Genomic DNA, 53,177 nt, shown 5'->3' with positions numbered 1-53,177 from the left:
ATCTGATCTGCAGAATAATCTTGCAAAGATATTATCTCCATGCTGAACCCGGTGCTTGTTCTCAAGCACCCTAAAACATGATTAGCTCGACAAATCATAATTGTTTCAATTCGAGAATCTTATCTAAATATTCCGATTTTCGGGATAATTTGAATCAATTTTTCCAATTTTATGGGAGAAATATGGCCTACTGATCGCTGTCAATATTTAATATAGATATCTTGACTTTCATAAATAAATCTGTCCCCTTTGCCTTAGTCTGTACATGAGATAAATCAAACAACGCCAGTCCCCAAGTTGCTTTTTACCAAAACTCCAATAAGTCAGCCTAACCTCAATTTTACACAGGAATAAACTGTTACCTGAGTTTATGGTAGATCTATTGAATTGCTCAGGTGTCGCTGTTGATATTCTTGCATATCGCGTAATAGTTTGCCCCGATCCTCCCAGGCTTCCGTTGGCAGGCCGGCGTAAAGGGATGAAAGAAAAATCTCAATGGATCTACTGCTTTTTTTTAGCCTCCTTATGATGGTCAGTGCATCAGTTATTTTATTTTCACCTGCTTCGCGTAATGTTAGTAACTTAGACGCTAGAGAAGAAGGATCGTTGTCTGGCCAACCTGTCTGGGCAAGTTTGACCAAGATTGCAGCTGCCTTGATCCTGTTTGCTTCAAAAGAACAATGGGAAAAAACCAAGTCGGGATGACGAGGTCTATAGCCGGAAAGACAAAAATTAGCGAGGAGCGGCAATAGGTCTATATGGTTAGGATGTTGGACCACAAGGGATTCCAGCTCCGACACTGTTTCCATAGAGTTTTCAAGATAGAATTTTTTGCCACCAAGTTCAGTGAGAATTTCAATAGCCTCATGTCTATTCCAGAAGTCAGGAGGAAAAGCCTTAAAAAGGTGAATAGATAGCCTCTTGTCTTTGATGTCCTCCGACAAGCACTTGAGGTCGGCTATTACGTCCTCGCTGATTTTAATATCGATATCACCAGCAATGCCTATGAGAAAAAAAATGCTGTGCGCAAGAGTCGATCTGGCTTTACCAATTGGGAGCGATTTCCATTGAATATGTAAGCCGTTTATATCATCTGCTATTTTTGGATCGTGAGTGGAGGACATACCATAATGTTCAAACGGAAAACCGATTTCTCCAACACGCAAGTCAAAAGGAAGATCGTTTTGAGGTATGTATGCCAGATCTGAAGAAGTCAGTCCCTTTGTCCTCCACCGCTCCTCTGCTTGTGACCAAACATCGCCATCCCCCAGCTCACCATTACGTGCAGCATTTGCGAAATGGTCAAATGCTCCAGCACTCCATGCAGCAGTTACGCAAGTCCCAAGAGGCCAAGCTAAGTGTCCAGAAATTTGACATATACTTTCTGTTTTTTCTTTATTCAACGCCAGCTTAGATAATAAATGAGACAATAACTCTTTAGACTGGTTGTCTTTAAAAATTTCTGCTTCTCGCAACCATTCCCAACTCCAGTGTGCATTTGGAATCCTACTGTTTACCAGTGAGTACTCAGATCTTATGTTATCTATAACGCTTATCCGGAAAGAATTACTCACCCCATCAACTTTGGCCTCAATTCTCTCATCGAATCTATCATGGTCAGCAAATATAAATAAACGATCAAGGTCGGTGGGTATCTTGTGCAGTAACTGTTTTTCCAATTCAGAAAACCTTTGCTTAAAAACCATACCGGCTGGGAGACTAAAAATAATTCCCTGCCAATGTGATGACAACCAATCGCTCACCTCTACACCACTGGCCGCCTTAATAATCGCTATAGCCTCCTTTGCTTTCTGCGGCCAATATCGCTCAGCCAGTGTCTTTGCCCAAACGATATCTTGGGCAATCATTTGCAGCAATAGTTGCCAAGCGCCCATACAATATTTCGACTGACTTTTGGAGATCAACCGTTCAATATCCTTCTGGAACATTTCTTCGTGTTCAGATCGATATTGCCTCGCCAATCTCAACAGGGCCTGGCAAGGCGGTAGTTCGAGCAAGCGAAATGCGAGGCGTAGATAGAGTTTTATCTGGGCTGGTTGGTTTGCCACTGCACCGTCTTCAAGGATATCCAGGGCAAGATGAGACCCAGCCAGGGTGGCTTTTTCCAATTCTCCACCTCCGAGTACGCTATCACCTTCATTGAGTTCACAGCAAAGTGCATGGAGGCTGTCACGCATGTGCTGTTTGTCGTGAAAACATCGCCCAGCAGCGAACATGAACACATTACGCCAGTGGGCAGCATGGGCGATAGCTCTCAAGCGCTTACGTACCAACTCATCGCTGCCATTCATCAACCACTGGGCAGCCATGAATTCTTGTAGCGAGCGGATTTCGAAACCTATTGCATCTTCACGCGGAGCAACCAGAAAAACCAAACGCTCCAAGGCCGCATCGATTATTTCATCTCTCAAACAATCTAGTCTTTCTCCAGTGTGTCCCTCCTCAGCAAGCCGTTGCTCGACTAGTTCGCCGAACTGACTCCTTGTCAACAGAGCATCGGTGCCACCACTGTATTCTGAGTTCTTTTGCAAACACAGGCCAACTTTCTGGTGAATGGCATCTATGTCCGCCTGATAAGTATTCAGTAGTTTGGCGGCAGGAATTTCACGTTCCTTTTCGCGTCGATTAATAACCTGATAATACTCGTTAAACAGGCGCCATCGCTCTTTGGGTGGCTCGCCAAGAGTTTCTACCAACAAGGTCATGATCGTAACCTGGAGCGGACTGCACATCAGTCGGGCGGTTGCATCTTCATCACTTGCCCGTCTGAGTCGTTCCAGTAAACGATGTGTCTTTTCTTGATCCTCTCCCCACCGCTGATCAATAAGTCGCTCAGCATAGTGCAGAGCGCGTGGAATATTTAGAGATACAAGTTTGCGATGGTAATAGTAACGAGGAGAAAAATCGTCGTTATAACCTTGAGGACGACTGGTTGTGATCAATAACAAATCCGCATTGCACTGTTGGGCATCTACCAAAAAATCCTGTATAGCTTCAAGAACCTGAGAACGATTAGAGGATGCAGGCACTTCGTCCAGGCCATCTAGGGCCAATAACAAGGGGTAGGTAGCCAGCCAATCGCGCAAGTCGTCCGAATTTAGATCACGTTCGCTACGTTGTCGGACCCGCTGCAATAGATAATCAAATAGAGATGCCGCCTCATTGCTTGCCAATGCGGCAGCAAAACGATTCAGTTCCACTCGTATAGGGAATCGAGCCAAGCGTGGAATTGCTAGTGATTCAAGTTCGCATTGATATTGTATAAGTTCGCACGTGTCATGAGCATCTCGAAGCAGGATGTTAGGCTTATCTTCTGCCAACAGGGCAACCCGATGCATCTGGCAGAAGAATTGGGTCAAGGTGCTCTTGCCCTGGCCTGGACCACCGATATAGACAACTCGGCCTGGGCTGGGATTCATCGCTAAATGTTCCCTTGTTGCCGCTAACACAGGATTGGACTTTGGATCGAGACGCTGCGCCGAAAGGGAGAGAAGTTCGCTGATTGCGCCAGATTCTTTGTCAACAAAGGGCTCAAACAGGAACTTTTCCTCTATCGCCGACAGTGTTGGGGCAAGATCGTGATTCTGTTCTTCGACAGGCAAGTCGACAAAAACACGCGCAAGAGGAATGCGATCCTGTACGTTATGGCCAGCCTGACCCAAGTTGACGTACTGCTCGGAAAGTAGCTCCTTTTGCACAAAGTTGAGCATCACTTGGCGGAAATCTGGTCGCTTCGGGTTGATTTGTTCCATCACTGCAGCCAACACGTCTCCAGGTGTAATCCAGGCGGTATAAGCTTCGCGCACCGATTTTTGGGTGTCAAGCAGTGTACAAATTTGATCATAATCCCAGAAACGAAAATCTTTCAGACCAAGTCGGGCCTTATAGCTTTCAATCAAGGCAGTAGCTTTATCCTTGCTTCCTGTTTTAGCTACAGGCGTCAGTACTACATTTGTCGCGAACAAGTAGTACTCAGGTTTTCGTAGTTTGCGTTTGGCATCTGTGAATTTTTCCAGGTCTTTCTTCAATTCGGCCAGAGCCCAATCGCAATCTTTTCTTGTATCCAGAGGACGCTGACGAAACTTTGCTTGCACCACACCGTAACCGTTCCAAGGGGCAGTAACGGTTGGAAATGGGATGCGTCCATCAAACGTCGCCTCGCGTCCTCCATCTGGCCCATCTCCAAAGACAACGATGCCGGGTCCTATCACTGAAATTGCCAAGGCTTGTACAAGCTGTTCGAAGGATCGGGTAGAGAGTCTAGAAAAGTCGTAGTCCATATTTTCTGGCCTTATTGGTTTTGATGGTATCAAACCAAATCAATAATTGTGCCTGCAAATGTGAATGGGTGTTTGGATATGTTTTTGTATCGGGTGTCGCCGACTACAAACAACAATAACCAAGTCTTGTTTTGGCTCTTTTGGGGTGGGTGAAAGGTCAAGATATTTCCAATATATCTGAACCATTGCCTTCCACCAATTACAAAATATGACTCAGGAAGTAGATGACGTGGCTGTGATAATAGTAATGTAGTATCACCACTGCGTGGTAGTAATATCCTGTGCGATTACTTATGGTTATAGTGTTACCACCTACTATTTGTTATTACAATTGGTTATTCAAACTAGTTTCACGATTTTGCCTGTCAGACAAGATTACAATCTGGGGGCTCAACCTATCAGATCAAGTCTCGATTTAATCACCCGAACCACGTTTCAAAGCCTCTATTTGTGTGTCTTCCTTTTTCTGCTCCAGGCTGCTTGATCAGTCGGCCAGAGTAGCTTTTCTACCTGCAGTTAAATCTACATCTGTCATCCTCCCATTTTTTCTCTTTCAAAACAGTTTTCAACATAATTTGAAGCATATATTACTGTGATAGAACGTGCTTATTAATTGTTTAAAATCAATAGATTGTGACATCCTAACCTGCAGTGTGCGGGTTGGGAGGTTATAAAAAAAGGAGGTACAAAATGGAAATAACTCTGAGCTCAGAAAAAATTACAGAATTAGCCAGAACCATGATCAGTGTTCAGCTGTCACTCGTTCCAGCATTAAAGGATGGGATAAATACCTATACTGAAAGTAGTTATGCGACTTTAAAATCAGTAATGGAGGTGTGTCGGACGGCACTGCTTTCCCATGGTATATGGATGACTCAGTATCCGGTATCAGTTGAGGCTGGTCATTTGGGATTAGTCACGAAGATAGTGCATGCAGAATCAGGCCAATGGCAGTCATCGTTGATAGAGATGCCTTTACCTAAAAATGATCCTCAGGGATACGGATCTGCCATCACCTATGCAAGACGCTATGGTCTATCAGCATTGATAGGTATTACCACCGAGGACGATGACGCTGAATCCGCAATGCCAAAAGGACAAACAAAAGAACAAGGTTTGCCTCCTTCTGGTGAACAGTCGGAAAAGATGGTGCAGGGTAAAAACCAACAGGAGGCAGACAACATAATTAAAACACAACAGTTACCTCGTTTAGATGGTGTCAAATACAGAACCCAGAAAGATCAAAATGGGAAAGAGCGTGTTGTTGCCATGGGTAAGACTCATGCGAAAAAAGAGTTTCTGAAAACCTTTGGATTCAAATGGGATAATAAGGACAAGGTCTGGTGGAGGTATGCTAATGCAGCTTAAAACAAAACAACAGGGGTTACTCGAATTTCTGACGGTTGGAATGTTAGCCCATGGCAGGCAGGATACCCTTGATCAGTTGGGTGATCGCAGTCAGTACATAGGAATGTCTGATATTGGTAAAGCTTTGGAATGTCTTCGTTCGGCGGTTGCTGATAAATCAGGCATCATTGAAAATATTCAACCTCAGGCCATCTCTGGTCTGAGTCATGAAAAAATCAAACAGGTTTTGATAAAGCAGATCACACTGCAGCGGGGACACTGGCAGGAGTATGGTATTCAAAAAGCCATTACCTCTACTCGTGCCCATTGTATCCCTCAACTGGAGATCAGTATGGACTACCGGGGCGTTCCTCTTAAAGCTCATCTGGATTTTACCATCGTACGGGATCGTCCACATCCTGCCGTGCGGATTCTGGAACTGAAAAGCAATGAGCATATACCAGATAACCTCTATGCGTCGTATGAGGCTCAAATATATGGACAAACTGGTTTGCTCCATCATTGCTGGAATCGCCCGTGTTTTAGTGTGCCTCCCACAGGTCATTTTGAAGGCATTGTCAATGCGACATTTCCTGAGGTTGCTCAATCTATGTTTGATATTCAACTGCCGGACAATCCAGAAGAGGCTGACATCCAAGCATGGGTGCTGTCTATCTCCATGTCAGATATCAAGCCCTTTGGCCCCTATACACATGATCCATCAATGCTGCAGACCTGTTTTGATAAAGCCGAACAACTGTGGAATGAAAAGACAAAACTCTTATCGGGAGCGATATCGTTAAACGACATCGACCATTGTTTCGGATTTCATCCCTTGTGTGATTTCTGCAGTGTCAATGCCGGTTGCCCGAAGTTTCAAAGTCAGTTTCTGGCAATTGATCCAGACTGCGATGCCGCGCTCAAAGAACTTGCCGATTTAAAGAGCCAAGAATCGACTATCCAAAAGAAGAAAAAGGAGCTCGAACAGCGAGTCAAAAACACCTATCGTGCTATCCAAGGTGATAATACCGGGTGGCTGAACACTTCAGGGTATCGATTTAAGGTTGCAACAATGCCCGGTAGAAAAAGTTTTGACAGGGATGTGCTGCATGAAAAGCTCACCGAGCATATCTGTGATGAGATATCGGTGGATGATGTCTTGGGTGGATGTCAGAAAACAAGTCAACCCTATGAGCGATTGTATGTCAGCCAGGTCAATAGGTAATAACCTGGCGTAGCATAAATATTTATAAATACCAATAGAAAGGCCCAGTCTCCCGTTCAAGGAGACTGGGCCTTTTTTGTTTTAATCTTAAGGAGAAATGCCATGTCAAAAACGATCAGTGAACTTGAAAAGCTACTGCCAAAAGATCTGGATGCCGGACTTGTCTTCAGCGGTTCTGCTTCTGGAAAGAAAATCAAAGGGTATCCCACCCCAAACTCTTTTACACCTGAACTGGACCCAGAGTACCTTTTTCATGAATCGAGTCGGGACGTGATTGTCTGGTTCATGAACAGCTCAGAACCTTTCTATCTGTTTGGCCCTACAGGAAGTGGCAAGAGCAGTTTAATAAAACAACTTGCGGCCAAGCTCAATTATCCAGTGTTTTCCATAACAGGTCATAGCCGATTGGAATTTCCCGATATGGTGGGTCATCTAACCGTGGAAAAAGGAAACATGGCCTTCCAGTACGGACCGCTTGCACTGGCGATGAAATATGGCGGATTGCTGCTTTTGGATGAGATTGATTTACTCGATCCATCAACGGCAGCTGGGTTAAACAATATCCTGGATGGTGGTCCTTTGTGCATATCAGAAAACGAAGGAGAGATTATAAATCCTCATCCGTTGTTCAGGTTCGCCGCTACGGCCAACACGAATGGTGGGTCTGATGAAACAGGTTTATACCATGGAACTCTCCGGCAAAACCTGGCCTTCATGGACCGGTTTTGGCTCTGTGAAATTGATTATCCAACACCAGAATCTGAAGAGAAACTCCTGTCGATCAAGGCTGGGCATCTCCCTGCGGATTTAAGGAAGAAGATGATCGAATTCGCCGGTGAGGTCAGACGCTTTTTTATGGGAGAGTCCAAAGTGGATTTTAATCAAGCCATTGAAGTGACTTTTTCTACTCGTACACTGATTCGATGGGCGGACCTGGTCGTGAGATTCCAACCATTGGCAAACCAAGGTATCCAACCTGTTACCTATGCCCTTGATCGAGCTCTTGGCTATCGGGCGACCAAAGTCACCAGATCGTTTTTACATGAACTTGCGCAGCGAATATTCCCTGTAGAAAACATCTAAAAATGACAAATAGATGAGGAAGCCTAGTACCCATAAGGTCGTCCTTATCCCATAAAATTGAAAGGATAAAACATGCATACAACAACGGACATTACCGTACTCAAAAACCTCATGGTCATAAACCTGGATGTAAACATCTGGTCCGCACGTAAAAAATTGTCACCGGCTGACTTTGGTGGAGTAAACCTGCCCCCGGAAGAGCTGACGTCCCTTGGCAGCAAGAAAATATGCAACCCTGAAGACCTTCGTATCTTCAGCACCTTGAAATCCCGAGCGGTAACTATGCTGGATCATGTCGGCGTAAGGTTCCTGAGCGGATGGGGGATTCCGCAGAGTATGGCCAATCAGGTGGTGAAGGACCTGCAGGTTATTCATGACGAGTTTATGGCTGCAAAAGATACATTCCTGAGCAGCTATGACCAGAGTGTTCTTGATTGGGTAAATCAGCATATGGAATGGAAGGAAATTATCGAAAATTCTGTGGTGAGCGCAGATTATGTGAGCAGTCGTTTGGGTTTTAGATGGCAGCTTTTCCAGCTTGCTCCACCCCAAGAGAAGTTTATCCATGACGGCCTGAAAGATGAAGTCGCAAAACTGGGCTCCACGCTTTACGGAGAGATAGCAAGAACGGCTGAAGACACCTGGAAGAAATGCTATTCAGGAAAGGATCAAGTGTCACAGAAAGCCCTATCCCCGTTACGTTCGATCTATGAAAAATTAAGTGGGTTGAGTTTTGTTGAACCCTGTGCTGCACCTATCTCCAACCTATTGAAAATCGCTTTTGATCAGATTCCGTCTAAAGGATTTATCAAAGGTGCTGACCTGTTAATGATTCAAGGCGTACTGGCTCTCCTGCGTGATCCAGTCTCTCTGATTGAGCATGGAAAAAGCATCATCAAAGGCAGAACACCCGAGAGTGTTTTGCAGCTTCTTGTTCAACCAGATGATACGCAGTGTACTCCTACACCAAAGGTCATAGGCCAATCAGAAACAATTCCTGATAACTATTTTAACCAACCGTCCATCGATAGCTTAGGACTCTGGTGAGGACAACCATTATGACAACCAATATGAACAATAATCGAATAATGCAGTCGTTGCCTTTGGTAGCGGCTGTGCTTGGCAACAAATATGGGGTCCAGGTAACCATAGGTGGATCCAGGGCATTTACAGACGGCAGTACCATCAACTTGCCAAGTTTGCCACTTGACTGTGATGAAACCCTCGTCGGTCTTGCCAGGGGCTACATAGATCATGAATCCGCCCATATAAGAGAGACGAATTTTGTCTCACTGAAAAATGCCCAACTCACCCCTCTGGAAATGCATATTTGGAACTGTATTGAGGATTGGCGGGTAGAAAACAAACTTGCCGGAATATTTCCTGGGTGTCGCGGCAATTTCACCTGGTTGATCCGGCATTTCTTTAGCCCTGAAACCGAGGATCGGGGAGTACCATCGGCAAATCTCATCCCTGAATGGATTTTGCTCACAGTGAGGTCTTGGGATGTGCGTGAAGTAGCTGCGTCTCGTGATAGCATTGGGGCTGTCCTTAAAAAGCGGTATTCGGGGCTGTGTGAGAGGTTATATCCGGTATTGAATGAGGTTCGGACGCAATGCCTTACGACCGATGACAGCATTACTTATGCCAAGAAGATTGTATCCCTTTTGCAAAGTACATCGAAGGAGGGCCGAAATTCTCAACTTCCGAAACAAGAGGGTGGAACAGTAAAGGGAGATGGGAAAGGGGAGGGTGCTATACCTACGCATCCTGAAAGAGACAACGATACTCAAGAGGAGCTGGAGAAACTGTTAAGTGCCGGTGAGCATGATCTGCCAAAAGCGATGGGGGATACCCTTTCTGAACGTTTAGCGCAGTCGTTTGCTAACAGCAAGGGGGCTGTTTCCGAGCTACAAATTGCAACTGTTGGTCATAAGGTCTTCAGACCATTTCCTTTAGAGGAACAAAAGGAAATCAACCGAGCAGAATCGGCTCTTAAGACCAGGTTGCAGAGTACCCTGCAGGCGTCACAGTTGAAGCAGGGGAGGGTTGGCAGAAGAGGACACATACAGGCGAACCGTTTATCCAGAGTTATGACTGGTAATCCCAAGTTGTTCATTCGCCATGAAGAAAAGAAAGCTGTGAATACTGCGATCCACATTCTGATGGATTGTTCCGGTTCCATGCGAAAGCGAATGGAGCTGACCTCTGCATCCTGTTTCGCCCTGGCCAAAGCACTTGGTTCCATTCAAGGCATCAATGTTGGCGTAACGGCATTCCCAGCCAACACCCAAGGGGCAAGCAGTAACCTTGCAGGTGTTTGTCCAGTTGTTGCGCATGGAGATCCCGTTCATCCAGAGTTTTATACCAAAGCATCAGGAGGCACCCCGATGGGCGAGGCGATCTGGTGGGTGTTGCAGAAAATGGTGTTACTTAAAGAAGCCCGGAAAATCGTCCTGGTCCTCACAGACGGTTTTCCGGACTGTAAATCAAATGTGACCGCATCTGTTAAAGCTGGTCAGTCATTAGGAATTGAGTTTTACGGGGTTGGGATTGACTTCAATAGTATTACCACCCTTTTCCCTGGTCACAGTTGTTCGGTTAGAGAGCTTTCAGATCTGGCACCTGCCATGTTTACCTTGATGAAGAATGCACTGATACAGAGCAAAAATTAGGAGAAAGAAATGTTTACAGACAAAACACCATTATGTCCAAAATGTAACGTAATTAATCATGTTGTGTTGATAAATACCACCCAGAAAGTAGGAACGGTAGTTGGCGGCGTTGCTGGCGCGGCATCCGGTTTTGTAGGTGCAGAATCCTTCGCTGTTACCGGTGCGGTTCTAGGATCCTTTGTACCGGTAGTAGGCACGGGACTTGGTGCTATTACAGGAGGTCTTGCGGGAGCTATAGCCGGGTTCTTTGCTGGTGCCACAATCGGAAATAGAGTGGGGCAGCATATTGATACTGAGGTGATTGGAAGGTACCGCTGTAATAAATGTGGTGCTGAGTTTGAGGTTTGATCACTTATCATGCAAAAGCATGAATGTTTTTGGACAGTATTTATTCCTCTTATTGTTTGATTTTGATGACAGTAAATTTTAAAGTATTTCACATCAGTATATGGGTAGGTTTTTTATACGAGATGCAACTATCTGTGCAGTATCAACATGAAGGGTATATTTTGGTGTATATTCCAGTTGTCAAACTGGTTTTATATTTATTATATATAAATATATTGGGATATTGTATTTGCAGTTTGGCTCCGACCTCCGCACCAATGCCAAGAAGCTGTAATTCCTAGATATGATGGGGATTACAGCTTTGTTGTTTGTGGCCACCTTGATATAGACTGTCTTGGTCAATATCACCTCTTTTTCATACATTTCCTCTACAGTACATCTTCAGTAGGGGAGTGTGAAATGCCTAAAATTACGTCAAAGACAGTAAAAACTGCTCAACCTTCATCTTCAGCGTACTTCATTAGAGATAGTGACCTGAAAGGGTTTGCTCTAAGAGTATTTCCTTCAGGAACCTAAAGTACATTGCAGAGGTTTGGCATAACGGGAAATCTCAAAGGAAAACTCTTGGCTGTCATCCGGTGCTGACAACCCAGGATGCAAGAAAACTTGCCGTATCGTTTATCGAGATCTTCCGCCATATCGTCGAGTACGACCGTTACAAGGCCGACTGCGATTTCAATGGAAATTAGGAAATTAGGGACACTCCTTATATTTTCTATACTTTCAAAAATGCCTGAAAGAGAACTCCCCCACGAGCAAAAAATGATGCTTAGGAAAATAATTTCAGGCGGTCAGACCGGCGCCGAACTTGCTAGGCTGGTTGCGATACCCAAAGGTCGGCGGAACCGCGGTGGGGGCGTAGACGGAAAAGTACAACCTGCAGAAAATGGACAAAGGCGACTGCATTATTGACCATCATCTATCTCTATCTGAGAAAAAGGGCTGCAATAAAAGCTCAGTAACATAAATTTTGCACAATAACGGTTGACATGTTATTGTGCAAGAAACCTGTTATTGACAAGGGGGCAGCTTATGCAAGATCTTCCACAAAGGTTTGAAAAATACCTCGCTGAAAACCTCGGGATCGCACCTCGACTCAAACCGTGGGACGAGGAAACCGGTCTGCCATATTTTTTCCGTGATCTCTATAAGCTTTATGAGTGTGAGCTACTGTCACAGCCCTGGCTGGTGATGGCTGTCCGGGATGAAGAAGGAACGACGCCGGCAACCATCCGCAAACACATCAGCCAGTTGCAAAAAAGATGGCAGCATGAGGTCCTCTATCTGTCTCCTGCAATCTCCACCTATAACCGAAAGCGGCTCATCGAGCAGAAGATTGCTTTTGTTGTTCCTGGGAACCAGATGTATTTGCCAAGCCTTGGCATAGACCTGCGGGAATATATTCGGAATCTGCGAACCACCTCCAAGAAAAAGAAATTCAGCCCTTCAACCCAGGTTGTGTTGCTTGCCATGCTTTATGATTGGCCAGGAGATGGAGTAACGCCATCCCTGCTTGCAGAAAGGCTCGGCTACACCTCGATGACCATGACCAGGGCCTTTGACGAAATTGAAACGGCCGGTCTGGCGATTGTGAGTATGGAATGGCGCGAGAGAGTTCTGCGCTTTGAGGAAGACAAGAAAAGCGTATGGGAAAAGTCTCTTAAACAGTTGCGGTCACCGGTCAGCAAACGCTTCAAGGTCGAAGGGATAGAAAGTGTTGATTCGTTTTTCCTTGCCGGTGAATCAGCTCTGGCACGATTTAGTATGTTGGCTGAACCAACTAACCCTGTTGTAGCTGTAAGTAGCGAACGATGGAAAGCAATGCTTCTCGCCGGCGCTGTTACTGTTCTGCCGAATTTCGAACTGGAAGTCACGGAAATCGAAGTCTGGAAGTATCCTCCGGAATTGTTTGCACGCAATGGAAAAGTGGATCCTCTTTCCCTTTATCTGAGCCTTGCCGACACCAAAGACGAGCGTATTGAAATAGCGATCGACGCGCTTATGGAGGAATTTCCATGGTAAGGGGACTTGACAAGTTTAAGGACTATTTCCGGGGCTACGAAAACAATTATGTACTGATTGGCGGTACAGCCAGCACTCTGGCGATGGAACAGGCCGGATTGCAGTTCAGAGCGACGGTCGATCTTGATATAGGGCTCTGCGTCGAGGCTCTTAATGCTGATTTTGTCAGAAGGTTCTGGGAGTTTGTCCGGGCAGGCAATTATCAGAACAGGCAGAAAAGCACTGGAGAGCGACAATTCTATCGATTTTACAGGCCGGAGGATCAATCTTTTCCGGAAATGCTGGAACTTTTTTCCAGAGTGCCCGATGCAATGGCCTTCGAAGGAGAAGGGCATCTCACACCCATACCCATGAATGAAGAGGTATCAAGCCTCTCCGCTATATTACTCGATGATTCGTATTATGCATTCCTCCATGCTGGCAAGAAAGATCTCGATGGTTTGTCAGTGCTTAACCCCGAGTACATCATCCCCTTGAAAGCGCGGGCCTGGTTGGATCTTGCTGCAAGAAGAGCAGAAGGCGAACAGATTGATTCAAGGCACATAAAAAAACATAAATTGGATGTGTTCAGGCTTTATCAGGTGATTCCGGCGGATACCAGAATGGAATTATCAGGTGCAGTTGGTACCGATATGACAACCTTTCTTACTGAAATGGAATCAGAAACGGTCGATTTGAGGCAGTTGGGCTATCGGAGAGGTACTTTGCCGGAAGTACTGGGAGATTTGAGGAACATCTATGGATTGGCAGGTTGAGGTATAAAGACGGCACATTTGTCTGCTTGCTGTCCGTGAAACGGCTGGTGTTAGCCCCCGGGCCAATTGCGTAAGGCATTTCTGTCAGCAAGTTGGCTTTAATAAATTAGATGATCCCGATCTTCTTTTCTTATTAATACAGCTGCATAGTGGAAGAAGCTGGAAATTAGATGCTAGATCTGATCTGTAACCCAGCGTCATACAGGTTATCTGGCTTGAACTAATTGATATTTTAAGGTAAATTGCTTATTATGATCATTTCTGATGTAGGTTTGTTTTGGGGGTATTCTTTGGGGTATGTTGCATAATGTTCGAAGCATATGTTTTGTAAAATAAGCTGGTTATCACATCAGTTTGGTTAAGACCTTCGCACCAATGCCAAGAAGCTGTAACTCACAAGATGTGATGGGTTTACAGCTTTGTTGTTGCTGCTGTTTTACATTTGTTTCCGACCCCCATGCTGTATATTGCCTAAATTCCCGGACTATTGTATCGAGGCAGGTGGCTTGACGCCCAGTTTGGTATAGAGGTCTGCCGGCCGTTTCGTCGTATCGCCAACGTGCAGCAGTTGAGCTGGCACTGCAAAGATTCAATAAGGTCGAACTCGTCCAAAATATCCTGCATTAATCAATGATGGCCCAGAACCGGGATAACATAGAGCAGGATGGCAAAAAAATGCAGACTCGTTCCGGCCAGGACAAAGAGGTGCCAGATCGCATGATTAAAGGGAATGGATTTCTTGATATAAAGGGGTACACCGATGGTGTAGCACAGCCCGCCAGCCAGAAGCAGTATTAAGCCGCCAGGTGCAACAGCTCCTAGCATAGGCTTGATCGCCACCACCATCACCCATCCCATGGAAATATAGAGAGCGATGACAAGGTGCCGCAACCGTGGGGACAGAAAAATTTCAAGGACAATCCCGATAATAGCAAGGCCCCAGATAGTACCGAAGAGTGACCAACCCCATGGACCGCGGAGGTTTACCAGGGTGAACGGAGTATACGTTCCGGCAATTAACAGAAAAATGGCACAATGATCAAGAGTGCGCAGAAGCGGCCTGGCGCTGTGCCATTGGATACTGTGATAGAGGGTTGAAGCCGTATACAGCAGGATCATTGTGCCGCCGAAAATTGAACAGGCAACGATATGCCAAGCGTCGCCATAAAGACTGGCAAAGGCAGTCAGCACACCCAAGCCGGCAATAGCAAAGAGAAGCCCGATGCCGTGGGTGATGCTATTAGCAATTTCTTCGTATAGCGAGTAGCGCAAATTGACGGACTCGATTTGCTTCATCGGTGCACCTGGCCTTTGGGAATAATGAAATAGTTGAAAACTCATAAAATTGCCGCACCACTAAAACAACTCCTGTACTATAAGTCTTTTTCAACGTGAGACATGAAATTTATTGTCGACGGTCTGTTAAATAGAACCTTAGCTTTTCGTATAATCTCCCGTGCTATGTTGACTCGGGACAAGAACCATTTTTCTGTCATGGGCAGAATCACTTCGGGGACCTGCCTCGGTCATTCGTCAGCTACCGCTGCTGCCGGGAGATATGGCCCGGCGACCGAAGGGTATTCCCAATTTTTTCATTCTCTTGCGCAGGGTTGAGGGCTGGATGTTCAGCAGGCGTGCGGCGCCATTCCCACCTTCAACGCGTCCGTGGCACAGGGCCAGGACCCGGCTGATATGCCGGCTCATCACGGTGTCCAGTTCGAGAGGTTCAAAGAGCGTTTTCTCGTCATGACTCGGCCTGATGGCAACAGTCGTTTGCAGTTTGGCATCAAGGTCATTGAAGGAAAGCAGGGAGCCTTTTTTGACAATTAACTCTCGTTCTACGGCATTCTCCAGTTCCCGTACATTGCCGGGCCAGTTGTACTGCATGAGACGTTCCAGGGCACCAGGGGCCAGGACGGGAATCTTTACGGTCTTCATCTCCCGGCATTTTTTCTGAATAAAATGCTGCACAAGAACAGGGATATCCTCCGGCCGCAGACGCAACGGTGGAATAGTTACAGGGAAGACCCGCAGACGGAAGTAGATATCCTCCCTGAATCGGCCTTCAGCCAGCATCAGATCCAGGTTGCGATGCGTGGCGGCAATCACCCGGATATCAACCTGTATGGTCTCGGTGCCGCCGACCCTCTCGATCTCTTTTTCCTGCAGGACGCGGAGCAGGCGGACCTGGGCTTCCAGGGGAAGTTCGCCGATCTCATCCAGAAAGATTGTGCCGCCGTCCGCACGTTCAAACCGCCCCCGCTTTTGCAGAAGAGCGCCGGTAAACGCCCCCTTCTCATGGCCGAACAGCTCGCTATCCATCAAGGTTGACGGGATGGCGCCGCAATTGACCCTGATAAACGGACCATTGGAGCGAAGCGACAGATTGTGAATGGCATTGGCAATCACCTCCTTGCCGACGCCGGTTTCACCCATCAACAGCACCGGACTCTTCAGCGGTGCGACCTGACGGACCATTTCCATGACCCTTTTCAAGCCGAAATCGGCACCGATAACCTCGCTGCCCGACAGGGTGCGCAGCTCATCCTGGAGGTAGCGATTGTCATCGGCGAGGGTGTCGCGCAGGGTCTGCAGTTCGCGGTAGCGCAGACTGTTGGTCAGCGCTATGGCAAAGGGCTTGTTGAGGAGGGAGAGGAGGCGGACATGGTGGCGGTTGAACGTGATGTCCGGTTCACTGAACATTGAAAGCGTGCCGACGAATTTTCCTTCCAGGGCGAGGTCCAGCAGTAATCCCGGCAGATCCTCAATGCCCAATTGACGGACAACCGGGCCTGCCACCGCGTCGTCCCCCGAACGTTCCATCAGCTTTGCCCGGTCGGAACGCTGCTCTTCGACCTGGCGTCGTCCCCGGGCGGAAAGCGGGGTGCGCAGGGACATGGCCCGGGCGCTGTCGACGGTTGCTACGGCGATGGTCTCGACGATGCCGAGTTCGCGGTCGTAGACATGGAAAGCCATGTTCGTGGCAGGCAGGTAGCGGGAGAGGTATTGCATGCAGTGCTGCATGGCGCTTTCAATTTCCAGGCTGCCGCAGATTCGTAAGGTAGCTTCGCGGAAGAATGTGCTCTCGTCAATCGTCATTGTTGGCCTCCCTGTTTGACTGGAACATATTCCAGAATAGCCAGTTTCTGGAATATGTTCCAGTCAAAACTGCGCCATAGTGCAGGTGATATGGGGTCAATCAAGTAACATGTTGAAACTATACAATATTATATTTGAGCATGGTTTTTGCTGTAGGTAGAGGACCAATTTTGGCAAATGCATTCAGATGCACAGACAAAGGAGTCCTCTATGCGAGATGTAGTAATAGTAAGCGCCTGCCGAACGGCAATCGGCGCCTTTGGCGGAACCCTGAAAAGCATGAATGGCCCGCAGCTGGCGGCAATAACCATGAAGGAAGCGGTCAAACGGGCGGGCATCGATCCGGCAATTATCGATGACGTACGCTACGGTTGCTGCATGGAACATCACGACAACCTCAATATAGCGCGAGTGGCTTCTTTGATGGCCGGGATTCCCGACACGGTGCCCGCCGTCACCATCAACCGGGTCTGCATATCGGGTATGGAGGCCGTCATCTCCGGGATGGCCATGATCCAGGCGGAAATGGCGGATGTCATCCTCGCCGGCGGTGTGGAACACATGTCCGGTGTTCCGTATGCCGTGCCCAGCGCCCGCTGGGGGGCCAGACTCCAGGACCAGGGTTTTATCGATGCGATGATGCATGCCCTGCACTGCGGGTCACATCTGATGCCTCTGGCTGCAGACGCTCCTCTAGACACAACTAAGGCTCCAGCCAGTCTGATGGTCGGAAAACCCTATATCATGGGACATACCGCTGAGTTTGTCGCCCAGAAGCTTGACATCGGCCGTGCAGAGATGGACGAAGTTGCCTTGCGCAGTCAGAACAATGCCGAACGGGCAACCAATGACGGTTCCTTTGCGGCGGAGATTGTGTCGGTACCGGTGCCGCGCCGAAACAAAGAGCCGCTCCTCTTTGACAAGGATGAACATTTCCGTCCAGGATTGACCATAGAACAGCTGCGCAAGCTGCCGCCGGCCTTCGTCCCCGAAACCGGCAAGGTTACGGCAGGCAATGCCAGCGGCCTCAATGACGGTTCCGCGGGCATGATTATCATGGCAGCAGATAAGGCCCGAGAGCTCGGCATCAAACCGCTGGCCAGGATTCGGGCCATCGGCCGGGGGGCTTGTCATCCGGCGGTGATGGGACTGTCACCGGTGCCTGCCGTCAACGATCTCCTGCAACGCAGTGGTTTGACCATAAGCGATTTTGAGCTGGTGGAGGTCAATGAGGCTTTTGCCGCCCAGTATATCGCCTGTGAGCGTGAACTGGGATTGAAGAGAGAGATCACCAATATAAACGGTTCTGGAATAGGTCTTGGCCACCCCATCGGCGCCACCGGTTGCCGGATCATGGTTACCCTCCTCCATGCTCTGAAAAAACAGGGCAAAAGTCTCGGCCTTGCTACCCTGTGCGGCGGCGGCGGCGTGTCCATGGCGTGCGCGGTGGAGATGGTCTGAGTCGCCGGAGTGCGCGGGCGATCTTATCGCTGCGGAGCGAAAATTTCACTCTAACGTTGCAGTAAAAACAAGGAAATACTCTGTAAGGTACTAACTATTCCCTATAAGGAGATCGTCTATGGACTTTCCATCTGTCAATTATGAGATGTTGACGCCGGTGAACTTTATCAAGCGAAGTGTCGAAGTTTATCCCGACAAGCTTGCGGTAGTCAATGGCGACAAACGTTATACGTACCGGGAGCATTACGCCCGTATCAACCGTCTTGCCAGCGCCCTGAAAAAACAAGGCATTGGCCGCGGAGACAAGGTTGCCTTTATTTCTCCTAACACGGCCCCCATGCTGGAGGCTCATTTTGCCGTGCCGATGCTCGGAGCCGTCCTGGTGACAATCAATATCCGCCTCTCCGCCCCTGAGGTCTCCTATATCCTTAATCATTCGGATACCAAGATCTGCTTTGTCGATAACGAGTTTGCCGGTACGGTCGTGGCGAATCTTGGGGAATTGCCGAAGGTGCGTGCCTTTGTCAACATCTGCGATGCCAGCAATGACTGTCCTTTGAACGGGACCGACTATGAATCACTGCTCATGACCGGCAGTCCCGAGGCGCTTGACATTGATGTCGATGATGAACGTTCGGTCTGCTCCCTCAACTATACCAGTGGCACTACCGGCAAGCCCAAGGGGGTCATGTATCATCACCGCGGCGCCTATCTCAACAGCCTCGGCGACTGCCTGGAAACCGGTCTGACCAGCGAATCCGTTTATCTCTGGACCCTGCCCATGTTCCATTGCAACGGCTGGTGCTTTCCCTGGGCGGTAACCGCAGCCGGTGCTACCCATGTCTGTCTCCGCAAGGTTGTTCCTGATGAAATATTTAAGCAGATAATGACCGAAAAGGTGACGCACATGTGCGCAGCACCCATCGTCCTGATCGGCATGGCCAATGCTCCGGCCTTTAAAAATCTCAACCCGGAAAAACCATTGAAGATTGCCGTGGGAGGCGCGCCGCCGTCGCCCACCATCATTCGACAGATGGAATCCATAGGTGCCCAGGTCAATCACGTCTATGGTCTTACTGAGGTCTATGGACCTTACACGATTTGTGCCTGGCATGACGAATGGAATAGTTTGCCTGCCGACGAGCAGAGTTCCATCCGGTCACGTCAGGGGGTGGCCTACACGGTATGCCAGTTCCTGGATGTGGTGGACGCGCAGACCATGGAACCGGTGCCACGCGACGGCAAGACCATCGGCGAGGTGGTCATGCGAGGGAACGTGGTGATGCTTGGCTATTACAAGGATCCGGAAGGCACCGAAAAGGCCTTCAAGGGTGGCTGGTTTCACTCCGGGGATCTTGCGGTGATGCATCCGAACAACTACATCCAGATCCTTGACCGGCAGAAGGACATTATCATCTCCGGCGGTGAGAACATCTCCACGGTGGAGGTGGAAAACGTTCTTTACCGTCATCCCGATGTATTGGAGGTGGCCGTAGTGGCGGTTCCGGACAGTAAATGGGGGGAAGTACCAAAGGCTTTTGTCACGCCAAAACCCGGATCAAACCCGACGGCCGAGGACCTTATCGCCTTCTGCAAGGAGAATCTTGCCCGGTTCAAGGCGCCGAAGACAGTGGAATTCATCGAGTTGCCGAAAACCTCGACGGGTAAGGTTCAAAAATTCGTTCTTCGCAAGAAGGAATGGGCGGGACTGGATAAGAAGGTCAACTGATTTCAAAGGAAAATACCGCAGAAATTGAAGCAACATCACAGGTGCGTTTTCACCTTGCAAATGATCTGAAAAACTCTCACAGGAGCAACCACGATGAATTTTGAACTGACCGAAGAGCAAAGCCTGATCCGGGATATGGTGCGTGAATTTGCCGAGAAAGAAGTCGCGCCGTCGGCAGCCGCTCGTGACGAGGAGGAGCGTTTCGACCGGCCTTTGATGTTTGGCCGGCTGGCGGAATTGGGACTGACCGGGATTGTCTTCCCCGAACAGTACGGGGGAGCCGGGGCTGATTATCTGAGCTATGCGATCGCGGTCGAGGAACTGTCGCGGGTTTGTGCATCGACAGGTGTAACCCTGTCGGCGCACCTGTCGCTTGGCTCCAACCCCATCTACCTTTTTGGCACCGAGGAACAGAAAATGAAATTCCTCGTACCCATGGCCCAGGGGGAAAAGATGGGAGCTTTTGGCCTGACTGAGCCGTCCGCCGGGTCGGATGCGGGCGGGACCAAAACCACCGCCGTTCGTGACGGCAATGACTGGATTTTGAACGGTACCAAGATCTTTATAACCAACGCCGGGGAGGCCGAAACCTATGTGGTCTTCGCCCGGACCGATAAACAGGCCGAGAAACACCACGGCATCAGCGCCTTCATTGTTGAAAAAGGAACTCCGGGATTCTCCTTTGGCAAGAAGGAAAAGAAGATGGGCATCAGGTCCTCGCCAACCATGGAGCTGGTCTACGAGGGTTGCCGCATCCCGAAGGAAAATCTTCTTGGCGAAGAGGGCAAAGGTTTCAAGGTGGCGATGAAGACACTCGATGGCGGCCGGATCGGCATCGCTTCGCAGGCTCTCGGTATTGCCCAGGGGGCACTCGATACATCGGTTGCCTATGCCAAAGAGCGCAAACAGTTCGATGCCAGTATCGCCACCTTCCAGGGAATTCAATTCCAGTTGGCCGATATGGCAACCCAGGTGGAAGCCGCGCGCCTCCTGGTTTATAAGGCGGCCTTCAGGGCCAGTGCAGGACTGTCATATTCACAGGAGTCGGCGATGGCTAAACTGCTGGCCAGCGAGACCGCTATGCGTGTCACCACCCAGGCCGTGCAGATTCACGGCGGCTATGGCTATAGCCGTGAATTCCCCTTGGAAAGGATGATGCGGGATGCGAAGATTACCGAAATCTACGAAGGCACCAGCGAGGTTCAGCGGATCGTCATCGGTTCGGCATTGACCCGATGATTTTAACCGCACATCAAAACTGCATTGCCCATGCCTTTCACCGGGCCTTTGACGCTCGTGTGGTGCGCAATGAAGGCAAGTCTGCCGAACATATGGAAATCACCCGTCGCTTCAGCGAGGGATATCACCGGATCGAACAGCGCACCTACGGCAAGTACCTGGGAGAGGATGAAGCGGCAACGCTTGCCAATCTGCAGGCCGAGGTGGAGGCGCTGAAGGAACGGGAAAAGGCGGTGCAGGCGTTGTGGAAGAGTCTGGCCGCCGGGGTGCAGAGTGCTTTCAAAGAATTGAAGCGGGATCTGGCTACCCTTAATTCGAACATCGATAAAATGAATCTGGGCTTCGTGGCTGTTCTCGCCAGTCCCGAGACGATGGAAGCTGCCGATATCTAAACTAATATCTTGGTTAATTTTAGTTTTGCCGTAAAATCTAAAATTTGGACTGTGTTTATTTTACTTTGGTTCTTAACGGAAAAAATGGCTGAGCTGAAGAACGTCGAGGGGATCTTTCGACTGTATCGGTTAAAACCGTCATTTACCCTGGCCGTCTCCTTCGGGGGACGGCATTTTTTATTCTCATCTTACAGAGGCATAGAACAAGTAATACTGAGAATTTTTGTGAAAAAATATGACATAACCCATATTATAAATATGGGTTATGTGAATAAATTTCATTATAACCCAATTTGGAATTGACAATGTTGCTAGTAAAACATAGGATAATTGTGTGTTATCCAGGGCTAAATCAATTGAGTGCATATGAAACACGAAATGTTTTTCCGCAAACATCCGGTGTTCACAGGCGAAGAGTTCAACGATCATCTCGCAAGTCTTGGGAAAGCAGGCCCCAGGACCAGAGAATCCTTGCTGAATTATCATAGGAATACCGGGCATGTCATTCTCATTCGAAGAGGATTATATGCGGTTATCCCAATAGGAGCCGATCCAGATTCATATCCGGTTGATCCTTTTCTTGTTGCTGCCAAACTCACAGCAGATGCTGTACTGTCATACCACACGGCTTTAGAAGTACACGGTTACGCCTACTCCACACGTGAGCATCTCACTTATTCAGCAGCCCGCCCAGTTTCCCCTGTTACGTTTCGATCCCATGTTTTTCGAGGTGTCAGGTTTTCCCAAGCACTTTGCCGTGCAGAAAAGGTAGATTTCGGTGTTACCACTGTTGACCGCGCCGGTTTGGAAGTCAGGGTCACTTCCCTTGAGCGGACTTTGGTGGATGTCTTGGATCGGCCTGCTCTTTCAGGAAGCTGGGAAGAAATTTGGCGTTCCCTTGAAGCGATCGAATTCTTCGATCTCGAAAAAGTGGTCGAATATGCCCTTCTACTCGGTAATGCGACAACGATTGCCAAGGTTGGTTTTTATCTGGAACAGCATCGCGAATCGTTGATGGTCGAAGAGAATCATATGGCACCTCTTCGTAATCATCGACCCAGGCAACCACATTATCTGGACAGTTCCAACAGAAAATCAGGGAAGGTTGTCGCAGATTGGAACCTGGTGGTCCCTGTTGATTTGTTCGAGCGGACTTGGGGAGAAGTTCTATGAAAATATCTCATGAGAAACTTATAGCTCAAGCGGAAGCAACAGGATTCAGACCGGATGTGCTTGAAAAGGTTGCCCACCTACTGGGGTTGCTCGAAGCTCTTGGCAGCCATCCTTTTTTAAAAGGCAAGCTGGCTCTCAAGGGTGGAACAGCTCTCAACCTTTTTATATTCAATGTTCCCCGGCTTTCCGTTGATATCGATCTCACCCCGATAAACGGGATAAGTCACTTAACAAAAAATCTTAGCAAGAAACGTGAAAATATTTTTTGTAAGTGACTAAACTATGTGGGGGCGGAAGATCGTGAAGCCATGCTTGCCGAACGACCCAGGATCGAGCAGGCTGTTCAGGCAGTATTTGCAAGGGAAGGATTCACTGTCAGGCGCATGCCGGAAGAACACGCCGGCGGAAAATGGTCCCTGCGTTACCAGAGTGCTGCAGGACTTGGCGGCAATCTCGAAGTGGACCTCAACTTCATGTATCGGGTCCCTTTGTGGCCTGTTTCGTTATCCGATTCGTATCCTGTCGGTACCTGGCAGGCCACACAAATACCTGTAATTGATATCCATGAATTGGCGGCGGGAAAACTGGCGGCGTTGCTTGCACGCAGACAGGCGAGGGATTTGTTTGACAGCCATATTCTTTTGCATATGGAAAATCTCGATCTTGACCGACTGCGTACAGCCTTTGTCGTTTACGGTGCCATGAACCGTAAAGACTGGCGAACGGTTTCCACCGAGGATGTGAATTTGGACAGCTCTGAACTTGCCCGGCAGTTGATCCCGACCCTACGTTTTAATACAGCTAAAGAACAAGAATCTATAGACCAGTATGGTACACGCCTCGTGGAAGAATGCCGACAGGCCCTGACTGTTGTAATTCCCTTCTCGGAAAACGAGAAAGCGTTTCTTGACCTGCTGCTTGACTACGGAGAGATTGACTCGACTATCCTGACTGCTGACAAAAGTTTGCAACAACGCATTCAAAGGCAGCCTCTTTTGGAGTGGAAGGCTGTTAATGTTAAAAAATATAAAGGTCTATAACGACGGCATAAAATGCCTTAGCAGTATATCCACAGGATAGAGAAATTCCACTGCATATTGCTGGAGTAGTACAATAAGCGCAACAGATTGAAGTTTGAAAAAACAGGTAATCGTAACAATAGGTAACAATCCAATATAAATAACAAAATATGATTTCTTGAGTATATTTCAATCAATTATTAGTCAAATGTCTAGTAAATTTACATCTGGGGTATCCAGAACACCCAAGAAATTGTTCTCCACAATTTTTACCTCTTTTTGCCGTTCTTTTCACCAACTTTGCACCACATTTAGGACAGTTTGTGACTGAATTATGGCGCTGTTTAAGAGAATAAATATGGTTAGATCTGTCATCGTAACTACTTCTTTCTTTATACTGTTTTAATTTTCGAAAACATTGCTCTACTTGTTCAGTATGTAATAGAAAAGACCTTTTTGATATTATGTGGGCAGTATATCCTCTGTCTAAGACGTTCGCAGGCATAGGTGTCTTAAATTTTGATTCACCTATGAACATAATGACACTATGAAATTTGTCGGTATCTAAGTTTAAAAAATCCGATAATATTTTGATATGACGATAGTTTTGCTTTAGAGGATTTTGGAAGGAATATTTTTTTCCATAAATAACTTGTGTCCAGTTTGCTTGATCCTGATGACCGTAGATCCATCCAGAATAATTTTTTGTTTCAACGACAAAAATTCCATACATTGAAACTAGAATATGATCAACTTGTGTAGAAGAACCGTTCTCCCAGACGGTTATGTTGTTAATTTTTTTATAGATATCTTTGTCAAGAAATAACCATCCAAAAAAAGATACGATAAGTTCTCCGAAAAATCCTTTCATTGATCGAGTAATTGGGTGAAGTTTATCTGAAAAATTCTATATCTTCAAAATATTCTCTTTTGCATTAAATATTATATAGGGCTAATATTCTGTAATCAAATGGTTTTTATTAACACTACAGAGTCGTACGGAGAAAAATTATGGGCATGGCTGATTCTACCAAGAAAATTTCAACTACGGCTCTTGCAAAGCTATATAAAATCACAGCAAGAGAAATGTTTGTACAACTCGTCAATTTAGGTCTAATTGAGAAAAAAGGAGAGGTCTGGTCCCTCACCAACGAAGGGGTTAGCAAGGGTGGTAAATTCATTGATAGTAAGCAGTATGGGAAATACATTACTTGGCCAGATGACATAAAAATCAACGTCACACTTAATGAAAAATTAATCACTTCAACCATTATTGGAAAACAATATGGCCTTTCAGCGAATAAGATAAATTTCCTCCTCTCTGAGATTGGTTGGGTTTACAAAGGATTGAAAGGTTGGCTAACCACCCCCCAGGGAGTTCGCCAAGGTGCAATACAGGATGAAGATAAAAAATCTGGTATTCCCTATGTCAGGTGGCCGGAATTAATCCTTGAAAATAAAATACTTCAAAACTCGGTAGAACAAATCAGAGGTACTAAAAATTCAGAAGAACCAAAACCCGAAGAAACAACTTTAGAAGAAAAAGGTTTTAGAGAAAAATTTGAGGCTAAACATAGAGCCACGGATGGTCACTTTGTCCGATCAAAAGCGGAGATGCTTATTGATAATTGGCTTTACATGGCTGAAATCGTACACGCCTATGAACGAAAGCTGCCTATAGAAGAAGATGCTTATTGTGATTTTTATATTCCTACAGGGAAGGTTTACATTGAATATTGGGGGTTTGAAAATGAGCAAAAGTACCTGAAGAGAAAAGAGATAAAGCGAAAAATATACGAAAAGTACGATTTTAACCTAATTGAATTGAAAGATGAACATGTACAGAATCTTGATGATATCTTGCCAAGGCTTCTGTTGAAATATGGAATTCAGGCATACTGAGACTGCCTTTTATTGCAGTTGAACCTGAACATCTATATAGGCTACAGGGTAGTAGGATGGCGATAATACGCTGCTGGTTTATCCTTTGGGGACAGCTGTTTGGTTGTTGCACTATTGAGTCGATAATACATATCGAGGTGCGACAGGTGCAGCACAGGGTTCTTGCCAATGCCACCCGTTGCTATTATTAGCCGAGTTGAAGCCTCACGCCAATAGCCAGTTAGACGTCCATAGAGAAAAGAATGAGTATAAATCGAGCTTATTATTCCGCAACCATCAATGACTTCCTGAAGAGTGACACAGATACACTCTTGGGTCGAATATCGCGGGGTAGTGATGATTCCTCTATCCTGCAAACACAGCGAAATGCATGGGTTCGGCAAATAGAGGTGCTTCGGACGGCTCTTCTCTCGCACAGTGGTTCGATTTATTTCGAATATTCTATTCCGCGGATGGGCACACGTATCGATGTCGTGTTGCTTGTCGGTCCAGCAATATTTGTCATCGAATTTAAAGTCGGAGAAAAGATTTTCTCGGCGCATGGACTAGATCAGGTGTGCGACTATGCATTGGATCTGAAAAATTTTCATGATGAGAGTCACCAACAATTTATTGCACCAATCTTGGTCGCAACTCATGCAAAGGCGCCGGATATCTTTGTAAGTGTTACACCTCAGAATGATAAATTGTTGTTCCCCATAAAAAGCAATACAGCAATGTTGCCGAAGGCTATTGATGCGGTGTTATCGTTTGTTGATGGAGGAGCCATTAATGTTGCAAATTGGGAGCAGGGCCGCTATTGCCCAACTCCTACAATCATTGAAGCCGCAATGGCTTTATACAAAGGGCACTCTGTCGCTGATATTTCTCGGAGCGATGCAGGAGCAATAAATTTGCATCAGACAACGGAGGCAATTTCTCAGGTCATTCACCAAGCAAAAGATAATTCTTGTAAAGCAATTTGCTTTGTAACGGGAGTTCCCGGAGCTGGAAAAACCCTCGTTGGATTGAACATTGCCACGAAGCATCTTAAGGCAGATGGGGATACGTATAGTGTTTTCCTGTCAGGAAACGGGCCACTGGTACAAATACTTCAAGAGGCATTGGCTCGTGACAAAATTGCCCGCGAAAAGAAAAAAGGGAATAAATTAAATAAAAAGCAGGCGTTGAGCGAGGTGAAGGCATTTGTGCAAAATGTCCATCACTACAGAGATGACTGTCTTATTGATGATTCTCCACCTACAGACCACGTTGCCTTATTCGATGAAGCGCAGCGGGCTTGGAATATTGAGCAGACATCTAGTTTTATGAGGCGCAAAAAAAATCGGCCAGATTTTAATCAATCTGAACCCGAGTTTCTGATTTCTTGCATCAATCGTCATCCAGATTGGGGTGTAATAGTTTGTCTCATTGGTGGTGGGCAGGAAATTAACACCGGCGAGGCCGGTATTGGCGAATGGATTGATGCGCTTCACCGGTCGTTCCCAGATTGGCAAATACATATTTCTGATCGGCTAACCGATAATGAATACGGTGCAGGTGTTGTATTAGAAAACATCGCTTGCCGTCCAAATGTTCATTACAACGCAGATCTCCATTTGGCAGTGTCTATGCGTTCGTTTCGGGCCGAACATGTTTCGCTACTGGTAAAACAATTACTCGATTTAGAAGTGGAAGGAGCTCGATCGACCCTTGCTGAAATTAGATCAAAATATTCAGTGGTCATTACTCGCGATTTTGCGAAGGCAAAGCAATGGATGAAAATGCAGGCCCGGGGAACAGAACGTTATGGTATTGTTGTTTCATCGCAAGCTGAGCGACTGAAGCCTCATGCGATCGATGTGAAATCACCAATGAACCCTATACATTGGTTTTTAGCTGGCAAGGACGATGTGCGCTCATCCTACTATCTAGAGGAAGTGGCCACTGAGTTTCATATCCAAGGCCTGGAGCTTGACTGGGTTTGTGTGACGTGGGATGCCGATTTCAGGTACTCAAAGAATGGATGGGAGCATCGTTCTTTTAGAGGCAACAAGTGGCAAAAAATTCTTAAGCCTGAGAGACAGGTATATTTGAAAAACGCATATCGGGTTCTCCTGACTAGAGCGCGACAGGGAATGGTAATAGTTATTCCAGAGGGAGATGCGGAAGATCCAACCCGAGACTCCAGATATTATGACCCAACGTTTGAATACCTTGAAAAAATTGGCTTTAGTGTTATTTAGGGCCTTGGACTGTCGGCCGAACAGAAAATTTTTCCCATTCCTCCAGAAAAACAGGTCTGCCAATGTGTGGAACACTTGACCAGTATTTGTCGTCATTTGCCAGGATCAGGGTTGATAGAAGCAGGGGTTCATGGACAGCTCTTACCAACCGCGCATCGCCATACAAGCCATTTCTTCTGCTGTCTATACTTGATCACATTGCCTCGGGGCAGATAACGAAAAATTTCATTGAGCCATCGTTTGAACTGACTGAAACCTTTCAAGAGTATATCGCTCTGCTCCCCCATAATGATCGAAAAGCCAGCATGTCCTATCCTTTTTATCATCTTGAAAGCTCAGATTTTTGGGAGATGATACCGCGGTTTGGCGAGGAGCATCGAAAAGGGCGTTCAATCAGTTCCATGAAGCGGCTGCGGGAGCTGTATCTTGGCGCGCGCTTCAATAAAGATCTGTTCATGCTGCTGCAGATGGAACATGCACGGGAGAAACTTCGCGCCGTCCTTGTTCAAACCTACTTTTCGCCTGCGATTCAGCCGACAATATGGCAACAATCGATGATCAATTGTGGCTCCACAAAGTATGCCTTTGGTCTTTTAGGCACTTCCGAAGTGGATGCAGGCTATTTACTGCGGGCGAATGCGGCAGAGTGTGCGGCAAAAGTGCGAGACCAGGGATTTAGAAAGGCAATCGTCAGGCTCTACGCCCACCGCTGCGCCTTATGTGGGATTAAGATGCTCACCTCGGAAGGGCGCACAGTGGTAGATGCAGCTCATATCATACCTTTCAGTGAGAACAGAAACGATCACCCCACAAACGGTATGGCACTCTGTAAACTCTGCCATTGGTCGTTTGATGAAGGGCTGATGTCGGTTGATACGCATTATGATGTGATGGTTTCCCCGGCGGTGAAAAAAGACCCGAATCTTCCCGGTCATATACTGACACTTTCGGACAGGCCAATTTTCAGGCCGACTGAAAGCCGGTTCTGGCCGGCCCAGGAAAGCTTTGCCTGGCACCGAAAACAAAGATTTAGAAAAAGAGATTAAAAAAAGAGGCAAGCTCAGCACCTCAACTGCCAGTTTTGCCCGTTGTAAACGAGACAGCCGCTCAGATAGAAGTTGCTGCCTGGGAAATATTGGGTGTCATAATGTTATTACGACTTCATACCCTTCAAATTTTCTGATGTTGATTACCTTTGTCGCATCGAACATGAGGTACTGCCCTTTAATGCCGGTCAGGACACCTTCAATGTATGGTGATTTCTCAGGGTTAAAGGATACTATTTTGGCAGGATATTGCAGCACAGGGTATCGACCGGTAAAAATGGTGTCATTCAGGCGCAGATGTTTACGGAGTTCGCCGGTAAGCGACGTTTGTGCAAGGTTGAAGGCTTCTTGAAAACCATCGGCGTCCAAAACTTCATTCCGTAACATTTTCTGCCAATGGGTTTTGTCGGTGAAATTGTTTTTCAATTCTACTTCAATTGCTCCTGCCAGATATCTGTTGGGGGTGTGGGCAATAGTAACAGCGTATGAAGCCCCTTGGTCGATCCAGCGTGTTGGGATATTGTTATCTTTTGTCACGCCAACTTTCACAGCGCTGCTTATTGCCAGATAAACAACATGCGGCTGGTTGTGATGATGTTGTTCCCATTCGATGTCTCTTCCTTCGCCAAGGTGCGCCCGGCAAAGTTCTGGGCGGATAATGCAGGGTGCTGCCTCCGGAGCATCTCTAAAACAAGGGAAGCAAAACCCCTGAGCAAAACTTTTCTTCGTTAGTCTGCCGCAGCTTTTACAATAAATTTTTCCGGTAAATTCAATTTTGAGGTTTTTGCCAATGCAATCATTAAGAAGCACCTGTCCATCATCGGTATCTAATTGATACTGAATTGGGTCCCCGTTTGAGGCTTTTAATTTCTTTAGAATTGTTTTGATTACCATCAGATTTTTCAAAGGGTATTTTTAAAATAGGCAGTCGGTTATATCAACCCGTTGAGGCTGAAAAAATTGCGGAATTCAGGGCTAAAGTAAACGTCTCTGCCGTTCATTTTTTCATGAACTCGACAACAGTAAAAGCAGAAAAAAGCCAGTCTCCATCCTTTTTTTCCACAGCAATATTAATTTCATAGGCATCAGTGAACTTTTCGTCAATTGTTTCTCCGTCGAGACGAAGGGTGGTGGTGACTGCAGCCTTCGTCTCATCTGCGATATCGATCCGCGAATCATGAAAGCTGAACATCGTGTTTGGCAGTCGTTTTTTCATCATGAGGAATTGATCGGTGAACTCTTTGTGACTCAAGGCGCGATCGATGTTAAATGACGCAATGTGGACGGTGCAGGGGGCAGTGCAGAGTTTTGCCGCCAGAGCCGCCTTTTGCAATGTTGTAATAACCGGTTCTTGGTTTTCTGACGAACAATATTCGGCTAAAGAATCGAGATTGCTCTTAATCTTTTTCTCGTCACTGGGCCAGAAAAAGACAGCACCAGCGACAACGAGCAGAATTGCTGCATAAAGAGCAAATTTTTTGTTCATGGGAATACGCCTCCAACAATGCGCTGCATATCTATCTCGCCGAACCGATGGCGATCCATTGCGGTCCCGCGATTATCTCCAACGACATATACATGGCCGGAAGCTATCGTTCTTGGTGGAAGATCCCAGGCGGAACGATGACGAACATAGGGTTCTTCAATGAGGCCGTCATTTACATACAGAAGACCTTTGCGAAACTCTACAGTCTCTCCCGGTAAGGCGACAACCCGCTTGAGCAGCATTACACGTCTCCCTGAAAAGCGAACAGTCACCACATCAAAGCGCTCTGGTGGCGCAAATACATACTGCGGCCGCCAGCAAAGGGCAAAAGACCCGTCACGATAGGTGGGGTCCATGCTCAGTCCCTGGATGCGCAGAGGAATAAGGAGGTGGCCGAAGATGAGGTAACTGACACAGGCAACGATGATAAGACGAACAGCGTATCTTTTATCCGGATGAGGAAAGAAAAACCTGCGAAAGGAAGCGGGAATCATTAAGGGAGCACAGCAATTTGGGTGAAAATTCGAGTACCCCTCCGGGATCAGCATGCATGGGGGGCGCCTGAAGCAGATATATTCTGTTAAGGAGTCTAGGTGACCGTTGCCGCCAAGTCAACAAAAAGGTTTTGTGGCCACCTTTGCCACCGCCTTGAACATATGAAGACCGGAGCGCCCGGCTGTGCAGGCTGATACGTTGACATGCCATTCCGCCGCATTATTTTTTTGTGTATATCAACAAGATTCAGCACCAGTGAGATTCGATCAGTGGACTTCGTCATGTTTATGATGACGTGCTTGGAAAAGAGGAAATTTATCATGGCATTAAACAGGAACAATCATTCTGCTGCCGACGCAGATACCCGTAAGCCAGCGATACTGCATCGTGCAGACTGGGCATCACATGAGCATTTGTGGCAAGGTTATTTCCAGGGTAAAGATATGGGTACTGGAATTACCGTACTCTTCTATGTTACAGATAAAGTCGGTGAGGGACCACGTTGGCATGTCCACCCTTACGATGAGATTTTCATCGTTCGTACGGGAAACGCCTTATTTACCATAGGGGATAAAAAAATAGCGGCTAAAGCTGGCGATATCTTGCTTGGGCCCGCAAAAATCCCCCATAAGTATCACAACATCGGCCCTGGGATGCTTGAAACCACTGACATTCATCATTCCGATCGCTGGATTCAGACCAATCTGGACGACCCTGAATTAGCGGAAAATTAAAGGAGAGATACCTGGGGCAATTATGTTGCATGGTTGATTTTTTTCGCTTGCATAAACCGGTTACTTGTCATCATGTTTATCCATAATCTTTCCATATTCCTCATGCTGCCCGGCATCTTTTTCATGCTTGCCGCTCTCATCATGAGTCTGAAGATGCAGAACGTATTGCCGGAGGCCTCGCAGCGGAAATGGCGCATGATGTCCATCCTTCTGGCCTTTTTTTCCTGTGGCTATATCTTCTATCTTATTCTTCAGGTTCTGCAGTTCAATTTTCCCCTCGAGCTTATCACAAGTTCAGTTTTTTTCGGTGGTTCACTGTATGTCTTCCTGGTTGTCAACATGACCCAGGGGATAATCAGGAAGATCAGGAAAAGCGAAGAAGATACCCGTAAGGCCAATAAAGCGCTGACTCGTGCCTATGACTCTACCATTGAGGGCTGGGGTAAGGCGCTGGAGCTCAGAGACGAGGAGACGGAGGGGCATACCCAGCGGGTGACGGAGATGACCTTGCTGTTATGCCGGGTAATGTGCCTGGACGAAGAGCAATGCATTCAGGCCAGAAGGGGTGCTCTGCTCCATGATATCGGAAAAATGGCGATATCAGACAGTATCTTATTAAAAGAGGGCTCCTTTACCCCTGAAGAACGCCAGGTAATGCAAAAACATCCGGTCTATGCCTACCAGATGCTTTCCAGTATCGGCTACCTGTATCCGGCACTGGATATCCCTTACTGTCATCATGAAAAATGGGACGGTACCGGCTATCCCCGCGGCCTGCGCGGGGATGAAATCCCGCTGGCTGCCAGGATTTTCGCTGTGGCTGATATCTGGGATGCCTTGACAAACGAACGCCGCTACCACCGCGCCTGGTCAAAGGACAAGGCCCGCGAACACATCAAATCCCTGGCAGGAACCCATTTAGATCCGCACGTGGTAGAAAAATTCCTGGAGCTGGTCGCTTGACCGGGGGACAAATTTTTATTTGTGACATTGTTGAACTTCAGGTTGAATAGTAATCCATGAACCCTCGACGCAAGCTCAATCTACCAGATTGCTTTCCTTTTGAGAGGAGGTGGTTTTCATCGGTGTTGACGAATGCAGATGAAACCTATATAGCTAGAACCACTTGAATTGGTGAGATATTTCCCCCAGTCCCCAGAATAACAATGGATAAATTGAAATCGGATTATTTAACGCATTATAGCGGTAAGATTCTTAACGGTGGGTATTCGGCGAAGCTTTGCCGGCGGCTGACGGAGTGCCTCACTCATCTGGTGGCCCTGGATCAAATGTGCTTGCCCATCATTCCTTACATAGCCGCGTGGCACGGGGATGAAAAGATTATCTGGTATGAACATGTCGGGAAACGGCTTTTGGCCATACTTGACTGCCAGCCGTCGGAAGTTGTCGAGGTCTTTCGGAAGAGTATTGTCGATCGTCGGGCCTATCGCTATGTCGGACACGAGGAGGCCACGATTGAGGAAGAGATTGTCACCAGGGACGAGCTGCGAGGCGATCAGTGCGGTCTGCGCGAGGAAGTAAAAGAAGAGGGTGCAGTTGAATGTATTTACCAAATAGCCCTGGCCGAAAAGAAAACGATATGGTTGAAGGATCAGGCTACGATTGAAATATTTGGTGACGACGAGATCTGTCTCTCCCTGGGCTACCTGACGGATGTGACCAAGGAGATGGAACAAAAGAATTTAATGGAAAAATTCGGTTATTTTGATGACCTCACCAAGTTGCCGAAACGATCCATCATGCAACGCATTATCGAGGTGAATATCGGTAACTTTCATCGTGGCCATATCAATGACTTTGTGTTTTTACTGCTTGATATTGATCACTTTAAAGAAGTGAACGACACCTATGGGCATCTGGCTGGCGATCAGGTACTGGTGAATTTGGCGGAAGTCATGAGCGGCACCAAACGCCAGGAGGATGAAATCGGCCGTTATGGCGGGGAGGAATTTTATGCTTTCACCGTCGGTAGTCTGGAGAATGGGCTGCAATTTGCCGAGCGCCTGCGATTGGCTGTAGCATCCACCGATTTTGTTTACAACCAGCAGCGGATTCCATTGACGGTCTCCATCGGCTTAGTTGTTGCCAGTCAGTTGGCGACGACCGGCAAAATTACCGTGGAGGAACTGGTTGGAGTGGCGGACCGGCGGTTATATGTAGCCAAGCAGGGTGGACGCAACCGGGTGGTGAGTGAATAATCGCAGTAACCATCCCCATGCCAAAGGCGCCCTTTCTGGCGCTGGTTACGAATATCTCAAATAAAGACCGTGCCCGGTCACCATCAGGATTACTTCGTTAAGGCCTCATGGATGCGCCTGGCGACTGTGCCGTCTGACAGATATCCGGAGATTCCGTGCCGATTCGCAGTCGGGTTATCCACATCGGTTTTGTTTTCGATGGGCGGATCGACGGAAAAATGTTTTGGATCAAGCGGGTAGAGCGAAACAACGTCCCGGTCGTCCATCGCGTTAAACCAGCTGCCGACGCACTGCGGGTGCTTGATGGGAGACAATGCCTCTTTGACGACCTTTACCGCAAGCGGCGACCCCAGGGTGACATACAGAGGAACTTTCCAGCCAAGCGACTGCCCTTCGCGGCGCAATAGACTGTAGGACACGATTGTGCCGAGCGAATGGCCCACGACAACCGTTTCCCGCCCGGCGGTGAAGGCGGAGCGGATTCCGGAATCGATGACATTCTGAAAGCCGGGATTGCGCAGATACTGGTAGACATCCCGGGTTGCGAGGGCAACACTGGCGCTGCTCGCTCCGGGCACGTAAGTGTCGAGGGCTTCAAGGACTTTCTGCACCCACCGCCAGTTGAGCACGCCTTTTTCGGCGACGGTGCCGCCGGCCAGAGCTTCCACCTGGGCATCGGTGATGCCGTTCTGTTGCTGAATTTCCAGCAGCATTGCGCGAATAAACTGCGTTTCCGCTTCGCCAAGTCCATCGCCGCGGACAATGATTTTGGCAATCTCATCCGCCGGTTTTTCGGCCACCAGATCATAGAGCGTATCACCGTAGTATGGAAAACGGATATCTGTTTCGTCGATCGGCAGTTGCAGGCCATTTTTGGCCAGACCCTTGCGAAAGGCGTCTATCCATTCGGCTTTCAAGGCCACCGAGTCTTTATTTTCCTGGGAACGTCCGTGTACCAGAACCAGTTGACGTGTCATCGTACACCTCCTTGTTGAATGACCTGCGATATGAGACGGGCGCCGTCCGCATCAAACAGCGTCCACAGGGAATCCGGCAGCGCATGCCGCGAGATTTTCTCGAGTCCCGGCGGCAGGGCAACTTCATAGGCGGGCAGCAATGCCCAGCTTTGGGAAAACATCGGCAGGAATGGAAAAATGTGATTTCTCTCCTGCGGGTCGAACTGGTCGTTTAATTTTCCGGCCAGGAGCACGATATCGAACAGGCCGATACCCATATCTCCGGCCATGAAGTTGACCATCTGCCGGATTCGAGAGCGATTGCCCTGTTCGCGATAGGCATGGGCGGCATAGAGCGCGAGGGACGGATCGATGCCTTTGGCAACCTGCATCCGCCTTGCCAGTGTTTCCGCCTCGGGACCATCCAGATGAAAGGTGCCGCGCCGTGACGAGGAGGCAATCACTGCCCGAAGGTTGCGGATCTCGGTCAACCGATCCTGGTAATCGAACCATCGGCTCGAGTTGTCGGATGGCTCGTAGGCCACATCGACCAGGTGATCGCCATCAAAAGTCAGGGTAGCGAGAAAGTCCTGGATCGCCGGCAGCAATGCGGCATGCCCGTTCTTCAGGGTCAGCAGGGTGCTGACCGCGGGGTGTGCGGTAAGATTGGCCCGAACCAGCTGTCCGCCATCGATAATGTCGAACTGCGCCCCATTCGCCTGACACGCATCCACTGCCGCGCCACGAATTTTGAAGCCGCAGCCGGACTCGAAGTGCAGGGGCCCGAAGGGTTCGGCATTGTCGTGAACATTTTTGGCAAAACGTTTGTTCTGCTCAGAAAAAACATCCAGCTCGCCTCTCGTTGAGCGTGCGGGGCCTGTTTTTTTGGCAGGAAGGGGCAGCGCCGTTCCCATTAATAAGGAATCGTCGGCAATAAAAGCCCTGAGGGCCTTTTTCGGCATGGTGATTTGATCCAGGGTAAAATCGCCGTGCTCCAGGGCATCTGCCGTCGCGCTGATTCCTGAGCCCAGTGGCGGGGCAACGGCTGCGGCAGGCGTATTTATTTCCGCCAGCCAGGCATCGTCATCGGAGGTGATGCGGGCGTCCGGCTGCTGGCTGCGCGGGTCGGAGCCATGGGTTGCCTGGTAGACGCGGATCGGCAAATCTTTGGCGAGAAACTTCTTGAGCGGTCTGGGGCGAATAAATCCCGGGCCGGCCTGACTTACCCAATCAACGATATCACCATGCATTCCCCGGAGAGCTTCCAGCAGCGCGTCGGTGTAGACGGCCTGAAACTTCGCCGCTGCGTCTTTCGGGTCGGCTATCTCAAGGGCCGGTTCCCCCAGCAGGGTTGCATAGAACTGGTCGACCGATTTTTCCGGTCCGGGGACCGGTTTGTTGGGGAAAATGATACTGCCTTCGATTCCCTGTGCCTGAATGCCCTGCGGCGCAGTGCGGCATGCGTCCGACAGGAACACCACATGCGGAATGACGCTGTATCGCGCGCGTTCTTCGCTGCCCTTGACATTGACCGCGGCATCGGCATCCTCGATGGCATCGGAAAGCAGCCAGTACTCGCCGTATTTCAGGTTAACGCCGTGTCCCGAGAAATAGATGATCAACTGATCAAGATCGCCGCGATCGACGAATTCCTTGATGGTGTCCTTGATCCTCTGGGGCGTCACCTTTTCCGTTTCGTCGGTGATGGTCCGGACCAGCTCCGGCGTAAACCCCTCCTGGGACAGGGCCCAGGCTTCCATGGCATGTACTCCGTTCCAGACGGCCTGCAGTTCTGGAAGGTTATGGGCTTTGTGAACACCAATCAGGACGGCTGCACGTTTCATGACCACCTCGTTCTGTTAGAGAGTTATCCGTTGTGATGTATCCATCCGGAAATGCCCCGGTAGTTGACTTCCTGCCATCCATCCACCCCCGCCTGCAGCAGATCGGCTTCTTCTCCCGGAGGAATGCACCCGACTATCGACGCATCCGGGCGGGCCTCAACCCGGATGGGTTGACCGGGCTCTTCCGGCAGAGCGGCGGTGAAACCGAGGTTCTCCCAGTTGTAAGCGGCGGCGGTGTGGCGCGGCAGTGCATCGCGCAGGTCGTCGGGGCAGGTCCCGGCAAGATCATCAAGCTGCGCCGGGCTCAGCAGGCCAAGCACGTTGAACCTGGCGACCTGGTCGCGGGCACGGGCCCAGTAGCCCTGGGCGATGACGTCGTTTTTCAGCCTGATCTTTCCCGTATAGGGTTCATAGATATCCGGAAGGCCGGCGTCGATCAGCTGCCAGTGGTCAAAGCGGGTGCCATTGGTAGCTGCACTGGCCGTCAGCTGGATGTCGGCGCCCTGATTGTAGATCCGCATGAAATGCCCGATCCCGGCCTCACGACCGGCCAGATCCTTTGGCGTGCAATCGACAACCGAGTCTGCCGATGGTCCGCTCGGGTGTACGATCAGCACGGACTGGTGGTCGGGCGCTGCAGTGACATCGGTGCTGAACTTGAAATGCAGGTTGGTGATATACGGTTTTTTGTCGTTGGCAAGCGGGGGCAGGTACCGAGCCCGGATGGTGAAGCCCGACCAGAAAGGTGGCCGGGCAATCTTTTGCCGAATCTTGTCCGAATTCTCCCCGAGGATAAAATCGAGAAGATCCTCCGCTCCTTTGCTTGGCAGGCTTTTAGCAATTTTGGCCCCAGAGCAGGTCCAGTTCCAGCGGATTGGCGCGTCACTGTAGACGGCGCACAGGGTTTCGGCCCTGCGCAGGGTCCCGCTGTTTGACGGAATCAGATCGACTATCACCTGAGAACCTTCCGGCAGTTGCGGTTTGTCCGGGTCAAAGAGAACCGCCTCGAGGTCCGCATCGCTCAGCCGTGCCAGCTGCGTCCTGGCATCGACAAAGCCATAGGCGAAGGGGTCAATCTCGACCTCGCCAAACCGATGCAGGGCTTCCAGGTCAGCGGGAGTCTGCGTTGTACTCAGGTACAGGGTCCGCGGAGCCGTCACCTCGCCAAGCTGGCTGGCATCGGTCAGCAGTTTCTGGCGAATAAGGTCGATATTCTCCTCGAAAAGGACTTCCAGTGTCCTGGCCTTTTCCTCCAGGGTGGCGCCATCGAACCCCTTGGCCTCTTTCAGGAGTTCATTGATTTTGGCCGTCACCCTGGTCAGTTGCCAGTCGACGTCATCGAGTGGCTGAAGCAGGGTGGTCTCGTAGGCCTTGACCATATAGTAGAGATATTGCAGCAGGGTCAGGCGCGAGCGCCTGCCGAGCTGCCTGACGAAGAGACTGGCCTCGTGGTCGATTCGGCTCAACTGTTTGCCCTTTTCCTGCTGCATGCTGACAATTGCCGCTGCATTGAAGGCCAGGCGCGCATAGCCCGCGCCAAGTGCATGAAACGCCACCGCGAGCTTGTCGAAAAGGACCATCTTCCTGGCGTTAAGGTCCCTGATCTCCTGAAGCAAAAGCTGCAGCTCCGGGCAGTTGGCCTCAAGGCGCTGCAGCTCGGCCTCGACTTCCGTCTGCGAAACCTGCAGCGCTGAAACGGCTCCGGATAATTGAGTAAGAGCAGGGCCCAGCCCGTCAAGAGCCTGGTTCATCGCCAAAGCACTCTCACTGGCGGCCGCGGCGTCGCCTGGCTTGCCTTTTTTGGCTTCCTGGACACTTTTCTTACTGGCTTCCCGGGACTTATTGGCCGCCTCCCGTGCCTTGGTGATGGTGCCGCCCATCTTGGAAATCGTGTCCGGTGCACTTTCGGGATCGCTGCCAATGAGATCGGCACTCACCCCTGCCAGGGAACCGACCGCGGCAAGGGCAGGCTGGCCGACCGGGATAATCTGGCAGATGGCGCCCGCCATCTTGATGCTGAATTTGATAAGTGCCTGCTGCTCTTTGGTGGTCTCCGCCTGGCCGAGAAGCTCGGTCCTTTTTTCGTCGAGCTCCACCCCAATGGTGGTCAGATTCTGTTCCAGGCCGTCGAGTTCCTGGGTCACTTGGTTGATTTTCTTTTCCGCAGTCAGCACCTGGTCAACAGCCTGTGTCGTGTCCTGGACGGTGTCATCGATGAGATCCTCGAACAGGGCAACAGCCTGGTCCGCTTTATGGGTCTCGTCATTCACCCATTCGGCAAGCAGCATCGTCCGCAGGGCCCTCCGGGTTGCCCCCTGATATAACTTGATCGAGCCCTGCAGCGACAGCAATGGGGTATAGCCGGCGGGATTGCCGAAATAATCCAGCTGGGCACGCAGACGCTGCAGCATCGAGGCAATCTCGGTCTGTGCCGCTGTCCACTGGCTGGCGGGAACATTGTCCCAGGGCGAGTCCGCCTGGTTCTTTGTGCTCTTGGGTATGGGTAAAGCGAGGCCTTCGGCATAGTTTTCCAGCAGCGCCTGTACCGGGAGACGGTCGCCTGCTAGAAACAGCTCCCGGGCGAATTCGATCACGATCTGCAGGCTGAGAGGGTGCAGCCACGCATTGGCACATTCAATCAGGACAGGGTCTGCTCTGGTCCCGGCGCCTATGGCGGCCGGCCTGGCCGGGGCATCATTGCCTTTGCGGGTGGTGTGGTCCGGTTTTTTTTTGTTCTTATCGTGATTCGGTTTATTGGTCGATTTCCAGGGGAAAAAATACATATAGAGGTCATAGGCAGCGCTGGTGGCCGGAGTGCCCGCCTCGCCGCCCCTGCAGTTCGGGGCAGTTTTGCCGGCTGTGCCTCCGTCGCTTTTAAATCCAGCCGCAACAGTTGCTGAATTCGTGGTCAGTCTGCCGCCGTTGCCGCCGTTGCCGGGGGTCCCCGGGGCAACCGCATGAGTGCCGTCGGTCGGAAAAGAGTTTGTCCCCCGGGGATCGGAGAGTAATGGAATACCAACCGCCGAACCTCCGAGATACCATTTTGCATTGATGTAGACCGCTGGCGGAGAGAAATCCACCTGCAAGGTATTGCTTACTCCAACCAGGTTGTGGGCTTCAAAGGACGCAGATTTAATGCCCGGCATACTCTTGCCGGGCTGGCCATTCAGGCCGTTGCCCGGATCTTGACCGCGGCCGCCCAGGGCAATCAGGCGCGGTATGCCGATACCCGGAGATGTAATTTCTGCCACCATGATCTTCAGGGAGCCGGCGTGCCTTCCGTTCGCCCCGTTTTCACCGGGAGTTGCCCCGGCGGCGTCCGGCGCCTTGGGAATGTCCCAGGGAAGAGGGGAGGTATTGATGCCTGCATTTTCGGTGGCCCATATCAAACGGCGTGCGTAAATTGCCACATCCGCTTCAGGGAGGCAGAACGCACCGTGAATCTCCAGGGTGTCGCAGCAGATCGTCAGTGATCTGGTCGCCATCAAAAACGTGCGGTCATCTTTCTTTTGCTGGCTGGCATTATGTTTCTGCGCTGCACGATCGATATGGAACTCTTCCCATAGTCCGTTAGGGTTGCCTGCCGCCAGTACGATATGCACGCCGACGACCGTGTGATGCTGCCCGCCGTGCAGGTTTGCGGAGACGGAACGGCTGAGAAAAAGCGTACTGTCAGCTCTTGGTTTTTTGGGGTGGGACGCAAGAATTGTTCGTTGAGGACTGACTTTTGCGGCATCAGCAATCGCATTAATATTCACTGTTACCTCCTCCCAGAAACAGTGCATGGTTACTATGCACCGTTTTTTACATTCATGTTGAAAGTGTGGAGTAGTGTTTCTATTTCGACCGCTGTGTGACAGGAAGCAAACAAGTAAAAGTGTCTACACACCAGGTTGTGGCAAAGATATGAATAATAATTCGTATCAATTAATTTTAGACACCTGGCCCGATTGTCAACTCTCTTTTTGTCGTAGCTCGTCCGGAAAAAAAACAGGCGGGAAATCGTTTTACCACGATTTCCCGCCTGTTCTCTCATGCGACCTGGTGAGGTGGCCGTTCAATGAACGGTTGCTTTGGCCAGCAATTCCCGCCCAATAGCCAGCGATTTACAGCTGACTGATCTTGATGGTTCGAGGTTTGGATTCCTCTGCTTTTGGCAGATGAAGTTTCAGCACTCCTTCCTTGAGTTCCGCATGCACTTTGCTGACAACGATGGTCTGGGGTACGGCAAAAACCCTCCGGTATTCAACATCGGTGAATTCCTGCCAGGTGCTGTTCCCTTTCTTTTGTAAATTGCGAATCCCGGAAATTTCCAGTTTGCCGTTATCAACGTTGACAGTTACATTCTCCCTGGTAACACCCGGCATGTCGGCATGCAGCAGGATCTCGTCCTCGTTTTCAAATATATCCACAGCAGGTGCAATCTTTGGCAATTCCACGCGCTTTTCCAGCATATTCTCTTTTCTCGTTGCTAATTCATTCGTCTCATTCATAGCTCAACCTCCAAAAACGTATTCGCAGTTTCTAAGGGACGTTAACTGATACTGATCTGCTTTGGTTTTGCAGCCTCTGCCTTCGGTAATGAGAGGGACAGGAGGCCATCTTGCAAAACCGCTTCAATCTTGTCGGCATCAACTTCAGACGGCAGGGTGAAGCTGCGGGTGAATGAGGCAGTATCCCGCTCAACACGCTGAGCCTTGTAATCCTTTGGGGCATCGGATTTACGTGTACCGCTCAATTCCAGATAGTTGCCCTGGATCCTGATATTGAGGTCGTCTTTGGTCAGTCCGGGAACCTCGGCAATAAGCTGGAAAGAATCGCCACTCTCGCTTAGATTTGTCCGGGGAAATCCGTTTTGAGTTCTCCAGCCAAACTCATCGCCATAAGACCGGTCGTAATCCAGGTATACCCTGTTCAGATTTGAACGAAGACGGTCCATCGCATCCAACATTCGATTAAAATCATTCATTCTTGTCCACATAGCGCCTCCTCCTCCTGTTTAAAGGGTTGCGTTCGACGGTGCTCGTGAGAGAACGCGTCGCAGAAAAACTTTCACTCTTTTCAATTTGGCAAGAGTCCCATGAAAAATCTCAGAGAACTCTTTAATCTTCACTTGCCATGAAAAATAAATACGGTGAAATTGCATGTCAATATAGTAAGAATATTTTTTTTGAAATCATAGAAATATTACTTTTAATACATACTATTGACATAGTAATGAAAATGATGTAGTTCATAGGAAAGGAGAAATTGCTATGGACAGTAAAGATGACGGAAAAATCATAAATAACGAGCAGATATCGTTTGACGAACTGCGGAAGAAACAATCTGTTCGAGCCACCTTCAAACTTCCCCAGGAAGTCATCGACCTTCTGGGGGTTATTGCCGGACAGCTGGGTATCAAGCAAAAGTCTCTACTCGATCAGCTTATTGAGGATACCTCGCTGCTCGCCAGACTGGCCCAGGAAACGGAGCAAAACGAAACAGACCAGTCAGCGCGTCGTCAGAAGACCTTTGTGATTAGCAGGAGTTCCCTGCGTTCGATTAATGATGTTGCCAGGAGAGAGAATATCTCCCGAGATACCCTTGTGGAAATCTCCATAAAAAGGCTTTTGCCGATTATCGAAACCGAGCTGGAAAAACATATTACGAGAAAAAAGATTCTCAAAGAGATGCATAGTTATCTGAAACTTACGGAAAATCTTCTTGAGAAGACCGAAAAACTGCTCGGCAGAGATGATGTCCTCTATGACATGCTTGAAAAGCAGCTGAGTCTTGCAGAAAAAAATATAATGGCTGTTAGTGCCATTATCGAAAAAGGCATGCCGATGGAGGATTGGTAGCAGAACGTTGCGGGAGCAGAGCATTCTTTTGAATCGAGAACATTTTCAGGAGGATCTGACATGCGAAAAAACTATTATGTTATACTGGGCATTCCTTCGAATGCGACACAGTCTGATATAAAGGCGGCCTATCGACGACTTGCCAAAGAATTTCATCCCGATCATTACGGACAAAACCCCACGCCATTCCAGGTTATTCATGAGGCCTATTCAATCCTCAGTGATCCGCAAAGCCGTCGATCCTATGATGACTCCATACAATATTCTGCTGGAGAACGGCAAACAAGGCGTGCGGAGCCTGTGCACAATTTTCATAGAGAAACGGTTGAACCTCTTGTTCCGGATGAAAATACGACGTTTTACGGCGGCAGGTCTCCTCGAAAAGTATTTCGCTACTTCCGGCCCGCCTTCGACAGGATCTATGACGACCAATTTTCCGGCACCATCCTGGGGCATCGACAACCGGAAAATATACCCGTTGACGGCAGAACCATAGAGATTATCCTGTCACCCGCGCAGGCACAGAGAGGCGGCACTGTCCCGTTGCGAATTCCTGTTCGGATACGCTGTCCTGCCTGTTCCGGGTATGGATATTCCAGGTATTCTCACTGCCGACGTTGTCATGGTGCGGGAGTTCTGCCGGGTGAAAAAACAATGGCTTTGCGTTACCCTGCAGGTATACGGGAGAATCAAATGGTTCGGTTCGGGCCGGGGGCGCCGGATACTGGAAAAATTATTTTCACGGTCGTTTTCAAAATCAGGTGAAACCGGCAGTCGAGGCTGAGAAACAAAGTTTGATGGTGAAAGGTGGGTTGATTTTTTTTTGTTGCAGTTACCTGATCAGTCTGAAATATCTCTTCACCAGTTTTATACTGGTCTCCCGCTTGGTCGACGGTCGTCTATTAAGGCTTGAAAACCTGATCTTCAGCAGGTTTTTTTTCAACGGTCTGAAGATTTTCCCAGGAAATTTCATAGGTAAACTCCCTTAGCTTGTGATCGTGTGCGTGCATGGTGTTCCATGCATGCCAGGCGAAATGCCGCAAAGAGCACGTTAGATACCGATTCAGTTGCTGTTCAATTGCTGACAAGATAACCACCTGAAAAGATGTGGTACACTTTTAATTATCCAACTGCGGCTTTTTTCTGGCACATCGCAGCGAACATCCCGAATGGGGCATACCTGTCCTGGAGGTGAAATAAAGCTTTCAGGTAAGAAGGGACTCAACCACGAAGAGCGGCACTTGATTACCTGACGGCAATTCGGTTAAGATCTGCTATGCTGTCTCCGCTCTGGTTCAGGAGCTCTGCATGAGAGGCAATCAGATAAAACTTTCTTCCCCTCATGTTCAGCCAGTCGAAATGGAACGGGGTGGGCTGTTCGTTTCCCGGGACGCCGTAAACCCATCCCTGGGGGCTTCGCTGCAGCCGTCCATGGCTGCAGAGACCCGTAAAACGAACAGCCCACCCCTGGTTCAGTGGCTGAACTTGAGGGGCAATGAGATAAAATTTTATGATTCTCATCTCCGAAAATTACAGGTTATACTACTGAAATGCCGAGAGAGTGCATGTATACAAAATCCATCAACCCATTTTCCCCAGGAGCCTTGTCATAAATGAAAATATTAGTAGCCGATTTAGAAGGAGTTTTTTTGCCGGAGATGTGGGTGAGTGTCGCGGAAAAAACCGGAATAGAGGAGCTTCGGCTGACCACCCGCGATATCAAGGATTATGATGTCCTGATGACGAAACGGCTCGCTGTATTAAAGGAGCACAATTTAAAAATTCAGGATCTTCAGAAGGTGATCGCCACCCTGGAACCTCTTGACGGCGCAGTCGAGGCCTTAAACTGGATCAGGCAGGAGGCACAGATCATTATTCTGTCGGATACGTTTGAGGAATTTGCCAATCCATTGATGGTAAAATTAAATTTCCCGACACTTTTCTGCCACAATTTGACCATTGATGGCCAGGGGAATATCACCGGGTATAACCTCAGGATAAACAATCAGAAAACAGAGGCGGTCAAGGCCTTGAAAGGGCTTAATTATCACGTGATAGCCTTTGGTGATTCTTACAATGATGTCGGCATGATTCAGGAGGCGAACCAGGGATTTTTCTTTAACCCGCCTGATTCGATTCTGGTCGATTTTCCGAAGGTACCGGTAACCAGAAATTACCAGGAACTCAAAACCATGATAAGTACAGCGTTGATGGTGGCGTAAAAACGTCCCAAAGAACATAGAAATCTTCATCTGTCGCAGTTTAGTCAAGAGCAGGGAGGATGGTTCCCGTCACCTCGCCAAAACCAACCCGAAACCCTGCTCCCTGGCACCAGCCGGTGAGGGTGACGGTATCCCCGTCCCGAAGGAATTTCCGCTCTTCCCCGTTGTGCAGCCTGATTGGTTTGCTCCCGTTCCAGGAGAGCTCCAGCATGCTCCCGCAACCCCCTTCCCCGGGGGCGCTGATGGTGCCGGACGCCATCAGGTCGCCCGGGTTCACGTTGCACCCGGTTATGGTGTGATGGGCCAGCTGCTGCGCGATGTTCCAGTACAGGTATTTGAAATTGCTGCTGGAGATACGCGAGTTCTGCAGATAGACTTCCAGGTTGATGTCGTAGGTCCGGGCGTTTTTTGCCTGCAGATAGGGCAGAGGGCGCGGGACCTGTTCCGGGGCTTTACAAAGGAAGGGTTCAAGGGCGTCGAGCGGGACCACCCATGGCGAGATGGAGGTGGCGAAATTTTTAGCCGTAAACGGGCCGAGCGGCTGGTATTCCCACTTCTGGATATCCCGGGCCGACCAGTCGTTGACCAGTACCATCCCGAAGATATGCTCAGCGGCAGCATCCACCGGGACAGGGTGGCCCAGCTCGGAGCCGGGGCCAATGAAAAATCCCACCTCCAGCTCGAAATCAAGCAGCCTGCTGGCCGTGAAGACCGGGTTTTCCTGATTCTCAAGTATCACCTGGCCTCTTGGCCTTCGTATCGGTGTCCCGCTCAAAACCACTGAGCTCGACCGGCCATGATAAGCGACCGGCAGATGCCGCCAGTTGGGCATGAGGGCATTTTCTTTTCCCCTGAACATCGTCCCAACGTTTACGGCATGCTCTCTCGATGAATAAAAATCTGTGTAATCGCCTATGGCCACCGGCATCTGCAAAGTGATATTTTGCACCGGAATTAAAGCCTTGCCTCGCAATTCACTATTGTCGCGAAGTTCACCTACATCCTCTCTTAACAGGCGGGAAACCGTTGCCCGTACTGCACGCCAGGTTGATCGGCCCATCGCGAGAAAGGGATTGAGGGTGCTGGTATTGAAAAGCTTCGGCCGGGAGGGGAAAAAACCTCTTTTTTCCAGAACCGCCAGGTCAAGCACCATATCGCCTATGCGCACTCCGGGCCTGGTCTGGCCCTTTTCTGTAAAGATGCCAAAGGGGAGATTTTGTATTGGGAAATGGGATTTTTCGTCATAGTCGACAAAGGACCTGAGCTTCGGATCGGTGGTTATTGGCATAGATCAGGCTCCACAATTACTGCCGTTCCAGCCAGGAAGTCTGGTAGTCTTTATCTTCACAGGCAAGAGCTGCTTTGGCCACAAAAAGCGGTTTGAAGGTGTCGACCATTACCGCCGTCTCTTTGGTCTCCTTCACGCCGATTGATGCCTCGGCTTTGCCGGGGTGGGGACCATGGGGCATGCCATCCGGGTGCAGGGTTATCGAGCCGCATTCAATGCCCTTTCTGCTCATGAACTCTTCACTGCAGTAATAGATAGCCTCGTCGGAGCCGATATTTGAGTGGTTATACGGCGCGGGGATGGATTCGGGGTGATAATCAAAGAGTCTCGGCACAAAGGAGCAGACGACAAAGCCGTCTCCTTCAAAGGTCTGATGGACCGGCGGCGGCTGGTGAATACGACCGGTAATCGGTTCGAAATCGCGAATATTGAAGGCCCACGGGTAATAATATCCGTCCCAGCCGACCGTATCGAAGGGGTGGTGGTTAAGAATCATGCGCTGCAGACCATTTCTGCTCTTCACCATAATGGGAACCTCATCCGTTGTCTCCTTGGTGACAAGCCTTGAAGGGGGGCGGATATCCCGTTCGCAATAGGGACTGTGTTCCAGCAGCTGGCCGTGCGTATTGCGGTACCGGGCGGGACTGCGCACATACCCTCTGCTCTCGATGATAAAGAAAATATTGTCCAGAGTTTTGAGGCGATAGCGGTGGATGATCCCTTTGGGGATGACCAGATAATCGCCCTGGCTGAAGTCAATCTCGCCCATCTGTGATTCGAGCACGCCCTCGCCCTCGGTCACAAAGACAATCTCATCTCCCTGGCCGTTGCGATAATAAACGTCCTCGCCGGCTGCCGGGCGGGCAAGGGAGATGCCGACATCATCGTTGAACAGCAGCGGGGTTCGGTCCAGTACCGGGCTTTTCCCGGCGGAAGCAAGGCTGTGGGTTTTCAGGTGTCTGAGGCGCAGGGTGGGGTCGCTCTCCGGTTCCCAGGTGATGTCCCTGATCCGTTCCACCCCTTTCAGCTCGGTGGGAGGGCGTAAGGTATACAGCAGGGACTTGATGCCGTGAAACCCGTTGCCGAGCAAATGCTCCTGATGTATCCTGCCGTTTTTCTGGCGAAAGGCAGTGTGGCGTTTATGGGGAATCGATCCCAGCTTGTGGTAGTAGACCATGGTGTTCTCCTGAGCTGAATGAATAACGCGTGGCCGGGGAGGGAGCAGCCAGGACAGGCTCCTAAAGATTGCCTCTGCGCTTCTGCTCCAGTTCAATGGATTGGAACAATGCCTTGAAATTGCCCTTGCCAAAGCTCTCGCAGCCAGCCCGCTGGATAACCTCCAGAAACAGTGTCGGCCTGTTCTGCACCGGCTTGGTGAAAATCTGCAGGAGGTAGCCGTTTTCGTCCCTGTCCACCAGGATATTGTGTTTACGTATCTGCTCGCGATCTTCTTTGATGTCTCCCACCCGGTCCCAGACGCCGTCATAATAGCTTTTGGGAATGGTGAGGAAATTGATGCCGTTTTTCCGAAGTTTACGGACAGTGGTCAGGATGTCCGGGGTGTAAAGGGCAATATGCTGTACCCCGGCACTGTAGTTGAAATCGATATATTCCTGGATCTGGCTCTTGTTCTTTCCTGCCGCCGGTTCGTTGATGGGCAGCTTGATGTTTCGCGTCTCGTTGGCCATGACTTTTGAGCGCAGTGCGGAGAATTCGGTGGAGATATCCTTGTCGTCATAGGAGACAAACTGATGGAAACCGAAGACTCTGGCGTAATAGTCACACCATCTGTCCATCTGCCGATCCTCGACGTTGGCCACAATATGATCTATCCGGGTAAAACCGAGATCTTCGCCCTCGACCTGCGTCGGGTGGTATCCCGGTAAAAAACTGCCTTTAAAGCCCCTGGTGGAGACAAAAGTGTGGATGACATCGCCAAAGGTGCGGACAGCTGCAACGCGCACCCTGCCGTTTTCGTCCTGCAGGTCCTTTGGCGCCAGGGCGGAGGCGGCGCCGCGTCTTACTGCCTCCTGATAGGATGCGTCCACATCATCCACCTCAAAACTGATATCCTTGACCCCGTCACTGTGCAGAAGCAGGAACACATTCCGCGGGTCCTCATGGCTGAGCGGGGTGGTGAATACCAGCCGGATGCGGTCCTGTTCAAGGACGTATGAAGCACAGCCGGGGTGGCCTGTTTCCGGCCCGAGATAGCCGGTCTGGTTAAAGCCGAAAGTTTTACGATAGAAGTACGCCGCCTGCAGGGCGTTGCCGACAATGAATTCAACGTGGTGAATCCGCTTGATAGTCAGGGGGGTGTCCATATTCTTTTTTCCCGGGTGATCATTGCGACTCTTAGGCTGAGTTTCGGGGCAGATCGATTATGAAAAAATAACCATTTTGCAAAAGCATGCAGAAAAATTGAATTGGATTAGTGATTACCATTAAAGTTCAGCTTAGAAGGTCCGGATGGATATGAGCTGCCCGTTGCACGGGTGTTCCACAGCCTGGATGGCTGCGGTCAATCCCCCCAGGGATGGTTTATGGCGTCCGTGAAAAGGGCACCTCCTATCCACATTTAGCTGAGGTATAGTGGTAATCACAATTTCATTTTGTTCCTCCTTCTCCGGGATTGGTCATCACCGAAACAGCCAGTGTTTGACGAATTTGGTGTAACGCGGCATTACCAGGTAGACCATGAGGGAGACAATCAAACCGGTAATAACCAGGGTGTCCAGGAAACGATCCCGCGGGATTCCAAGCTGGCGCAGCAGTGGCACCACGACCAACGGTACGCCGAGCACTAGCGGGTAGATGGCCGACCAGGTAATGAGAAATTGTTTCCATCGCACGGGAATCCTGGCATGAGCTCCTTCTGGTGTGAACCAGAAATCGAGCCCGCTGCGGATGGTAAAGTCGTCCTCAGTCGCCAGAAGGGGCCGTACCTGTTCTATAAGTCGTTTCCGTTGCGGGGAATGCATCCAGTTCTCCAGATTCTCCCGGGCATCAAAACGAATGATTACCGTATATGTCGCGGTAAGACCGGCAATGGGACGGATAATCTGCCAATCGAGGAGCCCTGCAGAACTTCTGCACAGAGGACCGATCTCATTCAGCCAGTCGTCGTACAGGGACTCTTTTCCGGGATGCACACGATGGGTAATAACAACGGTGGCGCCTTTTTCCGTCGGATGTAATGTTTCTCTAGCAGGAGTCAAAGTAACCCTCTCTTTGCCCGGGCGCGGCGGCAAGAGTATCGCGCCCTGGGCACCTGTCCGTCACGCCGCTTTGGGCGGAATCGTATCGCCTTTAAAATTACCTCGAGGCTCTGCCTTGTGGACCATTGTATACGCATAATCCACACCCATACCATATGCACCGCTATGCTCCTGTACCAGAGCGATTGTCGCATTGTAGGTGTCTTTTTTTGCCCAGTCGCGCTGCCATTCGAGCAGTACCTGCTGCCAGGTCATCGGCACAACTCCGGCCTGCACCATACGATCCATGGCGTAGTTATGGGCATCAAGAGATGTACCCCCTGAGGCGTCGGCAACCATGTAGATCTCATAGTTTCCTTCGAGCATGGCGGACAATGCAAAAGTGCAGTTGCACACCTCCGTCCAGAGGCCTGAGACGACAACTTTTTTCCGGTCGTTTTTGGCCAGTGCGTCCCGGACTTTCTGATCGTCCCATGAGTTCATTGAGGTTCGCTCAAGCAGGGGTGCATTCGGGAACACATCAAGCAGTTCCGGGTATGTGTGGCCGGAGAAACTCTCGGTTTCAACTGTAGTGATAGTCGTTGGAATATTGAATATCTTAGCTGCTTTTGCGAGTCCAATGACATTGTTCTTAAGGGTCTGGCGATCGATGCTCTGTACACCGAAAGCCATCTGCGGCTGATGATCGATAAATATCAGCTGACAATTTTCCGGAGTTAGAACCTCTAATTTATTTTTATTCATTTCGATTCTCCAAATGATTTGTTTTGCATACGGCTAACCAGCACTTTGTTAATCAAGAAACGATTCCAGCGCTGTCTTTCTCTACTCCGCTTCAACCTGCAGAGCATGGTATCCCACCTTCTTGAGAAGACGGACAAGCTCATCCCGTTCCTTTTCATCGAGGCAGGTAAAAATATTTTCCAGATTTTGACTGTGTCTTCGATAGGCGCTCCGGATTAATTCGAGTCCCGGTTTGGTTAAGTGCAGATAGAAGCTGCGACCATCCAGGGGATCCCGGATTCGTTCCACCAATCCCTTTGCTTCCAGCCTGTTTGCTGCGGCCGTCATCGAACCGCTTGTTAACAGCACCTTTTCGCCGACGGTGTTGATAGGCATCGGTCCTTTATGCAGCAATGCCTCTAATATACTGAAGTCGCTTACATTCAGATCCGTTCTGGTTATGCTTTTTCTGTCAACCCGCTCAATGGCCTGACTGGCCTTGCCCAAAATAAGTCTGATATACGCGCCATTTTTCATGGTTCAATAGCTCCTCTTCTGCCCACCAATGATAAAATTGCCTTTTCTGAACTGGTTCAAGCGAGACTCATGATGCAGTAAGCGGACTTGCTGCATCTTCACGCAACGGTGGAAGATTGTTCTCGATCTCGGAACGCATATGCTCATAGTCATCCGGCAGCTGGAGTGCCCGGCCGAGGTGCTCCGGTGGTTCGTCCACGGCAAAACCTGGCGGATCGGTGGCAAGCTCAAAGAGAACGCCCCCGGGCTCATGAAAATATATCGACTTGAAATATTTTCTGTTTCGTACCTCGGTTACAGGATAGCCATCCTCCAGCAGAGAGCGTTGCCAGAGCAGCTGTTCCTCGTCATCACGGGTCCTGAAGGCGATGTGATGCACTGTGCCGCTTCCCTGCCGGCCTTTTGCTGCCTTGGGATCAATAACCAGATCATAGAAAAGGCCACGGGAGGTATCGTTCTTCATGCTAAAACGATATCGCCTGCCGTCCTGAACATGCAGTTCCATGCCCAGGGAGTTCATCAATAACGCACTGGTGCCCTTAAGGCTTGTAAGGGTTGCGGTTGCCGAATGAAAACCTTTGATCGAATAATCAGGAGCAGGGTTGCCCGAGGTGTTGGCCACGGCAGCCGGTTGCCCTGCGGCTATCAGTTCGAGAGGCAGTCCATGGGGATCTGAAAAGCGGATGACCTCCTCGCCAAATCGTTGTTCGGAACGTGTGGCGATAGAATGGTGGAGCAAGCGTTCCTGCCAGTATGTGGCAGAGCCGACTGGAATTTCGAAGGCGGTGGCCGTTACCATTCCTGCACCGTTTCTGCCCGGGGACATTGCCTGCCAGGGGAAAAATGTCAGAATGGTACCCGGATTTCCTTGCTGATCGCCGAAATAGAGGTGGTACGTAAAAGGATCGTCGAAATTGACCGTCTGCTTCACCAGCCGCAGGCCAAGAACGTTTTCATAGAAGGCAACATTCTCGCCGGCTGAACCGGCGATAGCGGTAATGTGGTGAATACCCTGAATTGTTTTTCTGCTGTTCATCTCAATCACCATATATATATCTTTAAATCAAGATAAAAAATTATTGTTCTGTGTTTGTTATCTTTCAAATAAGGAGCCTTACTGCTCCTGATGGAGATATAAGATAGAACAGTATATCTTGATGTCAAGACACATTATGATTGGATGATGCGTGAGAAGTGACTGCCTGGCCGCGACTGCTTGCTCTCCATCAGAACCTGAGCAAGCGGCTTCGAATCCCCGGCCTGACATCCGGACAGGATGTCAGGTCATTCGCCCCGTGATTTACATCTCCATTATCTGCCGGTGGCTGGACAGGCGTTCCTGCCAGCGTTCAAGAGCGCGGCAGCTGTCGTGCCAGACACGCAACTCACTGTTTGTCTGGCTGGTCTGCGGATCAAAATCACGCAGAAATTGACTGGTGTGCAGAGAGTATTTTTTCTCCATGGATTTGACAACATTTTCAAGTTTTTTGATCGCCTTCTCACAGATGACAATCTCCCGTCGCGTCGTTATCCGAATTTCATCATATTCCATGGTCGTACCATATTGAATATTTATAAAAAACACGGCAGAAAACAGGATAACCCGCCCTCTGCCCGGAATTCTGCAGCGGTTTCTTTCAGTGCCCTGCCGGAAAAAAGGTATAACTGACGTAAAGCAGCACGCCAATGAGTGTGGTTCCCAGAATAAGGCTGGTGGCAATGAGCTTTTTTTCCACCGGCATCAACGGCTCATACTCTTCTGCCATCCGGGAGATTTCCTCGGAGAGTTTCGGTTTTTCAGTCATTTTATCCTCCTTGTATCAAGCAATGATCGGCGGTTTTACGCCATGGAAGAAGAGCCATGAAATCAGCAGTCCTATCCAGATGATAAAACCAAAAAGAGAGATTACATAGACCGCGGCCAACCGGCCAATGCCTTCTTCCCAGAGCTTCTTGAAGTTTGACACCAGCCCTATGGAAAAAAAGGTCAATGCGAAGAAGAACGACCGGAAGACATTTGCCTCGCCTGTAGCTGTTCCGGCAGCATCTTTAAGAAAGGGAATCTGCAGGAGGAGCACAAGCATAAAGGCAAAGGTGAAGACATAACCGATGACAAATTTAGGGAAACGTCGCCAGATCTCTCCGGCTCCCACTGTCTCGCCAGGCTTTTTGTCAATATAGGCACACCAGATCCATGCCAGGATGAAGGCCCAGACCCCAATGAAGACATCAATAAAAATCTTCACGGTAGTCGCGGTATTCATAATCCAGTCCGGCTCATATTTGATCCCCAGCTCAGTAAAGGCCTTGGCTCGGATCAGTGCATCGACAATCTGGCCGCTGGCGACTGCCGCGCCATCCGTTTTTACCGCCAGTCCCATCCAGGCGCCGGCGACCAGCGGTTCCTTATATAAAAAATGCTGCGCGACAAAGGGCAGGAAAATAAGTTCCACGACCGCAAAAATAACAACCAGGGAAGAGACCATAATCGGGACAATCGGCCTGGCACGGATCGCCCCCCCGGTGGCAATGGCAGCGGAAACACCGCAGATCGAGATGCCTGATGCCAGA

General features: G+C 49.3%; 44 protein-coding genes and 1 pseudogene (1 of these 45 cut by a window edge). 23 read left to right on the top strand and 22 right to left on the bottom strand.

Annotation, left to right across the window (positions count from 1 at the left end; all coding sequences use genetic code 11):
* Nucleotides 1–368: 368 nt before the first annotated feature.
* The gene (locus FCL47_RS16100) at nt 369–4,301 is read right to left on the bottom strand and encodes an NACHT domain-containing NTPase (protein WP_136814550.1); all 3,933 of its coding nucleotides are present in this window, start codon (nt 4,299–4,301) and stop codon (nt 369–371) included.
* A 690-nt stretch (nt 4,302–4,991) separates the two neighbouring features.
* Between FCL47_RS16100 and FCL47_RS16095 the strand changes: the two genes are divergently transcribed.
* The 8 genes from FCL47_RS16095 to FCL47_RS16060 all read left to right on the top strand — a co-directional run bounded on the left by FCL47_RS16095 (nt 4,992) and on the right by FCL47_RS16060 (nt 13,756).
* Nucleotides 4,992–5,669 (top strand): ERF family protein, encoded by a 678-nt coding sequence (locus tag FCL47_RS16095; RefSeq protein ID WP_136814549.1) that lies wholly within the window; start codon nt 4,992–4,994, stop codon nt 5,667–5,669.
* Nucleotides 5,659–6,873, top strand: a complete 1,215-nt coding sequence (locus FCL47_RS16090; protein WP_136814548.1) for a hypothetical protein — start codon at nt 5,659–5,661, stop codon at nt 6,871–6,873. The genes FCL47_RS16095 and FCL47_RS16090 overlap by 11 nt, the downstream gene beginning before the upstream one ends.
* A 102-nt stretch (nt 6,874–6,975) precedes the next feature.
* Complete coding sequence (locus tag FCL47_RS16085; RefSeq protein ID WP_136814547.1) at nt 6,976–7,956, top strand: AAA family ATPase; 981 nt, start codon at nt 6,976–6,978, stop codon at nt 7,954–7,956.
* A 111-nt stretch (nt 7,957–8,067) separates the two neighbouring features.
* Complete coding sequence (locus tag FCL47_RS16080; protein ID WP_240744263.1) at nt 8,068–9,003, top strand: DUF3150 domain-containing protein; 936 nt, start codon at nt 8,068–8,070, stop codon at nt 9,001–9,003.
* An 11-nt stretch (nt 9,004–9,014) separates the two neighbouring features.
* Nucleotides 9,015–10,631, top strand: coding sequence for a VWA domain-containing protein (locus FCL47_RS16075; RefSeq protein ID WP_136814545.1), 1,617 nt, complete (start codon nt 9,015–9,017; stop codon nt 10,629–10,631).
* A gap of 9 nt (nt 10,632–10,640) precedes the next feature.
* Entirely contained in the window at nt 10,641–10,979 is a 339-nt protein-coding gene (locus tag FCL47_RS16070; RefSeq protein WP_136814544.1) for a hypothetical protein, read from the top strand.
* A gap of 1,032 nt (nt 10,980–12,011) precedes the next feature.
* Nucleotides 12,012–13,001: a hypothetical protein gene (locus tag FCL47_RS16065; RefSeq protein ID WP_136814543.1), complete on the top strand. Its 990-nt coding sequence runs from the start codon at nt 12,012–12,014 to the stop codon at nt 12,999–13,001.
* Entirely contained in the window at nt 12,995–13,756 is a 762-nt protein-coding gene (locus FCL47_RS16060) for a hypothetical protein (RefSeq protein WP_136814542.1), read from the top strand. The genes FCL47_RS16065 and FCL47_RS16060 overlap by 7 nt, the downstream gene beginning before the upstream one ends.
* 627 nt (nt 13,757–14,383) lie before the next feature.
* Here the strand turns inward: FCL47_RS16060 and FCL47_RS16055 are convergent.
* Nucleotides 14,384–15,052, bottom strand: coding sequence for a hemolysin III family protein (locus FCL47_RS16055; RefSeq protein WP_136814541.1), 669 nt, complete (start codon nt 15,050–15,052; stop codon nt 14,384–14,386).
* A 237-nt stretch (nt 15,053–15,289) separates the two neighbouring features.
* Nucleotides 15,290–16,855: a sigma-54-dependent Fis family transcriptional regulator gene (locus tag FCL47_RS16050; protein WP_136814540.1), complete on the bottom strand. Its 1,566-nt coding sequence runs from the start codon at nt 16,853–16,855 to the stop codon at nt 15,290–15,292.
* A gap of 210 nt (nt 16,856–17,065) precedes the next feature.
* On the opposite strand from FCL47_RS16050, the gene FCL47_RS16045 reads away from it, so the two are divergent.
* From FCL47_RS16045 to FCL47_RS16020, 6 genes and pseudogenes are all read left to right on the top strand, one after another.
* Nucleotides 17,066–18,316 (top strand): acetyl-CoA C-acyltransferase, encoded by a 1,251-nt coding sequence (locus FCL47_RS16045; RefSeq protein ID WP_136814539.1) that lies wholly within the window; start codon nt 17,066–17,068, stop codon nt 18,314–18,316.
* A gap of 118 nt (nt 18,317–18,434) precedes the next feature.
* The gene (locus FCL47_RS16040; RefSeq protein WP_136814538.1) at nt 18,435–20,045 is read left to right on the top strand and encodes a long-chain-fatty-acid--CoA ligase; all 1,611 of its coding nucleotides are present in this window, start codon (nt 18,435–18,437) and stop codon (nt 20,043–20,045) included.
* Nucleotides 20,046–20,138: 93 nt separating this feature from the next.
* Nucleotides 20,139–21,284, top strand: a complete 1,146-nt coding sequence (locus tag FCL47_RS16035) for an acyl-CoA dehydrogenase (RefSeq protein ID WP_136814537.1) — start codon at nt 20,139–20,141, stop codon at nt 21,282–21,284.
* Nucleotides 21,281–21,676, top strand: coding sequence for a hypothetical protein (locus FCL47_RS16030; protein WP_136814536.1), 396 nt, complete (start codon nt 21,281–21,283; stop codon nt 21,674–21,676). Before FCL47_RS16035 ends, FCL47_RS16030 begins: the two co-directional genes overlap by 4 nt.
* Nucleotides 21,677–22,042: 366 nt before the next feature.
* Nucleotides 22,043–22,849, top strand: a complete 807-nt coding sequence (locus tag FCL47_RS16025; protein ID WP_136814535.1) for a transcriptional regulator — start codon at nt 22,043–22,045, stop codon at nt 22,847–22,849.
* A pseudogene (locus FCL47_RS16020) lies at nt 22,846–23,889 on the top strand (nucleotidyl transferase AbiEii/AbiGii toxin family protein). The gene FCL47_RS16025 and the pseudogene FCL47_RS16020 overlap by 4 nt, the downstream one beginning before the upstream one ends.
* Before the next feature lie 172 nt (nt 23,890–24,061).
* Here FCL47_RS16020 and FCL47_RS16015 read toward each other — a convergent pair.
* Nucleotides 24,062–24,739, bottom strand: coding sequence for a nuclease-related domain-containing protein (locus tag FCL47_RS16015; protein ID WP_136814534.1), 678 nt, complete (start codon nt 24,737–24,739; stop codon nt 24,062–24,064).
* Nucleotides 24,740–24,885: 146 nt separating this feature from the next.
* Between FCL47_RS16015 and FCL47_RS16010 the strand changes: the two genes are divergently transcribed.
* From FCL47_RS16010 to FCL47_RS16000, 3 genes are all read left to right on the top strand, one after another.
* The gene (locus FCL47_RS16010) at nt 24,886–25,770 is read left to right on the top strand and encodes a hypothetical protein (protein WP_205747341.1); all 885 of its coding nucleotides are present in this window, start codon (nt 24,886–24,888) and stop codon (nt 25,768–25,770) included.
* Nucleotides 25,771–26,012: 242 nt separating this feature from the next.
* Nucleotides 26,013–27,995 (top strand): DUF2075 domain-containing protein, encoded by a 1,983-nt coding sequence (locus FCL47_RS16005; protein WP_205747340.1) that lies wholly within the window; start codon nt 26,013–26,015, stop codon nt 27,993–27,995.
* A gap of 62 nt (nt 27,996–28,057) precedes the next feature.
* Complete coding sequence (locus FCL47_RS16000; protein WP_136814533.1) at nt 28,058–29,041, top strand: HNH endonuclease; 984 nt, start codon at nt 28,058–28,060, stop codon at nt 29,039–29,041.
* A gap of 96 nt (nt 29,042–29,137) precedes the next feature.
* Here FCL47_RS16000 and FCL47_RS15995 read toward each other — a convergent pair whose 3' ends face one another.
* From FCL47_RS15995 to lepB, 3 genes are all read right to left on the bottom strand, one after another.
* On the bottom strand, nt 29,138–29,935 hold the full coding sequence (locus FCL47_RS15995; RefSeq protein WP_205747339.1) for a DUF2797 domain-containing protein: 798 nt from the start codon (nt 29,933–29,935) through the stop codon (nt 29,138–29,140).
* Between the two features lie 103 nt (nt 29,936–30,038).
* Nucleotides 30,039–30,527, bottom strand: a complete 489-nt coding sequence (locus FCL47_RS15990) for a hypothetical protein (protein WP_136814532.1) — start codon at nt 30,525–30,527, stop codon at nt 30,039–30,041.
* Nucleotides 30,524–31,021, bottom strand: coding sequence for a signal peptidase I (lepB, locus tag FCL47_RS15985; protein ID WP_136814531.1), 498 nt, complete (start codon nt 31,019–31,021; stop codon nt 30,524–30,526). The genes FCL47_RS15990 and lepB overlap by 4 nt, the downstream gene beginning before the upstream one ends.
* A gap of 321 nt (nt 31,022–31,342) precedes the next feature.
* On the opposite strand from lepB, the gene FCL47_RS15980 reads away from it, so the two are divergent.
* The 3 genes from FCL47_RS15980 (at nt 31,343) to FCL47_RS15970 (ending at nt 33,975) form a co-directional block, all read left to right on the top strand.
* On the top strand, nt 31,343–31,756 hold the full coding sequence (locus FCL47_RS15980) for a cupin domain-containing protein (protein ID WP_136814530.1): 414 nt from the start codon (nt 31,343–31,345) through the stop codon (nt 31,754–31,756).
* A gap of 72 nt (nt 31,757–31,828) precedes the next feature.
* Entirely contained in the window at nt 31,829–32,719 is an 891-nt protein-coding gene (locus FCL47_RS15975) for an HD-GYP domain-containing protein (RefSeq protein WP_136814529.1), read from the top strand.
* A gap of 203 nt (nt 32,720–32,922) precedes the next feature.
* Nucleotides 32,923–33,975, top strand: a complete 1,053-nt coding sequence (locus tag FCL47_RS15970; RefSeq protein WP_136814528.1) for a GGDEF domain-containing protein — start codon at nt 32,923–32,925, stop codon at nt 33,973–33,975.
* Between the two features lie 89 nt (nt 33,976–34,064).
* Here FCL47_RS15970 and FCL47_RS15965 read toward each other — a convergent pair whose 3' ends face one another.
* From FCL47_RS15965 to FCL47_RS15945, 5 genes are all read right to left on the bottom strand, one after another.
* Entirely contained in the window at nt 34,065–34,952 is an 888-nt protein-coding gene (locus FCL47_RS15965; RefSeq protein WP_136814527.1) for a hypothetical protein, read from the bottom strand.
* The gene (locus FCL47_RS15960; protein WP_136814526.1) at nt 34,949–36,775 is read right to left on the bottom strand and encodes a caspase family protein; all 1,827 of its coding nucleotides are present in this window, start codon (nt 36,773–36,775) and stop codon (nt 34,949–34,951) included. The genes FCL47_RS15965 and FCL47_RS15960 overlap by 4 nt, the downstream gene beginning before the upstream one ends.
* Before the next feature lie 23 nt (nt 36,776–36,798).
* Nucleotides 36,799–40,533: a hypothetical protein gene (locus FCL47_RS15955; RefSeq protein ID WP_136814525.1), complete on the bottom strand. Its 3,735-nt coding sequence runs from the start codon at nt 40,531–40,533 to the stop codon at nt 36,799–36,801.
* Nucleotides 40,534–40,881: 348 nt separating this feature from the next.
* Nucleotides 40,882–41,268: an Hsp20/alpha crystallin family protein gene (locus FCL47_RS15950; protein ID WP_136814524.1), complete on the bottom strand. Its 387-nt coding sequence runs from the start codon at nt 41,266–41,268 to the stop codon at nt 40,882–40,884.
* A gap of 41 nt (nt 41,269–41,309) precedes the next feature.
* Nucleotides 41,310–41,756 (bottom strand): Hsp20/alpha crystallin family protein, encoded by a 447-nt coding sequence (locus FCL47_RS15945; RefSeq protein WP_136814523.1) that lies wholly within the window; start codon nt 41,754–41,756, stop codon nt 41,310–41,312.
* A 274-nt stretch (nt 41,757–42,030) separates the two neighbouring features.
* Between FCL47_RS15945 and FCL47_RS15940 the strand changes: the two genes are divergently transcribed.
* From FCL47_RS15940 to thrH, 3 genes are all read left to right on the top strand, one after another.
* Entirely contained in the window at nt 42,031–42,618 is a 588-nt protein-coding gene (locus FCL47_RS15940; protein ID WP_136814522.1) for a hypothetical protein, read from the top strand.
* Between the two features lie 60 nt (nt 42,619–42,678).
* Complete coding sequence (locus FCL47_RS25450; RefSeq protein ID WP_136814521.1) at nt 42,679–43,383, top strand: DnaJ domain-containing protein; 705 nt, start codon at nt 42,679–42,681, stop codon at nt 43,381–43,383.
* Between the two features lie 848 nt (nt 43,384–44,231).
* Nucleotides 44,232–44,840 (top strand): bifunctional phosphoserine phosphatase/homoserine phosphotransferase ThrH, encoded by a 609-nt coding sequence (thrH, locus tag FCL47_RS15930; RefSeq protein ID WP_136814520.1) that lies wholly within the window; start codon nt 44,232–44,234, stop codon nt 44,838–44,840.
* Between the two features lie 40 nt (nt 44,841–44,880).
* Here thrH and fahA read toward each other — a convergent pair whose 3' ends face one another.
* The 10 genes from fahA to FCL47_RS15885 form a co-directional block, all read right to left on the bottom strand.
* Nucleotides 44,881–46,128, bottom strand: a complete 1,248-nt coding sequence (gene fahA, locus FCL47_RS15925) for a fumarylacetoacetase (RefSeq protein ID WP_136814519.1) — start codon at nt 46,126–46,128, stop codon at nt 44,881–44,883.
* 16 nt (nt 46,129–46,144) lie between these two features.
* Entirely contained in the window at nt 46,145–47,305 is a 1,161-nt protein-coding gene (locus FCL47_RS15920; protein ID WP_136814518.1) for a homogentisate 1,2-dioxygenase, read from the bottom strand.
* A gap of 61 nt (nt 47,306–47,366) precedes the next feature.
* Entirely contained in the window at nt 47,367–48,452 is a 1,086-nt protein-coding gene (gene hppD, locus FCL47_RS15915; protein ID WP_136814517.1) for a 4-hydroxyphenylpyruvate dioxygenase, read from the bottom strand.
* Nucleotides 48,453–48,767: 315 nt separating this feature from the next.
* A complete protein-coding gene (locus FCL47_RS15910; RefSeq protein ID WP_136814516.1) occupies nt 48,768–49,346 on the bottom strand; it encodes an antibiotic biosynthesis monooxygenase in 579 nt (192 codons plus the stop codon).
* A gap of 60 nt (nt 49,347–49,406) precedes the next feature.
* A complete protein-coding gene (locus tag FCL47_RS15905) occupies nt 49,407–50,090 on the bottom strand; it encodes a hydrolase (RefSeq protein WP_136814515.1) in 684 nt (227 codons plus the stop codon).
* A gap of 81 nt (nt 50,091–50,171) precedes the next feature.
* The gene (locus tag FCL47_RS15900) at nt 50,172–50,606 is read right to left on the bottom strand and encodes a MarR family winged helix-turn-helix transcriptional regulator (protein WP_136814514.1); all 435 of its coding nucleotides are present in this window, start codon (nt 50,604–50,606) and stop codon (nt 50,172–50,174) included.
* Between the two features lie 67 nt (nt 50,607–50,673).
* Complete coding sequence (locus tag FCL47_RS15895; RefSeq protein ID WP_136814513.1) at nt 50,674–51,642, bottom strand: ring-cleaving dioxygenase; 969 nt, start codon at nt 51,640–51,642, stop codon at nt 50,674–50,676.
* A 264-nt stretch (nt 51,643–51,906) separates the two neighbouring features.
* Entirely contained in the window at nt 51,907–52,158 is a 252-nt protein-coding gene (locus FCL47_RS15890; RefSeq protein WP_136814512.1) for a hypothetical protein, read from the bottom strand.
* An 85-nt stretch (nt 52,159–52,243) separates the two neighbouring features.
* Entirely contained in the window at nt 52,244–52,411 is a 168-nt protein-coding gene (locus FCL47_RS24590) for a hypothetical protein (protein ID WP_167496524.1), read from the bottom strand.
* A 15-nt stretch (nt 52,412–52,426) separates the two neighbouring features.
* A protein-coding gene (locus tag FCL47_RS15885) for a putative sulfate exporter family transporter (protein WP_136814511.1) crosses the window boundary here: on the bottom strand, nt 52,427–53,177 show its 3' portion. It continues 701 nt past the right edge of the window; only the last 751 of its 1,452 coding nucleotides appear in the window; its start codon lies off the right edge, out of view; its stop codon occupies nt 52,427–52,429.

Origin of the sequence: Desulfopila sp. IMCC35006, assembly GCF_005116645.1 — a bacterium.
Lineage (GTDB): Bacteria > Desulfobacterota > Desulfobulbia > Desulfobulbales > Desulfocapsaceae > Desulforhopalus_A.
Note: the sequence above shows the minus strand (reverse complement) of the source record. Positions and strands in the feature narration are given on the sequence as shown.

What these genes read in the sequence shown, in the direction of transcription:
- FCL47_RS16100 (WP_136814550.1), bottom strand. Translation starts at nt 4,301, where the DNA reads ATGGACTACGACTTTTCTAGACTCTCTACCCGATCCTTCGAACAGCTT.
- FCL47_RS16095 (WP_136814549.1), top strand. Translation starts at nt 4,992, where the DNA reads ATGGAAATAACTCTGAGCTCAGAAAAAATTACAGAATTAGCCAGAACC.
- FCL47_RS16090 (WP_136814548.1), top strand. Translation starts at nt 5,659, where the DNA reads ATGCAGCTTAAAACAAAACAACAGGGGTTACTCGAATTTCTGACGGTT.
- FCL47_RS16085 (WP_136814547.1), top strand. Translation starts at nt 6,976, where the DNA reads ATGTCAAAAACGATCAGTGAACTTGAAAAGCTACTGCCAAAAGATCTG.
- FCL47_RS16080 (WP_240744263.1), top strand. Translation starts at nt 8,068, where the DNA reads ATGGTCATAAACCTGGATGTAAACATCTGGTCCGCACGTAAAAAATTG.
- FCL47_RS16075 (WP_136814545.1), top strand. Translation starts at nt 9,015, where the DNA reads ATGACAACCAATATGAACAATAATCGAATAATGCAGTCGTTGCCTTTG.
- FCL47_RS16070 (WP_136814544.1), top strand. Translation starts at nt 10,641, where the DNA reads ATGTTTACAGACAAAACACCATTATGTCCAAAATGTAACGTAATTAAT.
- FCL47_RS16065 (WP_136814543.1), top strand. Translation starts at nt 12,012, where the DNA reads ATGCAAGATCTTCCACAAAGGTTTGAAAAATACCTCGCTGAAAACCTC.
- FCL47_RS16060 (WP_136814542.1), top strand. Translation starts at nt 12,995, where the DNA reads ATGGTAAGGGGACTTGACAAGTTTAAGGACTATTTCCGGGGCTACGAA.
- FCL47_RS16055 (WP_136814541.1), bottom strand. Translation starts at nt 15,052, where the DNA reads ATGAAGCAAATCGAGTCCGTCAATTTGCGCTACTCGCTATACGAAGAA.
- FCL47_RS16050 (WP_136814540.1), bottom strand. Translation starts at nt 16,855, where the DNA reads ATGACGATTGACGAGAGCACATTCTTCCGCGAAGCTACCTTACGAATC.
- FCL47_RS16045 (WP_136814539.1), top strand. Translation starts at nt 17,066, where the DNA reads ATGCGAGATGTAGTAATAGTAAGCGCCTGCCGAACGGCAATCGGCGCC.
- FCL47_RS16040 (WP_136814538.1), top strand. Translation starts at nt 18,435, where the DNA reads ATGGACTTTCCATCTGTCAATTATGAGATGTTGACGCCGGTGAACTTT.
- FCL47_RS16035 (WP_136814537.1), top strand. Translation starts at nt 20,139, where the DNA reads ATGAATTTTGAACTGACCGAAGAGCAAAGCCTGATCCGGGATATGGTG.
- FCL47_RS16030 (WP_136814536.1), top strand. Translation starts at nt 21,281, where the DNA reads ATGATTTTAACCGCACATCAAAACTGCATTGCCCATGCCTTTCACCGG.
- FCL47_RS16025 (WP_136814535.1), top strand. Translation starts at nt 22,043, where the DNA reads ATGAAACACGAAATGTTTTTCCGCAAACATCCGGTGTTCACAGGCGAA.
- FCL47_RS16015 (WP_136814534.1), bottom strand. Translation starts at nt 24,739, where the DNA reads ATGAAAGGATTTTTCGGAGAACTTATCGTATCTTTTTTTGGATGGTTA.
- FCL47_RS16010 (WP_205747341.1), top strand. Translation starts at nt 24,886, where the DNA reads ATGGCTGATTCTACCAAGAAAATTTCAACTACGGCTCTTGCAAAGCTA.
- FCL47_RS16005 (WP_205747340.1), top strand. Translation starts at nt 26,013, where the DNA reads ATGAGTATAAATCGAGCTTATTATTCCGCAACCATCAATGACTTCCTG.
- FCL47_RS16000 (WP_136814533.1), top strand. Translation starts at nt 28,058, where the DNA reads ATGTGTGGAACACTTGACCAGTATTTGTCGTCATTTGCCAGGATCAGG.
- FCL47_RS15995 (WP_205747339.1), bottom strand. Translation starts at nt 29,935, where the DNA reads ATGGTAATCAAAACAATTCTAAAGAAATTAAAAGCCTCAAACGGGGAC.
- FCL47_RS15990 (WP_136814532.1), bottom strand. Translation starts at nt 30,527, where the DNA reads ATGAACAAAAAATTTGCTCTTTATGCAGCAATTCTGCTCGTTGTCGCT.
- lepB (WP_136814531.1), bottom strand. Translation starts at nt 31,021, where the DNA reads ATGATTCCCGCTTCCTTTCGCAGGTTTTTCTTTCCTCATCCGGATAAA.
- FCL47_RS15980 (WP_136814530.1), top strand. Translation starts at nt 31,343, where the DNA reads ATGGCATTAAACAGGAACAATCATTCTGCTGCCGACGCAGATACCCGT.
- FCL47_RS15975 (WP_136814529.1), top strand. Translation starts at nt 31,829, where the DNA reads ATGTTTATCCATAATCTTTCCATATTCCTCATGCTGCCCGGCATCTTT.
- FCL47_RS15970 (WP_136814528.1), top strand. Translation starts at nt 32,923, where the DNA reads ATGGATAAATTGAAATCGGATTATTTAACGCATTATAGCGGTAAGATT.
- FCL47_RS15965 (WP_136814527.1), bottom strand. Translation starts at nt 34,952, where the DNA reads ATGACACGTCAACTGGTTCTGGTACACGGACGTTCCCAGGAAAATAAA.
- FCL47_RS15960 (WP_136814526.1), bottom strand. Translation starts at nt 36,775, where the DNA reads ATGAAACGTGCAGCCGTCCTGATTGGTGTTCACAAAGCCCATAACCTT.
- FCL47_RS15950 (WP_136814524.1), bottom strand. Translation starts at nt 41,268, where the DNA reads ATGAATGAGACGAATGAATTAGCAACGAGAAAAGAGAATATGCTGGAA.
- FCL47_RS15945 (WP_136814523.1), bottom strand. Translation starts at nt 41,756, where the DNA reads ATGTGGACAAGAATGAATGATTTTAATCGAATGTTGGATGCGATGGAC.
- FCL47_RS15940 (WP_136814522.1), top strand. Translation starts at nt 42,031, where the DNA reads ATGGACAGTAAAGATGACGGAAAAATCATAAATAACGAGCAGATATCG.
- FCL47_RS25450 (WP_136814521.1), top strand. Translation starts at nt 42,679, where the DNA reads ATGCGAAAAAACTATTATGTTATACTGGGCATTCCTTCGAATGCGACA.
- thrH (WP_136814520.1), top strand. Translation starts at nt 44,232, where the DNA reads ATGAAAATATTAGTAGCCGATTTAGAAGGAGTTTTTTTGCCGGAGATG.
- fahA (WP_136814519.1), bottom strand. Translation starts at nt 46,128, where the DNA reads ATGCCAATAACCACCGATCCGAAGCTCAGGTCCTTTGTCGACTATGAC.
- FCL47_RS15920 (WP_136814518.1), bottom strand. Translation starts at nt 47,305, where the DNA reads ATGGTCTACTACCACAAGCTGGGATCGATTCCCCATAAACGCCACACT.
- hppD (WP_136814517.1), bottom strand. Translation starts at nt 48,452, where the DNA reads ATGGACACCCCCCTGACTATCAAGCGGATTCACCACGTTGAATTCATT.
- FCL47_RS15905 (WP_136814515.1), bottom strand. Translation starts at nt 50,090, where the DNA reads ATGAATAAAAATAAATTAGAGGTTCTAACTCCGGAAAATTGTCAGCTG.
- FCL47_RS15900 (WP_136814514.1), bottom strand. Translation starts at nt 50,606, where the DNA reads ATGAAAAATGGCGCGTATATCAGACTTATTTTGGGCAAGGCCAGTCAG.
- FCL47_RS15895 (WP_136814513.1), bottom strand. Translation starts at nt 51,642, where the DNA reads ATGAACAGCAGAAAAACAATTCAGGGTATTCACCACATTACCGCTATC.
- FCL47_RS15890 (WP_136814512.1), bottom strand. Translation starts at nt 52,158, where the DNA reads ATGGAATATGATGAAATTCGGATAACGACGCGACGGGAGATTGTCATC.
- FCL47_RS24590 (WP_167496524.1), bottom strand. Translation starts at nt 52,411, where the DNA reads ATGACTGAAAAACCGAAACTCTCCGAGGAAATCTCCCGGATGGCAGAA.